Origin of the sequence: Streptomyces sp. NPDC057137 (assembly GCF_042670825.1) — a bacterium.
Lineage (GTDB): Bacteria > Actinomycetota > Actinomycetes > Streptomycetales > Streptomycetaceae > Streptomyces.
This window is the reverse complement of the sequence record NZ_JBHUUW010000033.1, coordinates 1-55,274: the sequence shown is the minus strand read 5'-3', so window position 1 is coordinate 55,274 and position 55,274 is coordinate 1. Positions and strand designations below refer to the sequence as shown.

Genomic DNA, 55,274 nt, shown 5'->3' with positions numbered 1-55,274 from the left:
GCAGCAACGGCAGATCGTTCTCCGGGGCGTATCCGACGGCCGCCGTGGCGCCCTCCGGCAGTCCCGCCGCCCGCTCAAGACGCGTCACCTCGGACGTGTCGTAGAAACGGATGACGCCGTCGATGTCACACAGCACGGCGTCGAAGGGCAGGCCCACGGGCCCCGGCCGGTCCGCTCGTGCCTCATGCGCTCCCATGCCCGCGGCCCTCACCCTGTCCGCCGATCCCCCGCTCGCGTGGGCCCGTTCGTCAAGCGTGCCGCCTCCACGTAGGCGCGCACAAGCGGGCGGTTGTCGTCCGCCCGCCAGGCCAGGGCGAGTTGGGCGGGCGAGAGACCGGCGACCGGGCGGGTGACTACGCCCGGACGTGCCACCAGCGGCGCGTTACCGCCGGCGAGCAGGCAGACGCCGAGCCCGTCGACGAGCGCTTCGTACGTCTCGTCGGGGCTCGCGATCTCCGCGCCGATCACCGGCGGGCGGCCGGCGCGCGCGTCGATGGCGAGCCAGTGGTCACGCAGCGGTCCCGCGCTCTCGGGCAGGGCGAGGAACGGCTCGTCCAGCAGGTCGCCGAAGTCGACGCTCTCGCGCTCCGCCAGGCGATGGGTCTCGGCCAGTGCCACCAGCCGGGGCTCCTCGGCCATCACGATCCACCGGTAGCGGCCGGCGTCCGGCAGCGGCAGCCAGACGAAGGCCACGTCGCTCGCGCCGTCCGCCAGCCCGGCGGTCGTGTCGGACCAGCTGACCTGGTGGAGCGTCAGGGTGGCGGCCGGGTGCGCCGCGGTGAAGCGTGACCTGATCGCGGGCAGCATGCCGCCCCGGCCCGGACTGGTGCTCATCCCGACGGCCAGCGTGGCCCGCTGCGCCGCCTTCGCCTCCTCCAGCGCGACCACGCCCGTGTCCCAGTCGGCCAGCACACGCCGGGCGTGCGGCAGGAGCGCCTCGCCCGCGCTCGTGAGCCGTACGCCGTGCCGGTCCCGGTCGAACAGCGGCGCGCCGAGGGTCCGCTCCAGTGTCCGGATCTGCTTGCTGAGCGCGGGCTGCGAGACGAAGAGGCGCTCGGCGGCGCGCGTGAAGTGAAGTTCCTCCGCCACGGCGACGAAGTAGCGGAGATCCCGGCCGTGCACGTCCATAACCAATGGTTATCACGGAGGGTCTTGGACGCGCGAGGGAGTCCGGGAGCAGGGTCGTACGTACAGGCCCCACCGACGGAGGAGAACGACATGAGCAGGGTATGGCTGATCACCGGCGCGAACAGCGGCTTCGGCCGCGCGATCACCGAAGCGGCGGTGGCCGCAGGCGACACCGTCGTCGCGACGGCCCGTCGCACCGGGACGCTGGAGGCGCTGGTCGCGCGCCACCCCGGCCAGGTCGAGGCGGTCCGGCTGGACGTCACCGACCTGGCCCGGATCGACGTGGTGGTGGCGGACGTCGCCGCCCGGCACGGCCGTATCGATGTCCTCGTCAACAACGCGGGCCGGACCCATGTCGGCGCCCTGGAGGAGACGACGGACGCGGAGCTGCGCTCGCTCTTCGAGGTACATGTCTTCGGCCCGGCGGCACTGACCCGCGCCGTACTCCCCCATATGCGGGCCCGCCGCTCGGGCGCGATCGTGCAGCTCAGCAGCATGGGCGGCCAGATGTCCTTCGCGGGGTTCTCGGGCTACAGCGCCACCAAGTTCGCCCTGGAGGGCATGTCCGAGGCGCTGGCCTCCGAGGTCGGGCCGCTCGGCATCAAGGTGCTGGTGGTGGAACCGGGGGCGTTCCGCACGGGGCTGTTCGGCGGCAAGAGCGTGAGCGCGGAGATCGACGCGTACGCGGACACGGTGGGCCCGACACGGCACATGGCCGAGACGGCGGACGGCACACAGCCGGGCGACCCGGCGAAGGCCGCCGCCGCGATCCTCACCGCGCTGGCCGCCGAAACGACGCCGCTGCGACTGCCCCTCGGCCCGGACGCGGTCGACGCGGTGACCGGCCATCTGGACTCCGTCCGGGCGGAGATCGCGACTTGGGAGAAGGTGGCCCGGGGCACGTCGTTCGACAACTGAGCCGCGCCGTCGCGGTGTTGGGACCTGACGGGTCTACGCCGCCGGGCGGCCGGAAGCGCGCATCACAGGTCCGCCGCGTCGATCCAGCAGATCACCGCCACACGGTCCGGCGCCTGGTCGGTGGCCTCGGCAGCCAGCAGGGCCCAGTCCCGGCAGTCGGCGACGATCCGAGGCCAGGGGTCCCGGCGGTCGACGGCCCAGTCGATGCCTTGGTCGAGCCAGCCATGTGCCGAACCGTCGGCGTCGACCCGCCATAGCGAGAAGTGGAGCACGGCCTGCCCGTGGTCGGCGAGATCTTGGACCGCCTCGCCGAGATGGATCGTCGGCCAGACGAGTCCCAGCCCCTCAACCGGGCGGCGCAGCGCGGCAGTTCGCGGTGGGAGTACGACGTCACGGGCGCCCAGGTCGTTGAGCGCCGAGCGCAGGGCCACGCCCTCGCTGTGGTCGGGCGCCTCACCGGAGCGGCGGAAGGCCTCGTAGGTCTGTCGCAGACATGGCACGGCCCGCCGGATCTCCAGTTCGGCCAAGGCGTCGGCGGCCCACTGTCTGACCACCGTGTTGTCGCTGCCCAGCATGCCGATCAGTACGTCCCCCGGACGCGGATCTCCGAGGGCACGGAAGATCTCGATGGCACAGAGCTGTCCGAACGAGCCGAACCCCGGTGCGGCGAGGATCAGTTGATCCAGCACTTGCGGCCCCATGGCGATCAGCGCGTGCTGCGCGTCCTCGGCCACCTCGCCCGAAGCCGCGTCCAGTTCGCCGACCCTCAGGGCGATCACATTCTCCACGTACGCAGTCTGTCCCGGACCTGGTCCGAACGGCCATGCGATATACGGCTTCGGCGCTCCCCGGCCCCCTGCCGATGACAGGAAGGCGTGAGCGTCGTCCCATTATCACCGCGCTGTTATATTAGCGCTGTGACATCTTCCGACCCCACCGCGCTGCCCGACCCCTGGCAGCCGCTGCACACGTTGCTCGCCGCCATGGACGCCGAGATCGAGCAGGTCTACGTCGCGCGTGGCATCGAGGGCGTGCGGCCGCGGTTCGCCTATCCGCTGATCCGGCTCGCCCACAGCGGACCGCTGACCATCCGTGAGCTGGCGGAGTCCCTGAACCGCTCGCACTCCGCCATCAGCCAGACCCTCACCGCCATGCGCAAGGAGGATCTGGTCACCTCCGAGCCGGGGCCCGACGCCCGTACCCGGCGGATCGATCTGACGGAGCGCGGCCGGTCGCTCGTACCGTTCCTGGAAGCCGAGTGGCGCGCCACCCATGCGTCCGTCGCCGAGCTGGACGACGAGGTCCCGTACGCGCTGACCGCCGTGGTCGAGGAGCTGCGGCGGGCTCTCGACCGCCGGTCGATGCGACAGCGGATCCTCGACCATCTTGTCGAGCCGCGGTGAAGGCGCGCGGCCAGTTCCTCGACACCCGCCCGCTGCGTAGCAGTCGGCCGTTCCGGGATCTGTGGATCGGCTCGCTGGCCTCCCAACTCGGCGGCCAGATAGCCACGGTGGCGGTGCTCGCGCAGGTCTGGGAACTGACCCGCAGTCCGGTGGGCACCGGTGCCATCGGGCTCGTCTCCGGTCTGGCGACACTGCTCTTCGGGCTGCTCGGCGGCACGTTGGCGGACTCCGTCGACCGCCGAACGGTCGTACGGGCCACCACCGGCGGCCAGTTGCTGGCCGCCGCGGGGCTGTGCGCCCAGGCTCTCTCGGACAACCGGGACGTCGTGCTGCTGCTCGCCCTGGTCGCCGCCAGGGCCGCCTGTGGCGCGCTCGGCGCGCCTGCCCGGCGTACGTTCCCGGTCCGGCTGCTGCCTGCCGACCAGGTCGCGGCCGGGCTCGCGCTGACCAACATCGCCTTCCAGGCGGCGATGCTGGCCGGGCCGGCGCTGGCCGGGCTGATCATCGCCCGCTGGGACTTCCCCGCCGCGTACGCCGCGCAGGCCGTGGCAGTCGTGATCTCGATGCTCGGGGTGATCCGCCTCCCACCCATGCGCCCCGAGGGCGCCGGCGCGACCGGCAGGCGCAGACCGCAGCGCGGCGGCTGGCGGATCGTCCTGCGCCGTCCGACGCTGTGGGGGGTGCTGGCCACCGACCTGTCCGCGACACTGCTCGCCATGCCGGTCGCGCTCTTCCCGCTGGTCAACGAGGCCCGTTTCGGCGGCGACCCACGCACCCTGGGTCTGTTCCTGTCGGCCGTGGCGGTCGGCGGGATCGCGGCCGGGCTGCTCTCCGGCACGGTGACGCGGCGGCGCGGCGCCGGCCGCGTCCAACTGGCCGCGGCCGGCGTCTGGGGCCTGGCACTGGCCGGCTTCGGCCTGGCCGGGCCGCTGTGGCTGGCGCTCGGCTGTCTGGCCGTGGCCGGGGCCGCCGACACCGTGTCCGTGATCACCCGCAGCGCGCTGATCCAGTTGGAGACCCCGGACGCGTTCCGGGGGCGGGTCTCCTCCGTGGAACACGCCATCGGCGTCGCGGGCCCCGAGCTCGGCAACTTCCGCGGAGGTCTGGTCGCGTCGGTGACCTCCGCTCCCTTCTCGCTGGTCACCGGCGGCCTGTCCGCCGCACTCATGATCGCGGTCGTGGCCGCCGTCAACGCCCCACTGCGCGGCTACCGCACACCGTCTCCCGCACCGCCCTCGCCACCCGCGCCACTCACCACCGAACCGACCTCGGGCCTGCAGGCGTGAGACCCGGCCGCGACGGCGGATCTACCGTCCGGCGGCCAGGCTCCCGCTGCGCGTGAGTTTCGCGTACCAGTGGGCGCTGGCCTTGGGGATGCGCCGCTGGGTGGCGTAGTCGACGTACACCGCGCCGAAGCGCCTGCTGTAGCCGTAGCCCCACTCGTAATTGTCGAGCAGCGACCACAGGAAGTAGCCCCGTACGTCGGCTCCCGACTCGATGGCACTGTGTACGGCGGCGAGGTGGTCCCGCAGATAGTCGATCCGCTCCGGATCGTGGACCTCGCCGTCGGGGTTGGCGTAGTCGTCGAACGCCGCACCGTTCTCGGTGATCATCAGCGGCAGTTCCGGGTGGTCCCGGCGTACCCGCATCAGCAGCTCGTACAGGCCCTGCGGGTCGATCGTCCAGCCCATGGCGGTCCGGGGTCCCGCCGTCTGGTGGAAGGCGACATCGTCGGCGGCCGGCCAGGGGCTGTGGTCGCTCACGCCGTGTCCGTCCGAGCGGTGGGCGGGCGGTCCCTCGTGGTGGGAGACGAGCGTCGGCGAGTAGTAGTTGACGCCGAGGAAGTCCAGCGGCCTGTTGATGAGCGCGGTGTCGCCGTCCTGGACGAAGGACCAGTCGGTGAGCGACGAGGTGTCGGCCACGACGTCCTCGGGATAGGCGCCGTCCAGCATGGGGCCCGTGAAGATCCGGTTGGCGAGGCCGTCGATCCGGCGGGCCGCGTCGCTGTCCGCCGCGCTGTCGGTCAGGGGCCGTACGTGATGGAGGTTGAGCGTGACGGACAGCCGCGCGTCCGCAGGGAGCCGGTCGCGCAACGCCTGGACCGCGAGGCCGTGGCCGAGGTTGAGGTGATGGGCGGCGCGCAGGGCGTCGACGGGGTCGGTACGGCCGGGGGCGTGGACCCCGGAGCCGTAGCCGAGGAACGCGCTGCACCAGGGCTCGTTCAGCGTCGTCCACGTCTTGACGCGGTCGCCGAGCGCGTCGGCGACGAGGGCCGCGTACTCCGCGAACCGTTCCGCCGTACGGCGTTCGGGCCAGCCGCCCGTCTCTTCCAGATGCTGCGGAAGGTCCCAGTGGTAGAGGGTGACGACCGGTTCGATGCCCTTGGCGAGGAGGTCGTCGGTGAGTCGGCGGTAGAAGTCGAGCCCTTCTTGGGAGGCAGGGCCGCTGCCGGTGGGCTGTACGCGTGGCCAGGAGACCGAGAAGCGGTAGGCGCCGACGCCGAGGTCGGACATGAGGGCGGTGTCCTCGCGCCAGCGGTGGTAGTGGTCGGCGGCGATGTCGCCGGTGTCGCCGTTGCGGACCTTGCCGGGGGTGCGGGAGTAGACGTCCCAGATGGAGGGGGTGCGGCCGGCTTCCCGTGCGGCGCCTTCGATCTGGTAGGCGGCTGTCGCGGTGCCCCAGAGGAACTCGGGCGGAAAGACTCGTACGGAGGGGGATGTGGCCACGAGGGTCCCTTTCAGGAGTTGAACTGTGTGCCGTGTGCTGTGTGTTGCGCATGGGGAGGCGTGAGCGGCGCCGGGAGCTCTCAAGGCCGGCGGGTCAGCCCTTGACCGCGCCCTGCATGATCCCGCCGACTATCTGGCGGCCGAAGACGATGAACATCACCAACAGCGGCAGGGTGCCGAGCAGCGCGCCCGCCATGATCACGGACTGGTCGCGCACATAGCCCGCGCTGAGCTGGGTGAGGGCGACGGGAACCGTGGGGTTGGTCATGTCGAGCGCGATGAACGGCCAGAAGAAGTCGTTCCACGCGTGCACGAACGTGATCATGAAGAGAACGGCCATGGGCGGCCGGGCGATCGGCAGCACGATGCTCCAGAAGATACGGAGCGAGTGCGCGCCGTCCAGGCGCCCCGCCTCGATGAGTTCGTCGGGCAGCGCCTCCTTGAGGTACTGCCGCATGAAGAACACGCCGACCGCGCTGACCAGCGTCGGGAAGATGACCGACGGAAGCGTCTGCCCCCAGCCCAGCTCGGCCATCATCATGAACAGCGGTACGACTCCGAGCTGCGGCGGCACCATCATCGTCCCGATGACCAGCAGCAGAAGGAGATTGCGCCCCCGGAAGCGCAGCTTGGCGAAGGCGAAGCCGGCCAGGGTGGCGAAGAAGACCGTCGACAGCGCGATGGCACCGGCGACGATCAGGCTGTTGAGCATCGCCTTGCCCATCGCGGCGTCCTGCCAGGCGATCCCGAGGTTCTTGAGGAGATTCGGGCCCGGCAGGAACGGCGGCGGGGTCTGCGACACGCGGGTGTTGTCGGTGGAGGCGGCCACCACCGTCCAGTACAGCGGAAAGAGCGAGACGATCGCGGCGATGCCGAGCAGGAGATAGGCGAGCGGTCCGGCATGGTGCGTGCGGCCGGCGCCGGGGCGCAGCGCGCGGCGGATCCGCAGGCGGCCGGAGGGTGCGGGCGCCTTGGGCGCGCGGTCGTGTGCGTCCGCCCGGACGGGCGCGGTGTCGATGGTCATACGGCGGCTGCTCCCTGGTCAGGACGTGGCGGACGGCGTGGACTTGGGCTGCTTCTTCGGGGCCGTGGCAGCCCGCGAGCGGCGTGTCGCGATGCCCTTGACGACGCGCTGGAGGACGAAGACGAGCACGAGGATCAGGAACATCGCCCAGGCGATCGTCGCGGCCCGGCCCATCTGGTAGTTCTTCCAGCCCTCTTCGTAGAGGAGCAGCCCCAGCGTCTGGTACTGGTTGTCGGCGCCGCCGCTGATGCCGTTCGGCCCCTGGCCGAAGATCAGCGGCTCGCCGAAGAGCTGGGTCGCGCCGATCGTGGACAGCACGATGGTGAAGACGATCGTGGCGCTGATGCCGGGAATCGTGACCTGGCGGAACTGCTGCCAGCGTGACGCGCCGTCGATGGCCGCCGCCTCGTACAGGTCCCTTGGTATTGCCTGCATCGCCGCCAGATAGAGCAGCGCGTTGTAGCCGGTCCAGCGCCAGATGACGATGGCGGAGATGGCGAACTGGGCGGGCCATTTCTGGTTCTCCCAGTCGACGTTCTCGATCCCGAAGAAGCTCAGTCCCCAGTTGATCATGCCGAAGTCACGCTCGAAGAGCATGGTGAAGACGAGCGCGGCGGCGGCGATGGAGGTGGCGTACGGGGTGAGTACGGCGACCCGGAAGAACGTCGAGCCACGAAGCCGGTAGTTGAGGAGATGGGCGAGGACCAGTGCCATCAGGAGCTGCGGGACGGTGGAGATGACGCCGATGGTGAAGGTGTTGGTCAGCGCGTTCCAGAACCGGTCGTCGTCGATGAGTTCGGTGAAGTTGGCGAGTCCTCGCCACTCCATCGTGTCCAGGGTGGACAGCTCGACGCGGTGCAGCGAGATCCAGAAGGTGTAGATGAGCGGGTAGAGGCCGAAGGCCCCGAAGATGAGGAAGAACGGGGCGATGAAGGCGTACGGCACCGCGCGCACGTCCAGCCGGTGCAGGATGTTGCGTCGCGACTGGCCGGCGGCTGCGTCGCGGCCGGCGCCGCCCTTCCCGCCGGAGCCGTCCGGGGTCGGGTGCGGCTGCCCGTCGGTGCGGGCTGCCGGGGTGGAGGTGGCCACGCGGGCGTCCTTCCTTGAGGTCTGGGTCTGTGGGAGCGGTTCCGTGGAATCCGTGGAATCCGTGGAACAGGCTTACGCAGGACGGGGATACGCGGGACGGGGGCTACGCGGGGGGGGCGCGTCCCGGCGGCCGGGCCGGTCAGGTGACACCGGCCGCCGGGACCGCCCCGCCGGTCAGCGCGTGGCCTTCTCGATGCGCTCGTCCGTCGTCTTCCACGCCGCGTCCGCGCTCTTGCCCTGTGCCTCGATCAGCTGGAGACCGGCCGAGAACGCGTCCTTGATCGTGCCGTCCTTGCGCCCGAGGACCTGCTCGTCCGGGATCTCCTTCGCCGCGTCGCCGAAGATCTGGCCGATCGGCGCGTCACTGAAGTACGCGGACTTGCCGTTGGCGACGGCCGGCATGTCCAGCGCGGTCTTCGAGGACGGGAAGTTGCCGAGCTTCTCGAAGATGTACGCCTGCTGCTCGGGCGCGGTCAGCCAGGCGACGAGATCGGACGCCTCCTTCTTCACGGGGCTGTTCTCCATCACCCCGAGGAACGCACCGCCCCAGTTGGCGCCCTTGGGCGCCTTGGCCACGTCCCACTTGCCCTTGTTCGCCGGTCCCGCCTTCTCGCTGATGTGCGAGAGCATCCACGCGGGACAGACCGCCGTGGCGAACGTGCCGTTGGCCAGTCCCGGGTCCCAGCCCGGCTGGAACTGCCGCAGTTTGGCGGTCAGTCCGGACTCCGCGGCGTCGGCAGCGAGCGCCCAGGCGTCCTTGACCACGGGGTTGTCCTGGTAGATGAGCTTGCCGCTCTTGTCGTAGAACTGCTGCTCGTCGCCGTAGATCATCGCGTTGAACAGACCGCTCGAACTGTCCATGAAGGCCAGCTTCTTGTTCTTGGTCCCGCTCTTGAAGTCCCGCCCGACGTCGACGTACTTGGACCAGTCGCCCGCCCACAGCTTCTCGACCTCGGCACGCTCGGTCGGCAGTCCGGCCTGCTCGAACAGGTCCTTGCGGTAGCAGACGGCCATCGGGCCGATGTCCGTGCCCAGTCCCAGAAGCTTGCCGTCGTCCGTGGTGACCTGGCTCGACTTCCACGGCAGGTAGTGGTCGAGACCGGGCGTCTTGGACAGGTCGGCGAACTTGCCCGACTGGGTGTCGACCAGTTCCTTCGCCCGGCCTATCTCTATGCCCTGGATGTCCTTGAGGCCGCTGCCCGCGGCCAGGTGCGTCTGGAGCGCCGTGTAGTACGTCTGCTCGTCGCCGGACACGTCGGCCTCGATGACGATGTCGGGATTCTCCTCCATGTACCGGTCGAGGAGCCCCGACTCCTTGAACCCCATGACGCCGAACATCCCCATGCTGACGACAGTCTTGCCGTCCTTCGTCTTCGCCTTGCCCGTGTCGCCACCGCCTCCGCAGCCGGCGACGAGCACGAGGGACAGACCGGCCGCGGTGACGGCGGCGAGGGTCGGGAAGCGGGACGGGAAGCGGGACGGGAAGCGGGACGGACGAGCAGAGAAAATGGATCCGAAGCGATGACGGGCGGTGCCCATGTGCTTCCTCCTTGCGGGGCGCTCGACGCGCCGAAAAGTGACTCGATGAACACACCGGACGCGGGCCCGTCATCCGGTGAACGGGAGAATGGGAGCGCTCCCAGTCGGTTGTGGAAGACTCTGCGGAGAACGTCGCACCGTGTCAAGAGTTGAAGACATTTCCGTTGCCCGGAGATGTCCGGCGCCGAGCGGGACGGAGCGGTGCCTCGCGGGTCAAGTGCCCTGCGCAGGCGGTAACCGGGCCGTCCTCCGGGGCAGAGATCAGGAGAAGCGATGAGCAGCCCCAAACACCAAGGTCAGCGGCCAACTCTTGAAGCCGTCGCCGAGCTGGCGGGGGTGGGGCGCGGGACGGTTTCGCGGGTCGTCAACGGTGCGCCCGGCGTCAGCGCGAAGGCCCGCGCCGCTGTCGAGACGGCCATCACGCAGCTGAACTACATACCCAACCCGGCGGCGCGGAGCCTCGTCACGAGCCGGACGGACTGCGTCGCGCTGGTGATCCCCGAGTCGGAGAGCCGGCTGGCGGCGGAGCCGTACTTCTCCGCCGTGATCCGTGGCGTGAGTACGGAACTGGCGGACACCGAGATGCAGTTGCTGCTCATCCTGGTACGCGACCGGCGCGAGCTGGACCGGCTGACGCGCTTCGCGGCGGCGCGCCGGGTGGACGGCGTTCTGCTGGTGTCGATCCACGACGACGACCCGCTGCCCGGCCTGCTCGAAGAGATGCGGATGCCGACCGTCCTGGCGGGCCGGCGCTCGCCCGACGAGTCCCTGAGCCATGTCCACTCCGACAACGTCGGGGGCGCCGCGACAGCCGTACGACACCTGATCGACGCCGGGCGCACCACGATCGCGACGATCACCGGGCCGCTCGACATGGACGTCGGCAACAGCAGGCTCCGGGGCTGGCGCGAGGCCCTGGCCGAACGGGGCACGGCGGTGGACGAACGCCTCGTCGCGGTCTCGGACTTCACCGAGGAGGGCGGGCGTACGGCGATGCGCGACCTGCTCGACCGCGCCCCCGCCATCGACGCCGTCTTCGCCGCGTCGGACGTCATGGCGGTGGGGGCGCTGGCCGAACTGCGCGCGCGGGGGCGGCGGGTGCCCGACGACGTGGCGGTGATCGGCTTCGACGACTCGGTCATCGCCCGGCATACGACACCGGCACTGACCAGCGTGCGGCAGCCCATCGAGGCGATCGGGCGCTCGATCACGAGGCTGCTCCTGGCCGAGATCGCCGAGCCCGCGACGGCTCACCAGCAGCTCGTGCTACCCACGACGTTGGTGGTGCGCGACTCGACGTGAGACCGGGCTCGACGTGAGAGCGCGGCTCGGGAGCGGATGCGGCTCGGGAGCGTGCGCGAGCCGGCCCGGGGCGGCCTCCGGCCCGGAAACCCGGTTGCCGCCGGTCGGCGCCGCTGACAAGGTCTGCGCGATGCCTACCTACTCCGCACCTGACGACACACGACTCGCCTATCACGTATTCGGTGAGGGCCCTCCCCTGATCTGCCTGCCCGGCGGGCCCATGCAGTCCTCCGACTACCTCGGCGAGTTGGGCGGCCTCTCGGCGCACCGACAGCTGATCATGCTGGATCCCCGCGGCACCGGCGGCTCCGCCGTGCCGGGGGACCCGGCGTCGTACCGCTGCGACCGGCTCGTCGAGGACATCGACGCGCTGCGCGGGCATCTCGGTCTCGACCGGATGGACCTGCTCGGTCACTCCAGCGGGGTGAATCTGGCGGCGCTGTACGTGGCCCGCCACCCGGAGCGCGTCGGCAGGCTCGCGTTGATCACGCCGAGTGTCTGGGCGGTCGGTATCCCGATCCCGGGGGAAGTGCGGCGGAAGACGGTACGGGCCCGGCACGCCGAGCCGTGGTTCCCGGCGGCGTACGCGGCGCTGGAGGCGATCACCGAGGGCCGTGCCACCGCCGACACCTGGCAGGCCATCACACCGTTCTCCTACGGCCGTTGGGACGAGGAGGCCCAGGCCTTCGAGTCCGCCGGGGAGGCGCAGCGCAACGACGAGGCGGCGGGCGTGTTCGCCGGGGAAGGCGCCTTCGACCCGGACGCCACACGCGCGGCGCTCGGCCGATTCGAGGGGCCGGTGCTGCTGCTCGCGGGCGAGGTCGATCCCGGAGCCCCGCCGGTCACCGTGACCGAGTTCGCCGGGCTGTTCCCGAACGCCGAACTCGTCGTCCAGCCCGGCGCCGGGCACTTCCCGTGGCGTGACGACCCCGACCGGTTCGTGGCGGCCACGGCGGAGTTCCTGGCCTGAACGGCCGCCGGGCGGTGGGGAGTCACGCCTGATCGACGTCCCTCACCCCACCCCGCGTCCTACGCGGCGTCCGGGATCAGCACGACCTTTCCCGTCACCGTGCTGGACTCGGCCAGGCTCATCGCGTCGGCGGCCTGCGACAGCGGCAGACGCGCGGCGACCTGCGGCTTGATCTTCCCGTCGGCGAGCAGGGTCAGCACCTCGGTGAGGTCGGCGGCGAGCTTCGCCTGGAAGACGGCGGCGCGCCGCTTGCCCGCCCAGATGTTGAAGAAGTGGGCGCTCTTGCCGTTGGGCAGCGCGTTCCAGAGCTGGAGCCGGCCGATGAGCTTCAGGACCGGCAGCTTGGACGAGCCCGCCGCGTCGCGGGTCGAGGCCGTGCCGTACGACACGAGTGTCCCGCCGGGAGCGAGGAGCCCGAACGACGCGACGATGCCGTCACCGCCGATGTGGTCGAAGACCGCGTCCACACCGTTCGGGGCGATCTTCCGGACCTCCGCGGTGAGGTCGGGCGTGCGGTAGTCGATCGGGATGGCGCCCAGCTCCCGGACGGTCTCCTGGTGCCGGGCGGACGCCGTCCCGATGACACGGGCGCCCGCGCGGCGGGCGAGCTGGACGAGGGTGGATCCGACGCCGCCGTTGGCGCCGAGTACGAGCACGGTCTGGCCGGACTTCACGTCGGCAACGCGGTGCAGCATCTGCATCGCGGTGATGCCGTTCACCACCAGGGTCTCGGCCTCGGCCGCGTCGACACCGGCCGGTACCTCGACCAGTTCGGCCGCCGGTACGAGCAGGTGGCTGGCCCAGCCGCCGGTCTTGGTGAGCACGGCGAACCGGCGCCCGACGAGCGACGCGTCCCCGCCGGTCCCGACCGCCGCGACGGTGCCCACGACGTCGTAGCCGGGGGTGAAGGGGTACGGCGGCTGGTCGTAGTACTTACCGCGCCGCATCTGCTGCTCGGCGAAGGAGACGCCGGACGCCTCCATCACGAGGAGGACCTGGCCGGGGCCGGGGGCGGGCACGGGCTGCTGCCGCACCTGAAGTCCGGCCGGCTCGACGATGCCGGGCAGGACGACCTCGGTCATCACCGCCCGGTCGTTGGCCTGTCGCAGATCGCTCATGGCACTCACCCCTTCAATGTTCTTCTCGCTTGAGTTAGAAGCTATAACTAGAGTGTCAGTCCATTGCGTGGCGATGTCAAGCGGGGACTCCGCGGGCGGGTGAGGGTCGTCCCGGAACCGGGCGGGTGAAGGCGGGGCCGGAACCGGGCAGGGAGAGGCGCGCGTCCGTCCGGACATGCGCAAGATCACGAACGCCGGCGAAGGCCCCGGCACACCCATGACCGCGACAGCGACGCGCTACCTCTACCTGGCGCGGCACGGTGAAGCCTCGGAGGACGAGAGCGACCTGACCGAGAACGGCCGGCGTCAGGCCGTACTGCTCGGTGAGCGGCTACGGGGCAGCCCGCTTTCGGTGATCCGGCACGGACCACTGCCGAGGGCGGCGCGTACGGCCCGCCTGATCCACGACCAACTGGACGGCGTGGAGCGCGAGTTGTCCGACCTGGCCGGCGACTACATCCCGTACGTGCCGCACGAACACGAGCTGCCCCCGGACCACGCGGGCACGATGCTGGAGCGTCTGGCGGGGTTCCCCGCCGAAGATCGTGAACGGGGACCGGAGTTGGCGCGGGAGGCGCTCGCGCGGTTCACCGGGCCGGTGGAGGGTGACGAGCAACGCCACGAGCTGGTGGTGACGCACAACTTCCTCATCGGCTGGCTCGTACGGGACGCCCTCGACGCCCCACCCTGGCGCTGGATGGGGCTCAATCACTGCAACGCGGCGCTGACCGTCATCCGTTACGCGCCGGACCGGCCGTCATCCGTGCTGCTCTACAACGACATGGGGCATCTGCCGGCCGAGCTGCGCTGGACGGGCTTCCCGGCTCAGCCGCACCCCTGATCCCGCCCTCGGGTCCTTGGTGTCATATCCCGACCCCGACATGCCTCAGCACATCGTCCGCCAGCTCCGCCGTCGGCCGCTCGCCGTCCAGAAGGACGGTCCCGGCGGGCATCGTGTCCGCCGCCGCCACACAGCGCGGGACCCGCTCCATGACCCACCGGCGGGCGGCGGCGTTGCGCTCGGGATTCCCCGGTGCGACGTCGCGGGTGTCGACGCGGCGCTCCAGCTCGGTCGCCGAGACCTTGAGGAAGAAGTGGTGCACGGTGACATCGGCCGCCGCGAACGCGCCGAAGACCTCGCTCACGTAGAGCGGGTCGACCAGCGTCATCGGCGCCAGGACCGGGCGCTCGTACTCCTCAAGCAGCCCCAGCGCCAGCGAGACCAACTGGCGCCGCCACAGGCGCAGATCCTGGAAGTCGCCGGTCGGGACATCCACGATGTCCCGCAGGACCATGCCGACCTGCTCCGGGTCGTACACGAGCGCGTCGGGCCAGCGGCTGTGCAGTTCGGCGACCAGAGTCGTCTTGCCCGCGCCGAAGGAGCCGTTCACCCAGACGATCATGCTGTTCTCTCCTCTTCGATGCCGATGCCGATGCCGATCGCCGTGATCCGGTCGAGCACGGACGTGTAGACGGATCGCCTGTCGGGGCGTGCGTGGTCGGCCGTGTGCCGGAGCGCGGGGACCGCGCGCGGGCCCAGGCGCAGCAGACCCTCCACCGCCGCGCCGCGCACGACCGGGTGGGGATGGTCGAGCAGGGCGACGATCGCGGGGACGGCGGGCTCCCAGCCGGCGTGGGTGAGTGTCCGGACGGCCGAACGCACCACGTCCGGCTGCGGGTCTCCCAGCAGCGCCGACGTGTGGTGCAGATAGGTCGACCGGTCGAACAGCGCTCGGGAGGTCCGGAGGGCGTGGAGACGGACGCGAGGCCGGGGGTGGTGCAGCAACTCGCCTATCAGCGCCGTCAGTTCGGGGTCGTCGGGGGTCGGGGTCGCCTTCGCGGCGGGGTGTTCCTCGGTGAGACGGGTGAGCGCCCGGCGGATCTGATCGGGGCTGCCGGTACGGGCCAGGTGCAGCAGGTCCTGGCGGGACGGCCCGCCTGGGTCTCCCGTCGGCTCTGCCAACCGCCCTCGCGTGTCTGCGTGTTGATGCCCGGTGGCCGGGTCGCGCAGTGGCCCGTCGACCAGGAGAAGGCTGTCGGCGACGCGGTCGCGACCGTCGGCGCGCAGTCGGCGGCAGATTTCCGTGAGCGCGGGGGTGCGGAGCAGCGTACGGCCGGCGAGCAGGTCGAGGAATCCCCACGCGCCCGCCGCTGTGCGTTCTCCGAGGATCACGGCGAGCGTATCCGCCGGGACGGCGTTCAGGACGGGACGAACAGCCTCGGGAGCCTGCTGCCACCACTCCAGGATGAGGGGTACGAGCGGTTCCAGGGCGGCCGGGTCGAGCCGTACCGCCACCCGGGCCAGCCGGTCGTACCGGATCTCGTCGCTGTGCGGCTCCGCCCCTCCCAGTGCGGCGAGCACACCGGCCGGGACGGCGTCGGCCGGGATGTCGACGTCGACACGGCCGTGGAGGTACGCGCCCAGTACCGCCGAACGGACGTCGGGATCGGGCCACTTGAGGAGCGCGAGAGCGGCGGTACGGCGCCGGTCCGGGTCGGGTGCGTCGAGCATGTCCAGCAGACGGGCGCGCAGGGCCGCCGAACGTGGCTGGTCCAGGTCGTCCGCGCGGACCGTCCGGTCGGGTGTCCGCCCGGTCGACGGGTCGGAGGAGGCGGTCTCCCCGAGGGTCCAGGGCGGCGCGTCCAGGGGCTGGAGCGCCGTCATGCGGTCGAGGAGGGCGGACCGGGTCACGGGGTCGGCGGTCGGGTAGTCGGCGGCCAACGCGGCAAGCTGGGCACGGGAGTTGGGCGTGCGGGGTGCGTCCGAAGGTGCGTCCGGGATCGCGAACGCCTCGCGGAGTACGGCTCCTTCGGAGCGCGCGGTGGGCGCCGCCGCGAGTGCCTGGTCCAGATCGGTGCGCACCAGCGCCACGCCGCAGCCGCGGAGCAGAGTCAGTGTCGGAGCGGGTGCGGTGCCGGGCAGCGCGCGTACGGCGGCGGCGACAGCCCGTTTCTCCGCCGTCGGCAGCGTGGGCGCCAGCTCGCCGAGCGCGGAAACGATGCCCCGCCCGCCCGCACCCGACATCGCCTTGTCCGTAAGGCAGCTGAGCAGGTACGGCAGGTACCGCGCGTAGGTTCTCTTCTCGTCGTCGGACAGTCGGCTCGGGCGGATCCTGACCGCCACCTCTACCAATCGCGCGCGTGTGCCGGACATGGTGTCCGGCAGCGAGTCGGCCAGGGCGAGCCAGTCCGCGTGCGCCGGTCGCAGTCCGTGCGAGGGGAGAAGCGCGGGCAGTTCCGGGCGTCCGGCGATCCGCAGCGCGATGGCGGGCTGCCAGCCGCCGGTCTCCAGCGCGTCGAAGTCGGCGAGCGCCGCCTCCTTGGGCCGCGGGCTGTCCGCGAGGCACGCACCCAGCAGTTGTCGGGCGCGTGGCTCCTCGGCGCGGTCGACGGCGGCGCGCAGTGTCGCCTCGTAGGCGGGACCGAGGATGGCCCGCAGTGCCTCGACGAGCGCGGTCCTGAACCCTGGATTGTCATGGCGGCCCAGCCAGTTGAGGAGCTGAGGTACGGCGGCCGCGGTGCCCGCGAGGGCGAGTACCCCGGCCGCGGTCTTCTTGATGTTCATGTTCGGGTGGTCGAGACAGGCGGCGACGGCGCCCGCCGCCCAGCGCGCCCGCGCGTGGCCGAGGGCGAGCAGGGCCTGTCGTACGGTCTGGATGTCGTCGGCGGTGGTGAGGGTGATGAGGCTCGCCGAGAGTGCCTGCGCGTCGTCTCCGTCGGAGTCGTTGGCGAGCAGCGCGATCACGTGTTTGCGCACGTGGGGGTCGCGGTGGCGGAGCAGCCGGTGCACGCGCGGCCGGATGTGGGGGTAGGGGATCCGGGTCAGCAGTTCGAGGAGGATCACCCGTTCGCCGTCGGTCGGCCCGGGGCGGTCGAGCAGGCCGAGCACCATGGTCGCGGCGAGTGCGTTGCCGGGCGCGTCGGCGTCGGCGGCGTCGAGCAGGCAGGACGGTCGGATCCTGCGCCGTGCGTGGAGCCGGCGCCCCAGTTCCCGTACGGCTTCGAGGACTTCCCCGGGCACGACGGGCCTGTCCGCGACCGCCGGTCCGTCCGGCTGCGAGGAGGCGGGCGGCCGATCCGTCAACATCCTTTCCCGCAGGGCCAGTTCGGCGACCACGTCCAGGAGCAGATCGGCGATGACCGGAAGGGTGCCCGCGCCGCCGTAGGCGGCCAGTCCGCACAGCGCCGCCGCCGGCTCGGCCCGGTCCACGCGGGCGCCGAGCAGGGCCAGTTCGCCTTCGTCGGGGCCGCCGAGATCGGCGGCGATACGTGGGGGCAGGTCGGCGGGGTCGAGACGTACGAGGAGGGCGCGCCGCTCCGTCATGTCCTCGGTGAGCTGCCAGAGCAGCTCAAGTGCCCTGTTCCGTAGGGCCCGCAGATGCGGTGCGATGACGCCCGCGCCGTCCGCCGCCGTGAGGCCGAGCCCGTCGCGCAACGCCGCAACGGTCGGCTGTCCCCCGATGGCCTCCAGGGTGTCGAGTGCGGCGGCGGGCTCTGTCGTCAGACGCGCCAGTACGGCCTCTTCGGCGGCCGTGTGCCGTAGTGCGCGCAGCGCGGCGAGGAACGGCCGAGGGGCCGAAGTCGCCGCGAGCGCAAGGGTGATGGCGTCGCCGATCGGGAGTTCGCCGGCGTCGCCCGTGCCCTGTCCGGCCAGCGCGACCAGTAGGTCGAGTCTGCGCGGCCAGCTCGGGTCGTCGGCGGGGGCATCGGTCAGCAGCCGGAACATGTCCTGCCGGCAGGTGAACAGGATGGTCGCGATATCGCGTGGCGCGATGGCGTGGTCGGCCAGCGCGAGGGCGACGACGGCGGGAACGTCTCGGCCGGTCACGAAGTGTCCGCGCCGGTGGAGCCCGCGCAGGCAGGCCACGGCCGGCTCGCCGAACAGCAGCGGGTCGCGCGTGGCGACAGCCGTCAGCTCGCCGATGTCGTGGCGTGTGGCGAGCGATCCGAGCAGTTCCAGGGCTCGGCGTCGCAGCCGGGGCGGCAGATCCGGGTCGTCGACGGCCTGCCGAAGTACGCCGCTGTGGCCGTGCCGGGCGAGCGTGGTGAGCGCGGCGCCGGCCACCTCGGGTCGGGCGGTGGCTGCGGCGACGGTCACGAGGGCGGACAGCCGACCGGGCGGCAGGGGCTCCAACGTCGCCCAGGGCTGGGCGAGTTCGGCCAGCGCGGCGGCGACGGTCCCGGCGTCGGCTCCGGCGTCGGCTCCGGCGTCGAGATCGAGCAGCCGCGACAGATGGTCGCCGACGAGCCGGGCAGGCAGGACTCCGGCGTGCAGCCCTTCCCGGGCCAGCCTCAACGACTCGCCCACCAACACCCGGTCGCCACTGTCCAGCAGCTCCGCGACCAGCCGGTGCGGCCGAGGGGTGTGGGCGATGCCGGTCTCCCGTACGGCCTGGTAGAGCAGTTCGCAGGCGGGCTCCCGGCGGACGGTCGTCGGGTCGTTGGCGATCTCGGCGCGCAGCCAGGCGATCTTCACGCGTACGGGGAGCCCTGCCGTACGCCATGCCGGGGCGCGACCCGCGACGGCGTACGGCTTCGGCACATGCGGTCCGAGTCGCGCGTACAGCTCCGCCAGGACGAGCGCGTCGTCCGCCGTCCAGATGTCGGCCGACGGTCCGGCGGCCAACAGGGCCGTGGGCAACAGAGCGCCGAGTCCGGCCGGTTCGCCGAGCACGGCCCGCTCTCCGAGGAGCGCCAGCCCCAGCGACCGTACGCACGCGTCCCCGTGCCGGAGCAGCCGCTCGAAGACCTCCGGCGGGCAGTCGGCGGGGTCCAGCAGCATGGACAGCCGACGGACGTCGGCCCGCCGGAGCGCGTCGTCGAGTACTTCGTCCATCGGCGTCATCGCGACCGATACTAGGCGCGGCCTCACCGGCCCCACCAGCGAGATTCGACCCGCTCAGCGGCCAGGGGAATCGGCGTGGGTATCCGAAGGCACAGGCCGCCGAACGCCGGTCGTCACCGCGTCGTGGAGCCGTCCCGCGCGACCAGTCGCCAGTCCTGGCCGTCTTCGGCGCGGACCACATCCATCAGCTGGACCACGGCGTCACGGTTGAGGGGCCCCCGGAGCTGTGCCATCCGGAATCCGGGCTGGTGGGCCATGGGCGAGTAGGCCGGCGGGGCCACCCAGTCGACCGGGACGTCGACCATGGTCTCGTCGATGACCAGGACGAGTCCATCCGTGTCCTGGTGGAAGCGCGCGATCGCCTTGAGGACCGCCGCCTCCGTCGGAGAGCAGTGGACAGTGCCGTCCTTGGCCAACGACGGCGGCGCGTACGGCCGATCGGGATCGGCCTGCCAGTTTTCCCGTACGGCGAAGTGATAGAGCATGAGGTGGTTATAGCTGCTCGGGACGGGGCCGAACGCGTCCACACCGACGCACTCACCGGATCGGACCACGCGCACGGAGCAAGGCCTACGGGTCGGCCGCGAGGCTCTTGACCGAGCTGGTCAGCGCCGTCCACGCCTGCTGGGCATCCGGCGTCCGGTCGTGCGGTGCGCGAAGCCACCCGAGGAATTCGGCGACGTCGTTCAAGGCCCAGCGGAGCCGGTACAGCGCCAGGGCCGACGGATCCGGTTTACGACCCCCGGCCTCCTCGTACCTGGCGAGGTCGTCCGGGCCGTCCGCGACCAGCCACAGGTCACGCTCGGGCACCGCGAGGCCCACCGTGTCCCAGTCCAGCAGCAGCCGCCGCTCCCCCGCCCGCAACAGATTGCCGGGGTGCGGCTCGCCGTGCGTGATGACGAGCGGCGCGCCGCTCGCCCTCAACTCCCCTGCCCGCCGGTCGAATTCGTCGAGCCGGCCGCGCAGGGCAGTGGCGTGGTCCGCGAGCAGTTGTCTGGCGGGGTCGGCGAACGGTCCGAAGCCGTCCCAAGGGCTGCCTATCTCCCGCAGTGCGCGCTCCAGTTGGGGGCGCGTCGCGAACTCCGGCGGCAGTACGCGGGCCGAGGCCGGAGGAGCCGTCCGGTGGAGCCTGGCGAGCAGGTCCAGCACCAGGCCGCGGTCAGGCGCGGCGAGGGTGTCGCCGAAGTGGCCCGGCGCGCCCGACACGAGCGGGAACACGCTCACCGCGTGCCCGGTGCCCAGCCCGCGTACCGTCTCGCCGTCGGCGGTCCGCACGGGTGCCACCACGAAGTCCAGGCCGTCCGGGTCCGCGCCACGCAGGGCGACGGCGGTGTCCATGGCGTCCCGCAGACCATGGAGGGCGCCCCCCGGCCCGTCCCCGTACCAGCTCTTGTGCGCCAGATCGGCCACGGTCACGAACCACCGACGCTCTTGCGTGTCGGTGGCGGTCCAGTGGTAGTCGCCGAAGCCGACGGGGGCGTACTCCCAGGTGACGGGGGTGATCCCCCACGCGTTCAGCGCTTGTCGCACGTCGGAGTCTTCGATGCCGACGGGTCGCTCTTCCATGCCCGGGAAGGTAGTGGCTCGTCGCCGTACCCGCACATCGTTAAACGGGTGGAGAGCACGAGGCGCGGCTGGTAGTTTGCCGATCATGAGCAGCCCCGAGTCCGACAGACTCTAGCCACCGGTCGTCCGGTGGCTGATCCGCTGTCGAGTTGACGCCGTACGACCGTGTCGGGTCGTGGGCGGGCTCTCGGTACGGCTGTTGCCGCCGGTCCACCGTCGTGTGGGCCGCCCCTTCCGCGTCCTCTGATCCGTCCGATCGGTCCTGGCTGTCCGTCCGTGAACTCTCCGGACGGGCCTGACTGTTGGCGGACCTCTGCCGCGTGGCCCTACGCCGTGACGAATCGTCATGCCGTACGGGCGCGGCCCACCTCCCCCTCACTTGACGGTCCGTCAACTCCCGCTGCCTTCCATGGGGTTCTTTCATGCCATTCGCTGTCTACGTGCTCGGGCTTGCCGTCTTCGCCCAGGGCACCTCCGAGTTCATGCTGTCCGGGCTCGTCTCGGGCATCGCCGAGGATCTGCACGTGTCCATCCCGGCCGCCGGTCTGCTGACGTCGGCCTTCGCCGTGGGGATGGTGATCGGCGCGCCGTTGATGGCGCTGTTCAGCCGTCGGTGGCCGCGCCGCCGCGCGCTGTTGATCTTCCTGTCCGTCTTCGTCGCCGCGCATGTCGTCGGCGCCGTCACCCCCAGCTACGAGGTACTGCTCGCGACGCGGATCGTCGGGGCGCTGGCCAACGCCGGATTCTGGGCGGTCGCCCTGGTCGCCGCCCTCGCGATGGTCGAACCGGCGGCGCGGGCCCGCGCCACGTCGGTGGTGGTCGGCGGTGTCACCGTCGCCTGTGTGGTGGGTGTGCCCGCCGGGGCGCTGCTGGGTGAGCACCTGGGGTGGCGGGCCGCGTTCTGGGCGGTGGCTCTGGTGTCGCTGCCGGCGCTCGTCGCGATCGTGACGTCGGTCCCGGACGAGCGGCCGGTGACCGAGCGGCCGACGAGGGCCACCACAACGGCCACCGCGACGGCCACGAACCCTTCGGCCTCGGCGAGCCCTTCGGCCGGCACCGGAGCGCCGCCCACCGTGCGCGAGGAGTTGCGCTCCCTCACCGGCCGGCGCGTGCTGCTCACGCTGCTGACGATGGCGCTCGTCCAGGGCGCCACGTTCTGCGCCTTCTCCTATCTCGAACCGCTCGCCACCCGCGTCACCGGACTCGGCGCCGGATGGGTGCCCGCCCTGCTGGCCCTGTTCGGCGTGGGGTCGCTCGTCGGCGTCACCCTCTCGGGCCGGGTCGCCGACGCGCGGCGAGGCGCGTTCGTCGTGGCCGGCATGGCGTCCCTGGCGCTCGGCTGGGTCGCGCTGGCGCTGAGCGCGGTGAGTCCGGTGGCCGCGATCGCGCTGGTCTTCGTCCAGGGGATGCTCGCGTTCGGCACCGGTTCGGCGATGATCTCCCAGGTGTTCCAACTGGCTCCCGGCGCACCGACCTTGGCCGGTTCCTTCGCAACGGCCGCCTTCAACATCGGCGCCGCGGCCGGCCCCCTGCTCGGCGGTCTCACTATCGACGCGGGCCTCGGCTTCCGGTCACCGGTGTGGGTGAGCGCGGCGCTGATGGTCCTCGCCCTCACTCTGGCCGGTGTCACCCGCCTTGTGGCCGCGCTTGCCCGACCCGATTCACCAAAGCTACAGTTGCAATGAAAAGCTAGACCCTCTAAATAACGGAAGGCTGCGCCCGTGGCGGTCGGCAAGGACACTCCTCGGCAGCGCTACCGCGAGCACGTACGCGCGGAGATCAAGCAGGTCGCGCTGCGGCAGATCGGCGACGGCGGCCCCGCGTCGCTCAGTCTCAACGCGATCGCCAAGGAGCTGGGGGTCACCGGCCCGGCGCTCTACAAGTACTTCGGCAGCCGGGACGCCCTGCTCACCGAGCTGATCATCGAAGGCTACGAGGCTGTCGCCGGCGCGGTGCGGGCCGAGGCCGCCCGCACCGCCGACAGGCCGGCCCGGGAGAGGCTGCACGCGCTGGCCGCCACGTATCGGAAGTGGGCAGTCGAGGTCCCGCATCTGTACCAGCTGCTGGCGGGCTCACCGTCGCCCGGCTACGAGGCCCCGAGTGAGACGGTCGACAGCGCGCGGGCCGTCCTCGGCCCGTTCCTGGCGGTGCTCGCGCAGGGTTCGCCCCGGTCGGCGGCGAACGCCCTGGAGGCGGAGCTGGGCGCCTGGGACGAGAGCACACCCGCGGTGGCCGAGTGGGTACGGGCGTACGCCCCCGACGCCGATCCCGGCCCGGCTCTCGCGGGCGCGATCACCGTCTGGTCGCGGATGCACGGGGCGGTCAGCCTGGAGATCCAGGGGCAGTTCTCGGGCATGGGACACCGTGGAAGCACCCTGCTCACATCCGAGATCGACGCCCTCGCCGACGCGATGGGGCTGCCGCCGAGCCCGAAGGAGTGACCGCCGTGCCGACTGCGGACCCCGGGCGTGAGCCGGGGTCGGGACCCGCCCCCGGCGCATCGCTCGGCACGTGGGAACCCGCGCCGCTCACCGAGGTGGTGCGGCTGTTCTCCGGTCTGCCGTGCCCATGGTGGATCGGGGGCGGTTACGCGATCGAACTCGCCGTGGGCCATGCCTTCCGGCCCCACGGCGACATCGACGTCCTGCTGCTGCGCCGTGACCAGCTCGCCGCGCAACGGGTGCTGGCGGGCTGGGAGTGGTGGGCCGCCGATCCGCCGGGCACGCTGCGCCCGTGGGCGGCCGGCGAGGTCCTGCCGGTCGGCGTCCACGACATCTGGTGCCGCCCCGGGCCGGGTGCCCCTTGGCGTATCCAGGTCATGCTCGACGAGTCCCACGGCGAGGAGTGGACGTCGCGCCGCGACCCCCGAGTGCGCAGGCCCGTCCGCGAACTGGGCGTGACCTCCGCCGAAGGTGTGCCGTACCTGGCGCCCGAGGTGCAGCTCTACTACAAGGCGAAGGCGCCACGCCCCAAGGACGAGGAAGACTTCGCCACCATGCTGCCGCTGCTCACCGACGACCGGCGTGACTGGCTCGCGGGGGCGATCTCCCTGGCGTACGGCGCGAACGACCCGCATCCATGGCTCGCGCGGCTGCGGCAGGCCGACAGCCGCTGAAGGTGATCGGCCACTTCTCGTCACATCGGCCGGGTCCCGTCCGTCATCACGGTGGGGGAACGCACTGACGGGACAGGTCGAGAGGTACGGCGATGGACGAGAACGAGTTCCTGGCGCGGCGCTTCGAGGCGCACCGTACCCATCTGCGGGCGGTGGCCTACCGGATGCTCGGTTCGCTGAGCGAGGCCGACGACGCGGTCCAGGAGGCGTGGTTCAAGCTCCACCGCTCGGACACGAGCGAGGTCGGGAATCTGGCCGGCTGGCTGACGACGGTCGTGGGCCGCGTCTGCCTGGACATGCTGCGCGCGCGTACCGCACGGCGCGAGGACCCGCTGGAGGAGCGCGTACGGCTGCCGGACCCGATCATCAGCAGCGTGGACGTCGTCGCCCCGGAGCAGGAGGCGCTGCTGGCCGACTCGGTCGGCCTGGCGCTGCTCGTGGTGCTCGAAGCGCTCGCTCCCACCGAGCGGCTGGCCTTCGTCCTGCACGACCTGTTCGCCGTGCCCTTCGAGGAGATCGCCCCGATCGTCGGCCGCACTCCGGCCGCCGCGCGGCAGTTGGCCAGCCGGGCCCGGCGGCGGGTGCACGGGGCGGCTCCCGCTCCCGATCCGGATGTCGCCAAGCAGCGCGAGGTCGTGGACGCGTTCCTCGCGGCGGCGCGGGACGGCGACTTCGACGCGCTCGTCGCCCTGCTCGACCCGGACATCGTGGTGCGCTCGGACGGCGGCACGCTGCGTCCGGGCGGGCTGGTGCGCGGTGCGGCGGCCGTCGCGGGCGGGGCGATCTTCGCGGCGCGGTTCGCCGGGGTGTCACGGCCCGCGCTCGTCAACGGTGCGGCGGGGGTTGTCGCGACGGCGGACGGGCTACCGATCTCGGTCATGGCGTTCACGATCAGGAAGGGCAGGATCGCCTCCATCGCCATCCTCAACGACCCCGAGCGGCTGGACCGGCTCGATCTGACGGTCCTGGACGGCTGAGCGAGGGGCGGGCCGGCGCGTCCGCCGGAGCCGTCGGCACGCCGGACGCCGTGGCGCAGGCCGCCGTGTATCTCGCCGCCGACGAGGCCACGTTCGTCCACGGCACGGTGATCGACGTCGTCGGCGGGCGGGTGTGGCGGTCATCTCCGCCGCGTAGGACCGTAGTTCGCAGTTGCGGCACGCCCACGCACGCCCGTCCACGCCCCGGTCAGGCGGACGGCAGTTCCCGCCCGCATCCCCCTCTCCATCCTTTTCGTCAGGCAGGCTTGACGTCAAGCCTGCCTGACGCGAAGGATGGAGTCATGTCCACACCTGACGAGTTGGAACGCCGGTACACCCTGCCCGGCGCCGTCGCGCGCTACGACGCGCTGCGGACCCGCGACGCCCTGGCGTCCCCCGCCGACGAGGACGCCCCCGAGCGCCCGGACGCGGACGCGCTCACGCGCGGCGAGTCGCTGGAACTGCTCGCACTCGGCGAGGTGATCGCCCGCAAGGCGGGATACGGGCGACAGCTCTCCGTACGGTCCGCCCGCCGGGCCGGTGCCTCGTGGTCGCAGATCGGCGCGGCGCTGGGTACCAGCAAGCAGGCGGCCTGGGAGGCGCACAACCGGTGGATCGACGAGCAGGCGCGGGAGTCCGGCGTCGGGCACTGGGGCTGGGACGCGGACGAGGTGGCGGCCGCACGCGCGCTCGCCGGTGAGCCGGACGGCGGCGGCGCCCGATGAGCGAGACCGGCACGGACGCCGCGTTCGCGATCGAACCGTTCGTCATCGACATACCGCAGGCCGACCTGGACGATCTGGCCGCCCGCCTCGCCGCCACCCGGTGGCCCGACGAACTCCCCGGCGTCGGCTGGTCCCAGGGGGTGTCGCTGCCCTACCTCCAGGAGCTCGCCGAGTACTGGCGTACGGGCTACGACTGGCGGGCACAGGAGGCGTACCTCAACCGATTCCCGCAGTTCACGACCGTCATCGACGGCGCCACGGTCCACTTCCTGCACATCCGTTCCGCCGGCGCCGCCACGGGCGCGGGCGCGCTGCCGCTGCTGATCACCCACGGCTGGCCCGGATCCGTCGTCGAGTTCCTCGACGTCATCGGCCCCCTGACCGACCCGGGCGCGCACGGCGGCGACGCGGCCGACGCGTTCGACCTCGTCATCCCGTCCATCCCCGGTTACGGCCTGTCCGGACCGACCCGCGACGGCGGCTGGGACGTGCACCGAGTGGCCCTGGCCTGGGCCGAGTTAATGCGGAGGCTGGGGTACGGCCGCTACGGCGCCCAGGGCGGTGACTGGGGGCACGCGATCACCCGCGAACTCGCCGCGGTCGACGGTGACCACGTCGTCGGGATCCACCTCAACACGCTGCTGACCCTCCCGCCGGACGACCCCGCCGAAGCCGCCGGCCTCACCGACGAGGACCGCGCCCGGCTGGACCGGCTGATCGCCGCAGAACCGGAGATGTCCGGCTACGCCAAGATCCAGGGGACCCGGCCGCAGACACTGGCGTACGGCCTGACGGACTCCCCCGTCGGTCAACTCGCCTGGATCGTCGAGAAGTTCATGGAGTGGACGGACTCCACGGAGACGCCCGAGGACGCGGTGCCACGCGACCGGCTCCTCACCGACGTGATGCTCTACTGGCTGACCGCGACCGCCGGATCGTCCGCCCGTCATTACTGGGAGGCCGCCCACCCGTCCCGCCCGCCGCGCGGCGGAAGGCTGACGACGCCCACCGGCGTGGCGGTCTTCGCCGCCGATACGGCCCGCCCGGTACGGCGGCTCGCCGAGCGCGACAACACCATCGTCCACTGGTCGGAGTTCGACCGCGGCGGCCACTTCGCCGCCATGGAGGAACCCGGTCTGTTCACCGACGACGTCCGCGCGTTCTTCCGCCGTTTCCGGGTCTCCCCTCGCCGTCACGACATCCCCGATAAGATGTCAACTGCGAGTTGACACCCCCTACGCGTCAACCTAAGGTTGACACATGACGCATCCCATCCGGCTCGACGATCTGATCGACGCCATCAAGAAGGTTCACACCGACGCTCTCGACCAGCTTTCGGACGCGGTCATCGCCGCGGATCATCTGGGCGATGTGGCCGATCACCTGATCGGTCACTTCGTGGATCAGGCACGACGCTCCGGCGCTTCATGGACCGACATCGGCCGCAGCATGGGGGTCACCCGGCAGGCCGCCCAGAAGCGGTTCGTCGCGAAGCCGGGCGAGGGGTCGGACCTCGACGCCAGTCAGGGGTTCAGCCGCTTCACCGACCGGGCCAGGCTGGTGGTGATGGCCGCCCAGGAGGAGTCCCGCGCCGCGGGCAACGACCAGACCCGGCCGGAGCACCTCGCGCTCGGGCTCCTGAGCGAGCCCAAGGGCATCGGCGCGCGGGCCATCGTCGCGCAGGGCGTGACCGCGGAGGCCCTGCGCGACGCGGTCGAGGCGGTCCTGCCGCCGGCCGTGCCGAGCGTGCCCGAGCTGATCCCGTACGACGCGGGCGCGAAAAAGGCCCTGGAACTCACCTTCCGCGAAGCCCTGCGCATGGGGCACAACTACATCGGGACCGAGCACATCCTGCTCGCCCTGCTGGAACTGGAGGACGGCAAGGGGGTGCTCAGCGGACTCGGTCTCGACAAGGCGGCGGCCGAGACGTACATCTCCGAGGCACTCGCCGTGATCGTCGCGGCGCAGGAAGACGACTAGCCCCGCCTGATCCCCCGCGCCTGATCCGACGTCCGATTTCGCGGCCGAGCGATGAGTTTCGTGCACGCCCACGGTCAACACCTCAGTTGCTTTCACCAAACGGAGGTTTGATCACCATGGCCAAGTTCGAGACCGTCGACGCGTACCTCGCCTCCCTCGACGACTCCCTGCGCGGCGTCGCCGAGGACGTGAGGAAGGTCGTGGACGCGGCTCTGACCGGTGTGGACGCGGCCATGTGGCACGGCCATCCGGTGTGGAGCCTGGGCGCGACACCCGGCGAACAGCCCGTCGCGCTGATCAAGGCGTACGGCTCCTATGTCACCTTCGGCCTCTGGAAGGGCCAGAGAGTCAACGACCCTTCCGGCCGACTTGAGGCCGCCGCACGGGAGATGGCGGGCGTCAAGCTCCGTTCGGGGGCGGACATCGACGTGGAGCTGTTCACCGACTGGCTCCGCCAGGCGCGGGACCTGGAGAGCTGACAGCGGTATCCACCGGTCCCGGCGCGCCCACGAGGGGAGGTGCGCCGGGACCGGCGTCGTACCACTGCTCAGGGACGTCCCGCCGCCGGGACTTCCTCGCCCGGCGGCACCGGCCCCGGCGGGGTCCCGTCCCCGAAGGGCCGGCCGCCCAGCTCCTCGCGGTGGTGGGGTGTCAGCCAGTCGGAGAGATCGGGTCCCAGGGGGACGATGCCGGTGGGGTTCACGCCGGTGTGCACCATGTAGTAGTGCCGCTTGATGTGGTCGAAGTCGACCGTGTCGCCGAAACCGGGTGTCTGGTAGAGGTCCTTCGCGTACGCCTGGAGCACCGGGTCCTCGGTCAGCTTGGCGCGATTGCACTTGAAGTGTCCGTGGTAGACGGCGTCGAAGCGCACCAGCGTGGTGAACAGCCTGATGTCGGCCTCGGTGATGGTGTCCCCGACCAGATACCGCTGACCGGCCAGCCGCTCCGACACCAGATCGAGGCGGCGGAACACATCGCGGTAGGCGCGCTCGTACTCACTCTGTTCCGACGCGAAACCGGCCCGGTACACACCGTTGTTGACGTCCCGGTAGATGCCCTCCATCACCTCGTCGATCTCGTCGCGCAGCGGTTCCGGGTACAGGTCGGGCGCGCCGGGGCGGTGCAGCGCCGTCCACTCGGTCGCGAGGTCGAGCGTGATCCGCTGGTAGTCGTTGGTGACGAGCTGCCCGCTCGGTACGTCCACGATCGCCGGCACGCTGACGCCACCGGGGTAGCCCGTCTCGCGCGCGTCGTACGCCTCACCGAGGAAGCGGATGCCGAGTACGGGATCGCGGCCGTCGGGGTCGAGGGTGAAGCGCCAGCTGCGGTCGTCCTGGATCGGGTCGGTGATCGCGAGCGAGAGCGCGTCCTCAAGACCGAGCAGCCGCCGTGACACGACGGCGCGGCTCGCCCACGGGCAGGCGCGGCTCACCACCAGGCGGTAGCGGCCCGCCTCCACAGGCCAGCCGTCGCGGCCGTCGGCGGTGATGCGGTCGGCGAAGTGGCTCGTGGAACGCTTGAAGGGTTTCCTGCCGTACGCGGCGTTCCCTTCCGTCCCTTTGGCTTCCGTCCTCTTGGCTTCCGTCCCCTTGGCTTCCGTGGCGCCGGTTGAGTCGCTCATGGCCGTCCTTCCCCGGTTGGGCCCCCGCGGAGAGACCGGGGCCGGACCTCGATCATCGACCGGCCGCTCTCCCACGCTCTGTTCCACGCTGTCCACCACACGCGGAAACACACATACGGACGCGGACGGAGGCGGACGGACACGGATGTTGCGGACGGACGGCGTCAGGCGGGGCTCTCCAACCGCTGGGCCCGTTCGGTGAGATGACGGCGTTCGGGGGTGCTGGTGGTGCGGCGGGCGGCCTCGCGGTAGGCGGTCGCTGCGGCGGCGCGCTCCCCGAGCAGTTCCAGCAGATGGGCACGGGTGGCCAGGAGGCGGTGGTGGTGCGCCAGGCGCTTGTCGCTCTCCAGTGTCGCCAGCAGGTCGAGGCCGGCGGACGGGCCGTGGACCATGGCGACGGCGACGGCGCGGTTGAGCGTGACCATCGGATTGGGCCCGTACCGCTCCAGGAGGTCGTAGAGCATAAGGATCTGCGGCCAGTCGGTGGCGTCGGTGTGGTCCGCCTCGTCGTGCACGGCGGCGATGGCCGCCTGGAGCTGGTACGGACCGACCTGCCCGCGCGGCAGCGTGGCGCTGATCAGCGCCACGCCTTCGGCGACGAGCCGACCGTCCCACCGGCCGCGGTCCTGCTCGGCCAGCGGCACCAGTTCGCCGTGGGGTCCGGTGCGGGCCGGGCGGCGTGCGTCGGTCAGCAGCATGAGGGCGAGCAGGCCAGCCGTCTCGGTGTCGTCGGGGACGAGGCGGCGCAGCAGGCGGGTGAGCCGGATCGCCTCGGTGGACAGCTCCGGGGCGGTCAGACCGGCGCCGCCTGTGGTGGTGTAGCCCTCGTTGAAGACGAGGTAGAGGACGTGCTGCACCTCTTCGAGCCGTTCGTCGCGCTCCGCCCCCTCGGGCAGGGCCATGACGGCGCCGGTCGCCTTGACGGTCTGTTTGGCCCGGCTGATGCGCTGGGCCATCGTCGTCTCGGGCACCAGGAAGGCCGCGGCGATCTGCGCGGTGGTCAGACCGCCGACCGCGCGCAGGGTCAGCGCGATGCGGCTGGGCGAGGACAGCGCCGGATGACAGCACAGGAACAGCAGGGCCAGCGAGTCGTCCCGGTCGGTGGCGGACTCGGTGTCTGCGGCCGGGGTGAGCAGGGCCGCCTGCGGGGTGGCCAGCGCGAGGGCGTTCTCGCGGCGGCGCCGCGCCGCGTCGCTGCGCACCTCGTCGACCAGCTTGCGGGCGGCGACGGTGACCAGCCAGCCCCGCGGGTTGGCCGGCGTCCCTTCCTCGGGCCACTGCACCGCGGCGGCCAGCAGCGCTTCCTGTACGGCGTCCTCGCACACGTCGAAGCCGTCGTACCGGCGGACGAGCGTGCCGAGGACCTGCGGCGCCAGCTCGCGCAGCAGGTCCTCGACCTCTTGGTGACCGACGGTCACAGATCCGCCGCGGCCTCGTGCAGGATCGGCCACAGCTCGACCGGGTCCGCGTCCGCGAACGGGATGTCCGCGGCGATCTCCTGTGCCCGCTCCAGGCTGTCGCAGTCGAGGAGGTAGAAGCTGGCGATGTACTCCTTGGTCTCCAGGTACGGGCCGTCGGTGACGACCGGCGCGCCGTCCTTGCGGCGCACCAGCTGCGCGTTGGCCGCGTCGGCCAGGCCGTACGCGCCGAGGAGTTCACCGCTGTCGCGGTACCTCTTGTTGTACGCGTCCTGCTTGGCGACCGCCTTGGGCCACTCGTCGGCCGGGAAACTGTCCCACTTCGCCTGGTTGCCGTAGATCATCACGATGTACTTCATTTCCGGTGTCCTCCCGGTCTCGCGCGCCCCGTCGGCGCGCTGTCACCCCTTGGTCGGAACGGGAAGCGGGTCCTCGACATCCGACGACGGATTTCCTGAACATATTCTCCGCCCCGCCGGTGAGCGGCGCGAACGCCCCGGCGGCCGACAGCCGGGCGGCCCCCGGACGTCGTGCCCGCGGGCTGCGTGTAGAACATAAGGATGTCCGGATCGATCACTCCCTTCTCACGCAGCACGGATTGGTTCCTCGCCTCATGAACGCAGTCAGTGACACCGCCGGCGACGGCAACCGCGCATTCCTCGACCGCACCGCCGACGTGCTCGCCGCGCTGCCCGCCGTCAAGGCCGTGACGCTCGGCGGCTCACGCGCCCAGGGCACCGAACGCCCGGACAGCGACTGGGACTTGGCCGTCTACTACGAAGGCGGGGACGAGGGGGACTTCGACCCGGCCGATCTGCGGGCCGTCGGCTGGACGGGCGAGGTGTCCGAGATCGGCGGCTGGGGCGGCGGCGTCTTCAACGGCGGCGCGTGGCTGACGGTCGAGGGCCGTAGCGTCGATGTGCACTACCGCGATCTCGCCGTGGTCGAGCACGAACTGGCCGAGGCGGAGCAGGGCCGCTTCCATCTGGAGCCGCTGATGTTCCATCTCGCGGGCATCCCCAGCTATCTGGTCGTCGCCGAGCTGGGCATCAACCGGGTGCTGCGGGGTGAACTCCCCCGCCCCGACTATCCGGCGGCACTGCGCCGGACGGCACCGGAGCGCTGGCTCGGCAACGCGCGTATGACGCTCGCGTACACGAAGGCCAACCATGTCCCGTACGGCCGGCTCACCGAGGTCGTCGGGAATCTCGCCATCGCGGCGACGCAGACGGCGCACGCCGTGCTGGCGGCGCGCGGTGAGTGGGTGACGAACGAGAAGACGCTGCTGCGGCGGGCGGGGCTGCGGGACGTCGACATGATCACGTCGGAGCTGAGCACGGACCCCGGGGAGCTGGCGGGTTCGGTCGCGGAGGCCGAGGCCCTGTTCGCCTCGGTCTCCGCGTACTGAGCGGGCCGACAAGGGATCACCGGCGCAGCCATACGGCGGTGTCCGCGGGCAGCCGTCCCCCGTCCGTCGACGGCCCGCTCGCCAGGACCACTTCCGTGGTCTCGAAGGCGTCGGAGAGCGGTAGCGGGTCCGGGCCGAAGTTCACGGCGCAGACCAGCCCGTCGCCCCGGTCGAACGCCAGGTACGACGCGCCGGGCGGCGACAGCAGGCGCAGCGCGCCGCCGTCCGCCACGGCCCGTGGGGAGCCGGACCGCCGCAGCCGTAGCGCGGCCCGGTACAGCTCCAGCGTCGAGGCGGGATCGCCGCGTTCGGCGTCGGCCGTCAGCCCGGCCCACCCCTCCGGCTGCGGGAACCAGCAGTCGGTTGGGGCGGCCGAGGAGAATCCGTACGGCGGCTGCCCGCCCTCCCAGGGCAGGGGGACCCGGCAGCCGTCCCTCCCCCGCTCGGTCCCGCCCGATCTCCGCCACACCGGGTCGCGGAGCCGGTCGTCGGCCAACTCGACCTGTGGCAGGCCCAGTTCCTCGCCCTGGTAGACGTACGCCGTGCCGGGCAGGGCCAGCATCAGCAGCGCGGCGGCGCGCGCCCGCCGGGCACCGGCGGGACCGCCGCCGTACCTCGTGACCGGGCGGACCGCGTCGTGGCTGGAGAGCACCCAGGTCACGGGGGCGCCCACCGCCGTCATGGCGGCGACGGACTCCTCGACGACGGCGCGGATCGCGGCCGGCTGCCACGGGCACTCCAGGAAGGCGAAGTTGAAGCTCTGCCCCATCTCGTCGGGGCGTACGTAGCGTGCGAGCCGGGCGGGGTCGAAGACGGCCGCCTCGGCGACGAGCAGCCGTTCCCCGGGTGGCGCGGCGCCGGGCGGCCCGGCGGGGTGGTCGGCGAGCAGGGTGTGCCAGCTCCGGTAGAGGGGGTGCAGTTCCTCGCGGTCGTAGTACGGCATCAGATGGTTGCGCGCCGGGTCCTCGTGCTGGCCGGGGCCCGCGTCCGGCAGGGCCGGGTGCTTGAAGAGGGCGTGGGCGACGTCCACGCGGAAGCCGTCGACCCCGTGGTCCAGCCAGAACCGCAGGATCCGCTCGAAGTCGGCCACCACCTCGGGGTGGTGCCAGTCGAGATCGGGCTGCTCGGGCGCGTGGAGATGCATATACCACTCGCCGTCGCCTGTCCGCGTCCACGCCGGGCCGCCGAACGCGGAGCGCCAGTCGTTGGGCGGCTCCTCGCCCCGTACGCCGCGGCCCGGCCGGAACAGATAGCGGTCCCTGGCCGCGCTTCCGGCGGGCGCTGCCAGCGCCTCGCGGAACCAGGAGTGCGCGTCGGAGGTGTGGTTGGGGACCAGGTCGACCAGCACCTTCAGCCCCAGGGCGTGCGCCCGCGCCGCGAAGGCGTCGAAGTCGGCGAGCGTGCCGAGGTCCGGCGCGACGTCGGTGTGGTCGGCGATGTCGTAGCCCGCGTCGGCGAGCGGGGAGGGGTAGAACGGCGTGAGCCATACGGCGTCCACGCCGAGGTCGCGCACGTACGGCAGCCGGTCGGTGGCGCCCGGCAGATCGCCGATGCCGTCGCCGTCGGAGTCCGCGAAGGAGCGGGGGTGGATCTCGTAACAGACGGCGTCGCGCCACCACGGACCACGCGCACCCTCGCCCTCGTCCTCGCTCTCCCCCTCCGAGGTCATACGACGCGCTCCAGCCGGGCCACCCCGATGTGCGCGTCGGCCATTCCGTAGAAGACATGGCGTACGCCGTCGATCTCCTCGATCGCGGTGGGGAACACGACGTTCGGTACGGTGCCCGAGCGCTCCTCCTCGGTCTCGGGTGCCATCAGCGGCTCGGCCGAGCGGGCGAGCACCACGGCCGGATCGGCGGGATCGAGGATCATCGCGCCGGCGGCGTAACTGACCTGCTGGTTCTGGGCGAAGGGGTCCTCGATGGTGCCGGAGACTCCGTGGTGGATGAGGAGCCAGCCTTCGTCGACGCGTATCGGCGCGGGGCCGGCGCCGATCTTCAGGCTCTCCCAGGGGTGTTCGGACAGGGCCACCAGCCGGTGATCGCGCGGCCTGGTCAGGGCGGTGATGTCCCGCTCCACCTCGGCGGCGGGCACGTAACTGATCCAGATGCCGGGCCGCTCGTCGGTCAGTCCGGCCGGCAGGTGGACGCCCTCGCCGGGGCGGAACCAGCCGAGGTCCCACATCGGGCGGTGCAGCATCGCGTACGCCGGTTCGCCGTCCGGGCCCGGGACGGGCTCCGGGAAGTGCACGACGTCCTTGTTGGGGAAGAGGTTGAGGTCGGTGTCCAGGTCGGGCTGATAGCCGAACTGGACGGGGCCGAGCCGCCGCCAGTTCGTGAGGTCGTCGGAGACGGCGAGGGCGGGCTTCGGGCCGAGCGGGCCGTAGGCCACGTACGACATGACGTGCAGGCCGAGGGCCGGGATCCAGGTGACGCGGGGGTCCTCGACGCCCGCGTTGTTCTTGCCGCGTTCCCAGCCGGCGTCGGGGGCGAGGACGACGCCGCGCCGTTCGACGCCCGTCGGGACGCCGTCGGTGAGGACGACCTCGGCGAGGCCGACACGCGAGACGTTGCCCGCGGACACCAGGCGGGGCAGCAGGTGCAGCGTGCCGTCGGGGGTCCGGCCGGAGGCGGGGTTGAGCACCCCCTCGGCCTCGTTCGTCTCGCCGGGGAGCGGCGACATCACCACGCCCTGCCGCACGAGGCGGAAGGGGATGGTCGTGCCGGGGGTGGCGTGGGTGCGGGGGGAAGTGGCGCTGTGCTGCACGGTGGGTCAGCCCTTTGTTCCGGAGTCGATGTCGGTCTGGGTGAAGTGGCGCTGGAAGATCAGGAAAAGCACCACGGCGGGTACGGCGAGGACGCAGGCGCCCGCCATGAGGGCGCCGGTCGGGTTGGCGACGGTGCCCTGGAGGTTGCTCATGAATCCGGCGAGGGACACGGCGAGCGGCTGCATGTCCGGGTCCTTGGTCACCAGGAACGGCCAGAGGAATTCGTTCCACGGCCCGATGAAGGTCAGCAGGGCGCCGCTGAGCAGCGCGGGCCTGACCATCGGGATGGCGATCTGCCACAGGATGCGCAGTTCACTCGCGCCGTCGATGCGGGCCGCCTCGAAGAAGGTGGCGGGGATCTGGAGGAAGAACTGGCGGAAGAGGAAGACGGCGACCGAGTTGATCGCGAAGGGGAGGATCATCCCGAGGTAGCTGTCGCCGAGCCCGTAGTCGCGTACGACCAGGACGTACAGGGGCAGCATCAGCAGTTGGAAGGGAACGGTCTGGATGAGGAGCAGTACGGCGAAGACCGTGCCCCGGCCCCGGAACTGGAGCCGGGCGAGGGCGTAGCCGGCGAGTACGCCGAAGACCATCGTGCACAGCAGTACGCCCATGGTGAAGACGCCGGAGTTGACGAGTGAACGGCCCAGCGAGATGGCGCCGTTGATGCTCTCGTAGTTGCCGGTCGTGGTGTTGCCGGGGCGTGGGACCGCGCCGTCGAGGTCGCCGCTGGTGACCTTTCCCAGCGAGCCGACGACCATGTAGTAGAAGGGGAAGAGGAAGGCGACCGCGCCGAGGGTGAGCACGGCGAGTCGCAGCGGACGCCCGCCGCCGACCATGACGCGGCGCACGAGGCCCCGTCGGGGGTTCGGGGGCGCGGAAGGCCCGACGGACGCGGTGGTCGGTGTGGCCGTGTCGGCGCTCATCACTCGGCTCCCTTCTCGGTGAACTTGCGGGCGACCAGGGCGAGTACGACCACGAAGACGACGAGCACGACGCCGAGCGCCGCCGCGAAGTCGGGGTGGGCCTGCTCGATGCCCTTCTGGTACATGACGAGCACGGGGGACGACGAGGCGTGGTCGGGTCCGCCGCCGCCGGTGAGCAGGTAGGGCTCGCTGAAGAGGTTGGAGCCGGTGATGACGGCGAAGACCGTGACGAGGGTGGTGGCGTGGCGTACGCCGGGCACGGTCACGGACAGGAAGCTGCGCACGCGTCCGGCGCCGTCGATGGCCGCCGATTCGTACAGCTCCTTGGGGACGCTCTGGAGCGCGGCGAGGTAGAGCATCACGAAGAAGCCGAGCTGCTTCCAGGTGACGAAGACGGCGATCACCGGCATCGCGAGGCTGGAGTTGACCAGCCAGGACGGGTCGGGGGCGAGGTCGCCGAGCGCGGTGTTGAGGAGTCCGTCGGTGCCGAAGAGGTACTGCCACACGGCGACCAGTGCCACGCTCGCCGTGACGTACGGCAGGTAGTAGGCGGCCCGGAAGAACGACCGGAAGGGCAGCTTGGCGTTGAGCGCGCTCGCCAGTACCAGCGCGAGCACCACCGTCAGCGGGACGTTGATCACGAGGAAGATCGCGATGTTGAGGAACGACCGCTGGACGACCGGGTCGCTGAACACGTCCTGGTAGTTGCGCAGTCCGACCCACGGGGTGTCGATGTCGGTGCCGGGCGCCGTGAAGTAGAAGCGGTGGAAGGAGATCCAGATGGTGTAGCCGAGCGGCACGGCGAAGACGGCGGTGACGAACAGGACGTACGGCGAGACGAAGAGGGCGCCGATGCCCGGCAGTCGGAGGCGCCGTCGGGGACGGGCGGCGCTTTTCGGGGCGGGGACGCCGGTGGTGCCGGGGATACCGGTGGTGCCGGTGGTGCCGGTGGTGCTCATACGGGCCTCAGTCCTCAGTACTCGTCGAGGAGGGATGTAATGTCCCGCGAGAGCCGGGGCAGCTCCTCGCCGGTGGGTTCGCGGCCGAAGACGACCGAGCGGGTCCAGCCGTCGCGCAGCGCCTGCCAGACGTCGATGGAGCCGCCGACGGCGGGGACCTCGACGGTCCGGTCGGCCTGGTCGGCGAACTCCTTGTAGTCGGGGTTCTCGGCGAACCAGTCGGCGTACGTACGCAGGAGGTCGGGGCGCATCGGCATCTGGCCGGTCTCGGCGAGGAAGGCGCCGTCCTGCTCGCGCGACGTCGCGAACTTCATCAGGTCCCAGGCGGTGGCGCGGTTCTCGCAGGCGCTGAACATCGCGACGGACTTCTCGTCGCTGAAGGTGGAGATCTGCGAGGCGGGGCGTCCGTCGGAGGTCGGTACGGGGACGACGCCCCAGTCGATGCTGTCCTTGTACGTCGCGACGGCCCACGGTCCGACGGTCGACATGGCGGTCTTGCCGCCGCCGAGCGCGTCGCCGGGGAAGGTCTCGTTCGGGGCGAGCTTCTCCCGGTAGATGGTCCGCCAGAAGTCGAACACGCGCTTGCCGGCGGGGCTGTCGAACTGCGGCTTGCCGTCCTCGACGAGCGATGTGCCGCCGCTCTCCGCGATGAAAGCCGGGTAGAAGTCGAACCAGGACTGGAAGAACTCGGAGGTCGGCGCGGGCCAGATCGCCGCGTCGGCGGCGCCGCTGTCGACGATCTTCCGGGAGCTGTCGAGGAACTCGTCGTACGTCGCGAGCTTCGGGTTCTCGGGGTCGAGTCCGGCCTTCCGGAAGATGTCCTTGTTGTAGAGGATCATCACCGGATTGCTCTTCCAGGGCAGCTGGTAGTAGGAGCCGTCCTCGAAGCGGTACTGCTCGGCGCGGTCGCCGGTGCGGGACTCGATGTACTCCGCGCCGTCGGGGAAGCCGTCCAGCGGGACGAGCCCGGCCTGTTTCTGGAACTGCGGTACGGAGGCGGGCGAGGTGTTGAAGACCAGACAGGCGCTGTTGCCCGCGATGATCGACGCGCTCAGGGCCTCTTCGGAGGTCTTGCCCGCGGGTACCTGCTGGGAGCTGACGTGCTGGTCGGGGTGCGCCTTGTTCCAGCTCGCGATCATCTTCTCGCCCCAGGCGACCTCCTGGGCGTTGTTGGACAGCCATACGGTGATGGGTCCGCGCGCTTCGGCGGCGGCGGCGCTGTCGGGGCCGGAGCGGGAGCACGCGGCGGCGGTACCGGTGAGGGCGAGCGCGAGGAGGACGGCCGCGGCTTTCGTACGTATGAGGCTCGGCATGGCTAGTCGCTCCGTACGTTGGTCGCGGTGGTGGCGGTGGTCCCATCCGGCGCGGTGGCGGCGTCCGGCGCGGTGGTCGCACCCGGCGCGGTGGTGGCACGCGGTGCGGTGGTCGCACGCGGGTCGGGCGCGGGGCCCATGGAGCCGCGCCGTACCAGCTCCGCCGGGGGCAGCGCGACGTCGTCGGCGTGCCCCTTGGCGATGACCTCGTCCAGTGCGCGGACCGCGGCGGCTCCCCAGCCGAGTGCGTCGGCGCGCGCGGAGGCGAGCGGCGGGTGGGTGTACTCGGCGAGCGGCGTGTCGTCGTAGCCGACGACGGACAGATCGCCGGGGACGCCGAGACCGAGCCGCTGGGCGACGGCGAGACCGGCGGTCGCGGAGAGGTCGTTCGCGTAGATCACGGCGGTGGGGCGGCGGTCCGGGACGAGCGCGAGCAGTTCACGGGTGGCCCTGGCGCCGCCCTCGGCGGTGAACCCGCCCGGCAGGACGGGCCCTTGGGGCAGGCCCAACTCCCGCATGGCCAGCTCCCACGACTCACGGCGGCGCCGGGCGTGGCGGAATTCCTGCGGTCCGGCGACGTGTGCGATACGCCGGTGGCCCAGGGCGGCCAGTTCCCGTACGGCGGCGGCGAAGGCGGGCCGGTCGTCCAGTCCGACGGCGCACAGTCCCCCTGCCCCGCCGGGGTCGCCCACCACGACGGCGGGCAGGCCGAGTTCGACGGTCAGCGCCGGACGGGGGTCGTCGACACGCAGGTCGGTGAGGAGGACACCGTCGACCCGGCGGTCGGCGGCGAGGCGGCGGTAGGTGGCGTCCTCGTCGGCGGGCTCGGTGACATGGAGGACGAGGGCGTCGCCGCGCCGGGCGAGTACGGATTCGATGCCCGCGATGAAGGCGGGGAAGAAGGGGTCGGCGCCGATCGCGTCGGTGTCCCTGGCCAGTACGAGCCCCACCGCCCCGGCCACACCGCGGGACAGCGCCTGGGCCTGCCGGCTGGGCCGCCACCCCAGTTCCTCCGCCGCCGCCAGGATGCGCCGCTTGGTCGCCTCGGCGAGTCCGGGCCGGTCGTTCAGGGCGAAGGAGACCGAACTGCGCGACACCCCGGCCCGCTTGGCGACGTCGGCGATGGTCGGACGCCGGTCCATGGATTCTCCCTGACATCGATTGTTCAAACCGGTTTAACGCGAACGCAATGGCAGTACTGAACCGGTTTAGTTCGTGAGATGTCAAGGGTCGGGACAACAGTCGGGACAACACCGGACGTCCGACAGAAGGGAACGGTCACCGTCCGGGGCGGCGCGAGGCGCCTGTGCGACCGGGGACCCCTCTTATGCCGCACATATCCGCGTTCCGGATGGCGGAGACCCGACAGATGTGGGTTTGTTGTAGCAACGCGTGCGTGCTGATCACGCACCGTGACCAACACGGTGTGTGCCCACCCGTGAAGTTCGACGCAAGGGAGCCGCGCCATGCCGCTCGACCCCACAACCCCCACCAACAACGACCACCACTACGAAGAACCGCCCCACCCGGACGCCGAGAGGCGCGCGGGCTCGCGGGACCCGATCAACGAGTCCGGCGAGGAGCCCATACGCACGCTGCTCTGGACGGCCGCCACGTACCGGCCGCTGGAGGAGGTCGCCGCGCTGGTGATGCTGCTCAAGCGGACCGGTGAAGTGCCCAACCCCGGCGACGAGGCCCTGCGGGTCGCCGCCGTGGCCCGTCCCATAAACGAGGTCATGCAGCTCGTCGCCATGCTGAACGAGCCGCCGCACGAGATCGACGAGGCCGACACGACACTGCGCGCCGCGGCCGTCGGCCGACCGATCGAGGAAGTCGCCCAGCTGGTGGCGTACCTCGGCACCCACGAGAACGAGCCGCCGTTCGCGACCGCCCACCGGAACGGGGGGCGCGAGAAGCCGTCGCCGACACTGTTCGGGCGGCCCGGCGAGGACGATCCGCGCGACGCGTTCACCCGTCCCACGCAGCACGAGGACCGTGACAGCCTCGCCGACCACGCGGCCCAGGCCGCCCGCGGCGCCCAGGCCGAGCACATCGCGCCGTGGACGAGCGCCCCGGCCGGTCCGCCGCCCGAGGTCCCGCATCTCGCCCCGGCGGCCGGCCGCCGGCCCGCTGCCGGGTCCCAGGACCGGGCGCCGTCGTTCGCCCTGCGTTCCCCCCTGCGGTCCCCGCTGCGCTGGCCCGCCGCCGCGGCGCTGTTCGCCTGCGGTGTGATCCATCTGCCGACGGACTTCGCCGGTCTGCGGTCCGGCGGGTACGCGGACGCCGTCTCGCTCGTCGTCACCGTGCTCTGCCTGGTGTTCGGCGTGTGGCTCGCGGTGGCCGACACGGCGCGGATCTGGGCGGCGAGCGCGGCCACGGCCGTCGGGATCATCGCGGCTCACACGCTGTCGGGTCTCGGCACGGTCGATCTGCTCCAGAGCAGTCTGGGCGCGGACTTCGGCTGGGCGAGTCTTGTCGCGGTGGGCTGTGCGGCGGTCGCCCTGGTGCTCTCGGGGCTGGCTCTGATGCTCCGTCAGAAGGCCGTGCAGAAGGCGATTCAGCGGCCGACGCGGAGGTCGGCTCCGACGGCCGGCGCCGCCAACGACGCCTGAGAATCGGCACCTCGCACCCCGTCCCCCGTTCGCGGTCTGTCACCGACCACGAGCGGGGGACGGTCGTGTCGCGGCACTCCTTCACCCTTCCGACCGGCCAGGACCGTGTCGTACCACCGGTCCAACTGATCGTTCACACAGGGCTCTTGACGTGAACGCGGCGGCCTGTATGGTCTAGGCCAAGTGGTAAAGACCTTTGCCGAATGCAGGCGCCAATGACTGCCTTCGGACAAGGCCGCTGGCCACCGCCCTTCGCGCCTCTTGGCCCCACACCTGAGAGGCCCGCCCGAGCCGTACTCGTGTCCCCCCACGGACCGGTACAGCGCGGGAAGACCTGATGTGAAGGAGTAACGCATGCACTCGAAAAGGAAGATGGCCGTCGCCCTCGGTGCGGTGATTGCGCCGATCGTCGCGATAAGCCTTCCCGCGGGCTCCGCGAGCGCCCACGGATACATCTCCGACCCGCCGAGCAGGCAGGCCCAGTGCGCCGCCGGAACCGTCAGCTGCGGTGACATCAAGTACGAGCCCCAGAGCGTCGAAGGCCCCAAGGGCCTGACCAGTTGCAGCGGCGGGAACTCCCGCTTCTCCGAGCTGGACGACGACAACAAGGGCTGGGCGGTGACCCCGATCGGCTCCAGCCAGAACTTCAACTGGAAGATCACCGCGCGGCACGCCACCAGCACCTGGCAGTACTTCGTCGGCGGCCAGAAGGTCGCGGAATTCAACGACGGCGGTGCGCAGCCCGGCGCGACGGTCACCCACAACGTCAACTTCGGCGGCATTTCGGGCAAGCAGAAGGTTCTCGCGGTCTGGAACATCGCGGACACCGTGAACGCGTTCTACACGTGCATCGACGTGAACATCGGCTGACGAATTCTCCCGCGGGGCTGGTAACCACGATCCCCCCGCCGAAGAATCGCTGACGGTTCGAACGCGTTCCACCGGTGCCCCTCCCTGCGCCGGACCGTGTCCGATTCCCGCGCCGGTGAGCCCCTGATCTGCTGAAAGGGGCTCACCGGTGCTGCTCCACCCACCCCCCACACCCTGGGCCGCGGCATGTTCCGAGGCCCTTCCAAGGAGTGAATCCCTTGCGTAAGCGCCTTATCGGCCTGCTCGCCGCGACAGCATCGGCCGCCGCTCTCTCCCTGACGTCGCTCGCTCCTTTCTCGTCCGCCGCCGAGAAGGGCGCCGCCGACTTCATCGTCAGCGAGTCGCAGTTCAACCAGATGTTCCCGAACAAGAATCCCTTCTACACCTACGGCGGGCTGAACGCCGCGCTGAGCGCGTACCCGGGATTCACCGGGACGGGCAGTGACACCGTACGTAAGCAGGAAGCCGCGGCATTCCTGGCCAACGTCAGTCACGAGACCGGTGGACTTGTCCATGTGGTCGAGCAGAACACCGCCAACTACCCGCATTACTGCGACGCCTCACAGCCTTACGGCTGCCCGGCCGGCAACGACAAGTACTACGGCCGCGGGCCCATTCAGCTCAGCTGGAACTTCAACTACAAGGCGGCGGGGGACGCGTTGGGCATCGACCTGCTCAACAACCCGGATCTCGTGCAGAACGATTCCGCCGTCGCGTGGAAGACCGGCCTCTGGTACTGGAACACCCAGAGCGGTCCCGGCACCATGACACCGCACAACGCGATCGTGAACGGCGCCGGATTCGGTGAGACGATCCGCAGCATCAACGGCAGTATCGAGTGCAACGGCGGAAACCCCGCCCAGGTGCAGAGCCGTATTGACAAGTACACCCAGTTCACCGGAATCCTCGGTGTGGAACCGGGTGGCAATCTCAGCTGCTGACCCGGCCCTTGAGGCACGGCTGAGGGGTGGCACCGCCGACGACGGCGGTACCACCCCTCAGCGCTGCCGTCCGCTCAGCGCTGCCGTCCGCGCTATCTGTCGGCCTCGTCGTCGCCGCCGGTGCGCTCGCACCGCTCGTCCATGCCACCGCCCGCGTAGTGGATGTGGATGCCTTCCTCGCCCGGTGCCCGGTCGGGGCGCAGGATCAGCCGCTCGTCGTAGTCTCCGCCGTTCTGGCTCCGGTACGGGATCGGCTCGGTCTCCGGAATCGTCAGCAGCCGCTGCCGCAGCTGCCCCACGGCCGTCTTGTACTCGGCGTCGGACAGCTTGACCGCTCCGTTGACGACGAGCGGCGGCACCACGGTCATGCCGGGATACCACAACGTGCCGTGCAGCAGCGGGAACAGCACCTCGTTGATGTCGCCGTGGATGCCACGCGGTCCGGTCGTCGCCGCGTTGGCGCCGACCGTCGTCAGCACCAGGGCGCGCCTGCCGACGAGTCCGCCGCTGCCGTACCGCTGCGCCCTGCCGGTCTCGGGGTCGAGCACGCCCTGGGCGAAGCCCTGGATGAACAGCCGGTCGAACCAGCCCTTGAGGATCGCCGGCGGTCCGAACCACCAGAGCGGGAACTGCACGACGAGGGTGTCCGACCACAGGAGCTTCTCCTGCTCCCGGCGGATGTCCTCGCTGAGCGTGCCGTTCTCCAGGGCGTACTGGGACTCGGTGAGGACGTCGAGCCGCTCGTCGGGGTCGTGGTGGAAGTCGCCGGGGCCCACCACCGGGTTCCACTCCATGGCGTACAGGTCCGACTCGACCACCTCGTGCCCGTGTTCACGCAGCACGGCGATTCCCTCGTCGCGCAGCGCGCCGTTCAGCGAGCGCGGATCGGGGTGGGCGTACAACCAGAGCACCCGCACGGTCGACCACCTTCCTTTCCTCGGTACGACGACAGTGTTGATCAATCTTCCATGCTACTGCCGTCCCACCGGCGCCTCCTGGGTCCCGGACGCGGCACCGGACGCGGCACCGGCGGCGGCACCGGCGGCGGCACCGGCGCGGTGCTCGCTCGGCGTGACATGCCGCAGCCGCTTGAAGGCGACGCTGAGCGCGAAGGTGTTGGCGTAGCCGACCTCCCGGGCGATGGCGCCGACCGTGTCGTCCGTACCGCGCAGCAGGTCGGCGGCCAGGGAGATGCGCCAGCCGGTGAGGTACGTCATCGGCGGCTCACCGACCCGCGCGGTGAACCGGCGGGCCAGCGCGGCGCGCGAGACCCCCGACTCGGCCGCCAGCTTCGCCACCGTCCACGCCTCGGCCGTCCGATCGTGGAGCAGCCGCAGCGCGTGGCCGACCACCGGGTCGTCCGCCGCCCGGTACCAGGGCGGCGCCGGCGTCTGTGGCCGGTCGAACCAGCCGCGCAGCGTGGAGATGAGCAGCAGGTCCAACAGCCGGTCCAGCACGGCCTGTTGGCCGGGGCTGTCGCGGGCGGTCTCGGCGGCCACGAGCGCGAGCATCGGCGAGTGGCAGTCGGCGTCCCGGATGACCAGGACGGGCGGGAGCGCGCGGAGCAGCCGTTCGCTGACACCGCCCTCGTTCTCGTAGGCGCCGCTGAGCAGCACGGTCGCGTCGTCGGGAACGGCGGCGGGATCGCTCGTGCCGCAGTAGGCGGCCCGGTCGATCACGGCGCGGGGCGGGGTCCGGGGGTCGTCCGCGACGGTGTACGGCGCCGAGCCCCGGACGAGCGCGATGTCCCCGGCCCGTACGCGCACCGCGTCGCCCTCGGCGGGGACTAGCCACGCCTGCCCGCGCAGCACCGTGGCGAGCGTGAGCGGCGCGCCGGAGGCGAACCGCAGCGACCATGGCGCGTTCATGGCCGTGACGCTGAACAGGGCGCCGCGCGCCCGTACTCCGTCCAGCAGGTTCGTCAGCACATCCATGGCGGTCAGCGTAGACGCTCAGACATCGAAGTGAGCCTGACAGCCATGGATCGTCTCGGCCCCAGTGGCTTGACTGGGCCCATGAGAGACGACATGAGAGACGAACTGATTCTGGTGGTGGGCGGCACGGGTACGACCGGCGGCCGGGTGGCGGCCCGGCTGCGTGAGCGCGGAGTCGCCGTGCGGGTGGCGTCGCGCGGCGGTGCGCCGCGCTTCGACTGGACCAACCGGACGACCTGGGACGGGGCCCTGGAGGGTGTGACGGCGGTGTACGTCGTGCCGTTCGACGGGGAGTTGCTGACGCGGCCCTTCGTCGAACGTGCCGTGGCGCGCGGCGTGGCGAGGATCGTGCTGCTGTCGGGGCGCGGAGTGGATGTGCCGGGGTACGCCGGGGAGGCGAGCATGGCGGGCCCGACGCATGTCGACGGCGAGGCCGCGGTGCGCGCGCTGGGCATCAGAAGTGGCACCGGGGCTGGCACCGGAGGCGGCACCGGGTGGACGATCGTTCGGCCGGCCTGGTTCGCGCAGAACTTCAGCGAGGGCTTCTTCCTGAACGCGGTCCGCAGCGGCGAACTCCGGCTGCCGGCGGGCGACGGCGCGGCCTCCTTCGTCGACGCCGAGGACATCGCGGCCGTCGCCGTGGCCGCGCTCACCGAGGACGGCCACGACGGGCGGACGTACGAACTGTCGGGTCCCCGGGCGCTGACGATGGCCGAGGCGCTGGCCGAGATCTCCGCGGCGGCCGGGCGCGAGATCCGCTATGTGCCGCTGTCCCCCGAGGAGTTCGTCGCCGAGCTGAGGGACCAGGGCCTGTCCGCCGCCGAGGCCGCGGACTTCGCGGAGTCGCTGTCCCCGCTGCGGCGGGGGCTGGACAGCCATGTCTCCGACGGCGTACGGCGTGTGCTCGGCCGGGAGCCCCGCGACTTCCGGGACTTCGTGAAGTCGGCGGCGGCGGAAGGCGCGTGGCGTACGCCGGAGGGTGGCTGAAGGCCCGTCGGCGTTGGTCGGCGCCGTCAGACCGCCAGTTGGACCGCCACGGAGATCCCGCCCGCCATGAACGCGGCGCCGACCAGCATGAACACCACCTGCACGCCGTGCCCGTAGCCGTCGATCCGCATCCGCTCGGGCCGCCGCGGGTCGTAGCGGAGCCGGACCGGGGTTCCGGGCCGGAACCTGCCCACCCATGACCGCCCGTACGTCGACTCGACCTCCATGTGCCGGCCGTCATCGGTGACCCAGCCGACCACCGGGCGGTGGATCCGGCCTCCTTGCCCGTTGTGCGTCGTCTCCAGCCGGACCACCTGGCCCGACGCCCGGACTCCTACACGCCACAGCACGAGGGACCGCCAGAGACCGACGAATCCGATGCCGAAGACAACGGCACCCACGACGGCGAACCCGAGGGGGAACAACCAGCCAGGCACAGAACACGCTCCCTCGCGGCGCCGCTCACGGTCGCCGGTCGACTTCGGTACAGGTCAGGACGGGTCACGGAGGCCGCCGGTTGCCTCCTGCCCGACACGGGACGGCAGTTGGGTCCCGGCCGGCAGCAGGGGTGTACCCAGCAACACCCCAGACCGGGGTCGTACGCCCAATGTGCCCCCGTCCGATCGTGCGTAACTTCTCACCTGTGGCACAGAGAGTGTCCCAGGGAGAGCACCGAGCCCTGTGCACCCCCGCTGTTGAAGCGGTGGCACCGGCCGCCTGATGCAACCCCCCGCTCAGGCGCGGAGATGTCACACGCTCACGCCGCGAAGGGCAGCCGCATCCAGCGGCTGCCCTTAGTGGCGTCGGCGCCCTACGTCTCCGCGGTGGCCCGCATCTCCATGATGCGTTCGGAACCGTCGTCGCTCACGCGACCGGGTCCGCGGCGTCCGGCGGGTGGAGACTCAAGCCGACTCGGGTCCGTTGATCTTCTCTATCGCCTGCCTGGCGTGTTCGCCCGGCGTGCGGCCCGCGAGCGACGACACCGGGGCCGGTGGCGCCCCGACGGGCCGGCCGGGCTCCTGCGGGGGCTTCGCGTGGGTGGCCGAGCGGCTGCGCAGCCGGTGGCTGACCGCCTCGTCGAGGCTCACGGGTCGCTGCATCTGGTGCGCCAGCCGGCCGGCCTCCTGGCCGAGCGCGGCGACGTCCTCCCACTGGAGACGGACGACGAGACGCAGCTCGGCCTCACCGTCCGGGAGGGCTTGCAGATTGATGTACTCGTTCATGGGCCGGTCTCCTCGACGTCGCGGGGGCGGAGGTGCACAGAGGGATACGGGCGTCTCCCCCGGCATGTTCAGGAAGCCGGCCCCGGTACGCTGACCCGTCTATGCGCCGCTTCCCCCACACCGGCCCGCCGCGGCGCGGCCGGCCCGTCGTCCTCGCAGCTCTGGCCGTCGTGACGGCCCTCGCGGGTGCCGCGGGCTGCGCGGCCGAGACCGGGGCACGGGACGGCGGCCCGGCGCCCAGTCTGTCGCCGCCGGTCAGCTCCGCGCCGCTGTGGCCCGACTACGCGCCGCCGGAGCCGCCGGACAGGGGGGAAGCCGAGAAGCAGAGCTTCGAACGGTATCTGCCGGTCAAGGACGTCACCGTACCGGCGGGCGGACTGAAGAAGCTGTCGGTGCGGCAGTTGCTGACGAAGGACCCCAACGTGCCGGACTTCGTGCGTGCCGCGCTGCGGAGCTGCCCCGGAGCCGAGTGCGGTCTGCGCGACCCCGTCTACAAGGACCTGACCTCCGACGGGCGGGACGAGCTGGTGGTGGCGCTGGACGAACCGGCCTCCGGGCTGACGCTCATCCAGGTCTACCGGGCCTCGGGCGGGAGCGTGCGCCCGGTGCTGATCAACTTCGGACCCGTCGGGCTCACCGGCGAGACCTTCGGCACGGACCTGATCCTCACGTCGGCGGGCCAGACCGGCCGGGTCACCACCCGCTACCGGTGGAACGGCGAGGTGATGACCGTCGAGAATCCGTGGAAGGGGTCGGACGACGGCCCACGGGCGGCCGACCCGCTGGCTCCCGAGAAGGCGGTGCCTCAGGAGGCCCCGCCTCGGGAGACCCCGCCCGTTCCGCGACCGCGCACCGGCACGGACATCAGGGAGCCCACACCGTGATGAGATCGGCACGTCCGTCCCGGCCCGCCACGGCGGCGGCGGAGGCACATCTGCTCCTGGTCGAGGACGACGAGGTGATCCGCAACACCGTCCGGATGCTCCTGGAGCGGTACGGGTTCACCGTGTCCACGGCGGGCGACGGGCTCACGGGTCTGGAGATGTTCCGGGAGACCGACCCCGACCTGCTGCTGCTCGACGTCATGCTGCCCGACCTCGACGGCATCGGACTCTGCCGCCGGGTCCGCGAGCTGAGCCTGGCGCCGATCCTGATGATGTCCGCGCGCGGTGACGCCCTCGACGTCGTGTCGGGGCTGGAGGCGGGCGCCGACGACTACGTGGTCAAACCCTGCGAGAGCGCGGTGCTCGTCGCCCGTATCCGCTCCCTGCTGCGCCGGGTCTCGTTCTCGCCGGCCGGCGCGGGCGCGGCCTCCGACGCGCGGGCGGACTCCGCCGTGCTGGCCTTCGGCGATCTGACGGTCGACACCCGGGGCATGGAGGTACGGCGCGCCGGACAGGTGGTCGCGCTGACGCCCACCGAGCTGCGGATGCTCCTGGAGTTCGCGGGTTCACCCGGAGTCGTACTGGAGCGCCGTACGCTGCTCAGCCGGGTGTGGGACCACGCGTGGCACGGCGACACCCGGGTCGTCGATCTCCATGTGCAGCGCCTGCGGGCCAAGATAGGCGCCGACCGGATCGAGACGGTCCGCGGCTTCGGCTACAAGCTGCGGCGCTGACGATGGCCCTCAGATGGCGGATCGCGGCTCTGGTGGCGGCAGCCGCCTGCGCGGTCGCGGCGGCCGTCGGCGTACTGGTGCACGAGTTCTCCCGCAACCGTGAGCTGTCGCAGGCGCGTGAGTCCGCCCGCGTCACCCTCGACCGGGCTGCGGTGACCTACGCCCGCACCGGCGACGTCCAGGGCTCGGGCGCGGCCCTCGACGCGCCCGGACTGCCCGGTGGTCTGCGGGAGTTGGTCGCGGAGGGGCGCCGGGGGACGGAGTTCACCACCGGGTCCGCCGGGCCCGCGATGTGGGCGGCCCGACCCGCCGGGAGCCGGGTGCTCTCCGTACGTGTCGATCTGACCACCACGATGCGCGACATCGGCGCGCTCGACGCGAGCATCGTCGTGGCCGGTCTGATCACCACCGCTGTGGTGCTGCCGCTGGGCGTGCTGACCGCCGGGCGGATGAGCCGCAGGCTGCGTACGGCCGCCGGTACCGCGCGCCGTATCGCCGCCGGGGATCTGGACGCGCGGATCGCGGCGGGACCGCGGCCGAGGGACGAGATCGCCGACATCTCCACGGCCGTGGACACGATGGCAGGAGCGCTCCAGAAGCGGCTCCTGGGCGAACAGCGCTTCACCGCCGACGTGGCGCACGAGCTGCGTACACCGCTGATGGGTCTGGTGACGGCGGCCGAACTGCTGCCGGAGGGTGAGGCGGCCGGGTATGTGCGCGACCGGGTGCGGGTGCTGAGCACGCTGGTCGAGGAGCTGCTGGAGATATCCCGGCTGGACGCGGGGGCCGAGCACGCGGATCTGTCGCCGTGTCCCGTCGGACCGCTGGTGTGCGACGTCGTGGCGCGCACAGGACTGGACGCGAAGATCGTCGTGACGGGAGAGGACGCCGAGTCCGACGCGCGGTCCGACACCGGCATCGACACCGCGACGGTGCGGACGGACTCGCGACGGCTTGAGCGCATCCTCACCAACCTGGTGGTCAACGCGCACCGGCACGGCCGGGCCCCCGTCGTGATCACCGTGTCCGACGACGGCAGGACGGTGGCCGTACGCGACCACGGACCCGGCTATCCCACGACGCTGCTCGACGACGGCCCCCAGCGCTTCCGGACCGGCGCGCGCGAGCGCGGTACGGGTCATGGGCTCGGCCTCACGATCGCGCTGGGCCACGCTCAAGTCATCGGCGCCACGCTGGAGTTCGGCAACGCACCCGACGGCGGCGCCCTCGCCACACTCCGGCTGCCCCAGGTCCTCCCGCCCACCGAGGCGGACGTGGGGGACCTGGCCGACCTGGCGGACCGCTGATACACGGCTGATACAACTCCGCGCGCCGGCCGACACGTTGCTTCCCCTTGACGAAGATCTTCGGTGCCGAGGATGACGTCATGCGTATGCGTATCCGTCGCCTCCTCACCTGGCGCAAGGCTCTGGCCGCCTTACTCTCCCTGTGCTTCCTGATCATCGGGGCGTTCACCGTGCTGTACCTGGTCATCGACATCCCGAGACCCAACAAGCAGGTGAAGGCGCAGAGCAACGTCTATCTGTTCAGCGACGGCTCCAGGCTCGCCCGTACCGGCGAGGTCAACCGTGAGTCCGTACCGCTCGACAGAGTGCCCGAGGACGTACGGCGGGCATTCGTCGCGGCCGAGAACAAGGACTTCTACAGCGACTCCGGTGTCTCCCTCTCCGGCACGGCGCGCGGCGTCTTCAGCACGGTGACCGGCGGCGGCAAGCAGGGCGGTTCGACCATCACGCAGCAGTACGTGAAGAACTACTACCTCAGCCAGGAGCAGACGGTCAGCCGCAAGGTGAAGGAGCTGTTCATCTCCCTCAAGGTGGACCGGCACAACTCGAAGGACGACATCCTCGCCGGCTATCTCAACAGCAGTTACTACGGACGGCTCGCGTACGGCGTCCAGGCGGCCGCCCGCACGTACTACGACAAGGAGGTCGAGGACCTCGATGTCGAGGAGGGCGCGTATCTCGCGGCGCTGCTCCAGGCCCCCAGTCAGTACGACTGGGCCGTCGCGTCGCCCGCCGACAAGAAGCAGGCGAAGGCGCGTTGGGGCTATGTGCTGGACAACATGGTCGGCGAGGGATGGCTCGACAAGGACGACCGGCGGCGGATGCGTTTCCCGGTGCCCGTGGCGCCCAAGGCGTCGGCGGAGCTGGCCGGGCAGGCCGGCTATCTGGTGGACGTGGCGCGGCGTGAGCTGATCGACTCGGGAGTCGGCGAGCAGGAACTGGCGGCCGGCGGCTGGCGGATCACCCTGAACATCGAGCCGGAGAAGCAGCGGGCACTGCGCGAGGCGGTCGCGGCCGGGCTCTCCACGTCGGGCCGTGGTTCGAAGCCGAAGGCGAAGGCCCCGGAGCGGGATCCGGACCGGCAGGCGGGCGCGGTGTCCGTGGATCCGAAGACCGGGCGCATCGTGGCGCTGTACGGCGGCGACGACTATTTCGAGCACTACCTGAACAACGCGACACGCGCCGACTACCAGGCGGGGCCGACCTTCGCGCCCGTGGTCATCGCCGCACAGATCGAGGCGAAGGAGAGCCGCGACAGGACACTGGGTCCGGACATCATCAGAAAAACTGCGAAGAAGCTGGGGATGACGGCGGACCCGGCCGGCTTCGGCGCTCCGCAGGCGATGTCCCTCGGGCTGATGGGCGCGAGTCCGCTGGAGATGGCGGGGGTCCACGCCACGCTGGCCAACGACGGCAGGAAGGTCACCCCCTCGATCGTGAAGTCCGCGCGGCGCGGCGACCGGAGTGTCGATCTGCCGGACGCGATCGGCGACCGGGTGATCGGCAGCATGTCCGCGAAGTACGCGCACGCGTCACTCTCGGGGAAGGCACGTGCGGGAGGAACGTCGTGGCCCGACAAGGGCGTTCCGCCACTGCTGGACGCGGCCGACGCGAGTGGCGACACGGACGCCTCGGGTCATACCGACGACAGGAAGGCGGAGTGGTTCATCGGTTCCGCCCCGGACCTGATGACCTCGATCGGACTGTTCGGCGAGAGCGCCAAGACGGGGAAGCAGGTGACGCTCAAGGACATCCAGGACAGCCCCGCCGCCCGGATCTGGGGCGCCTATCTCACCTCGACGACGGACGAACCCACGCCCCTGGACGGTTCTTGACGGTGCGTCAGGACAGTCGTACGCCGGCCCGCCCCACCCCCGTTCGAGGGGCGGGACGGCGCACGCCGTCCCTCGTACATCGGTCACCGGGACCGGACGTCAGTCGCCGGCCCCGGGCCGCTCGTCCAGTTCGTCGGGAAACTCCCGGTCGCCGGCCTGCGGCGGCTGCGGGCCGTGACTCGTCATGATGACCGTCTGCTCGACCCGTACCATCCGGAACACGTCCTCCGCGATGATCACCTGGTCCTCACCCCGCTCCACCGCGTCGGCGGCCCGGCCGAACCGGCCGGCGAACTCCCCCGCGTGCGCGGCCCGTGCGCGCAGGACCGCGCCGAGATCGAGCCGGGCCTCCTCCTCGAAGGGCACGGCCGGGAACAACTGCCGCCAGCCGCCCTCCTCGTGGATCATCGCGGCGTAGGCCGTGTAGTGGGACACGGACATCCGCTCCCAGTCGGGACCGTCCACCCGGAACTCCTTGCGGAGTTCCTCCTCACGCTTCCCGACCTCCAGCAGCCGCCGGGCCGCCGCGTCGTCGAATCCGTCATCTGCGCTCGCGTCCATACCCCCAGCGTGCCGCACCGCGCGTCGCCGGGCGCGGGGAATCAGCTATATGCCGGGGTCAGGGCTGCCATACACCGGTGCGCGCGACATCCGCGGCGAACTCGGTGAAGTCCTTGGGCTTACGGCCCAGGGCCTCCTCGACGCCGTCCACGAGGTGCGCGTTGCGCCCGTCGTTGATCAGCTCGAAGAGGTCGGCGAAGTCCTCCGGAGCGCCCACCGAGACGAGGAAGTCACGGTAGTCCTCCAGCGCGACCGGTGCGTAGGTGATCTCCCGGCCGGTGGCCTTGGACAGTACGGCGGCGATCTCACCGAAGCCGAGCAGCCGGGGTCCGGAGAGCTCGTACGTCCTGCCGATGTGGCGGTCGTCGGTGAAGGCCGCGACGGCGACGTCCGCGACGTCGTCCACATCGACGAAGGGCTCGACCGCGTCACCGGTCGGCAGTGCCAGCTCCCCCGCGAGCACGGGCTCCAGGAAGAAACCCTCGCTGAAGTTCTGGCTGAACCAGCTGGCCCGGACGACGGTGACATCCGCGCCGCTGTCCTTCACCTTGCCCTCGGAGATCAGGGCGCCTTCCTCGCCCCGCCCGGAGAGCAGCACCAGCCGGCGCGCGCCCTTGGCGACGGCGCGCCGCGCGAAAGCCCCGACGGCCTCGGCCGCGCCGGGGAAGGCGAGGTCCGGGTAGTAGCAGAGGTAGACGGCTCCGACACCTTCCAGTGCGGCGTCCCAGGTGTCGGGCTTCTCCCACACGAAGGGGATCTCGCTGCCGCGCGAGCCGATACGCACCGGCAGTCCGCGCTCGGTGAGCCGCTCCGCGACGCGCCGCCCGGTCTTGCCCGTACCGCCGGTGACCAGGGTCAGCCTCGGCGCCGCCGCCTGCGTGTTCTCGGTGTTGTGCGTGTTCTGTGTCATGGCTCAAGTCAATTACGGGCCGGGCCGGCCGAACATGGCCACGAAGCTCACTCGCATAAGCGTGCGTCTACGTCCCCCGGTGAAGTCTCCGCCCGATGACTCCCCGGTACTCCCCGCGCAGTAGTCGCGGCCCATCCGGCGAGTGGATGCGCCATGAGCCGTACCCGGTGGAGTCTGAACGACGACGGAACACGCGTGGAAGACGGGGAGAAAGAGCATGGACAGGGATCTGGCCGAGTTCGCCCGACGGTGGGAGAAGGCCGAACTCGGCGGTGACGTCGACGCGTTGGACCGGTTGCTCACCGACGACTTCCGCGGGGTCGGTCCGCGCGGATTCATCCTCGACAAGGCGCAGTGGCTGGAGCGCTACGCCTCGGGCCACCTCATCCATGACGCCTTCGACTGGACGGAGGTGGAGGTGCGCCGGCACGGCGAGGCGGCGGTGGCCATCGGTCTGCAGCGCCAGCAGAGCATCATCGACGGCCGGGACGCCGACGGGCGCTTCCGTGCGACCCAGTTCCTGGCCAGGGACCAGGACGGGGGCGGGTGGCGGCTCGTCGGCATCCACGTGAGTGCCATGGCCGAACCGCTGCCCTGAGTCCCGGCCCCGGCCCATTCCTGTGGGCGTGCGATCAGTCCTGTACGGCGATCAGTCCTGTACGGCGGCCAGTTCGCGTACGGTCGCCATGTCGCTGAACGGGATCAGCGCGTCCCCGACGGTCTGGTACGGCTCGCTGCCCTTCCCCGCGATCAGGACGATGTCGTTCTTGCCCGCCGCCGACAGGGCGAACTCGATGGCCGCGCGGCGGTCGGCGTACCGCTCGAAGCGGGTGCCGGTGGCGGCCAGACCGGGCGTGATCTGGTCGAGGATCGTCTCGGGGTCCTCGTGACGGGGGTTGTCCGAGGTGAGGACGCAGAGGTCGGAGTGGGTGCCCGCGATCTCGCCCATCTCCGCGCGCTTGGTGATGTCACGGTCCCCGCCGCAGCCGAACACGGTGATGACCTGCCCCGTGGCGAAGTCGCGGATGGTGCTCAGCACCTTGTCGAGCGAGTCCGGGGAGTGCGCGTAGTCCACGATGACCGACGTGCCGCGCGGGGTCTCGAAGCGCTCGAAGCGTCCGGGGATCGGAGGCATCCGGTCGAGCGCGGTGACCAGCCCGCGCAGATCGTGGCCGAGGAGGTGGCAGGCGGCGACGGTGGCGAGCGCGTTGGCGACGGAGAACCGGCCGGGTACGGGGATGGCCGCCGGGTATTTGCGGCCGGCGTGGTGCAGCGTGAAACGCGTACCGAAGGCGTCCATCGTGAGGTCGGTCGCCCGGTAGTCGGCGTCGGTGTCCAGCGCGTACGTGGTCACCGCGCCGGGCATGAGCGCGCCGATCCCGGCACCCACCGGGTCGTCGACGTTCACCACGGCCCGTCGGCAGAGCCCTTGGAACAGCCGGAGTTTGGCGTCCCGGTAGTTCGCCATGGTGCCGTGGTCGTCCAGATGGTCCTGCGTGAGGTTGGTGAAGATGCCGACGTCGATGTACGAGTGGTCGACGCGGTGCGTCAACAGCCCCATGGACGTGGCCTCCAGGACGACGGTGCTCACGTCGCGGTCGCGCATGACACCGAGCAGGTACTGGAAGTCGGGCGACTCCGGGGTGGTGAGCACCGACCGGGGCATGGGGATCAGTTCGTCACCGATGCGGCTGCCCGCCGTGCCGATGACACCGACCACGGCCTGCTCGGCGATCCGCAGCACGGACTCGACCATGTACGACACGGACGTCTTGCCGTTGGTGCCGGTGATGGCGACCATGTCCATCGCGAGGCCCGGGTCCCCGTGGTAGCGGGAGGCGACGACCGCGGCGGCGGTGCGGGTGTCCGGGACGCGTACGACGCAGACGGCCGGGTCGGACGCCCAGGCGGCCACCGGCAGATCGGCGGTCGCCGCGTCGACGAGCACGGCGACGGCGCCGCGCGCGAGCGCGGGTCCGACGGATTCCGGGCCGCCCTCGCGGTGGCCGGGGACCGCGATGAACAGCGATCCGGGTGACACGCGGTGGGCGTCGAAACAGGTTCCGGCGGTGATGGCCGTATCGGGATCGCCCTGCAGAATCTCGTGGTCGTGCCCGACGAGCAATTCGCTCAGCTTCACAGGGGGATCCTCTCGAAGGTACGGCTCGGCCGCCGTGCGGCGGTCACCGTGGAGGCGCCGACGGCACGCCGAAGCGTCGCGGGGGTGGGGCGCGGGTGCGGGTGCGGAATGCGGGGTGCGGGTGTCGCTGGAGGGCGCGATGGGGCTGGGGGGAGCGGGCGGCTCTGCACGCGAGTGCGGACGAGAAGAGGACGCCTCGGGGAGGAATTCCACCGGGCGCCGGAGGCCGAGAGTCGGCGGCGAACTTGCTAGCCGTGGCCGTGCAGGGCGTGGCACAGCGCGCACGAGGCCAGTCGGAGGCCCTCCGTCGCAGCATGTGTATTACCCATGAGTGCAGTGTACGTCCCACAGGGCTGTCCCGGCCCCCGTCGTCCCGTCGCATCCGGACCCGGCCGGCCCGGTCGGCGATCGAGGCCGGGACCTGGCGGCGCGACCCGCGGGGAGACGCGCCGGGGTGGGAACGCCGACGGCCGGTGGCCGGTCGTGATGACCGGCCACC

At 71.3% G+C, this 55,274-nt stretch carries 52 protein-coding genes (1 of these 52 running past the window's edge); 24 read left to right on the top strand and 28 right to left on the bottom strand.

Annotation, left to right across the window (positions count from 1 at the left end):
• Together ACFT9I_RS24340 and ACFT9I_RS24335 are read right to left on the bottom strand one after the other, a co-directional pair.
• Positions 1-196: the start of an HAD-IA family hydrolase gene (locus tag ACFT9I_RS24340; protein ID WP_382567409.1), read on the bottom strand. The gene continues 467 nt to the left of window position 1, outside the view; the window shows 196 of its 663 coding nt (coding positions 1-196); it begins with the start codon at positions 194-196; its stop codon lies beyond the left edge, outside the window.
• A gap of 11 nt (positions 197-207) precedes the next feature.
• Entirely contained in the window at positions 208-1,128 is a 921-nt protein-coding gene (locus tag ACFT9I_RS24335; protein WP_382567407.1) for a LysR family transcriptional regulator, read from the bottom strand.
• Between the two features lie 90 nt (positions 1,129-1,218).
• Here ACFT9I_RS24335 and ACFT9I_RS24330 point away from each other — a divergent pair, with 90 nt between their 5' ends.
• Positions 1,219-2,046, top strand: coding sequence for an oxidoreductase (locus tag ACFT9I_RS24330; RefSeq protein ID WP_382567405.1), 828 nt, complete (start codon positions 1,219-1,221; stop codon positions 2,044-2,046).
• A gap of 62 nt (positions 2,047-2,108) precedes the next feature.
• Here the strand turns inward: ACFT9I_RS24330 and ACFT9I_RS24325 are convergent, their stop codons facing one another.
• Positions 2,109-2,834: a hypothetical protein gene (locus tag ACFT9I_RS24325; RefSeq protein WP_382567403.1), complete on the bottom strand. Its 726-nt coding sequence runs from the start codon at positions 2,832-2,834 to the stop codon at positions 2,109-2,111.
• Between the two features lie 129 nt (positions 2,835-2,963).
• Here ACFT9I_RS24325 and ACFT9I_RS24320 point away from each other — a divergent pair, with 129 nt between their 5' ends.
• Positions 2,964-3,449 carry a MarR family winged helix-turn-helix transcriptional regulator gene (locus tag ACFT9I_RS24320; protein ID WP_382567401.1) on the top strand — a complete coding sequence of 162 codons (486 nt, stop codon included), beginning with the start codon at positions 2,964-2,966 and terminating at the stop codon, positions 3,447-3,449.
• On the top strand, positions 3,446-4,735 hold the full coding sequence (locus ACFT9I_RS24315; RefSeq protein ID WP_382567399.1) for an MFS transporter: 1,290 nt from the start codon (positions 3,446-3,448) through the stop codon (positions 4,733-4,735). The genes ACFT9I_RS24320 and ACFT9I_RS24315 overlap by 4 nt, the downstream gene beginning before the upstream one ends.
• Before the next feature lie 21 nt (positions 4,736-4,756).
• On the opposite strand, the gene ACFT9I_RS24310 is transcribed toward ACFT9I_RS24315, so the two are convergent.
• The 4 genes from ACFT9I_RS24310 to ACFT9I_RS24295 form a co-directional block, all read right to left on the bottom strand.
• Positions 4,757-6,175: a GH1 family beta-glucosidase gene (locus tag ACFT9I_RS24310; protein WP_382567397.1), complete on the bottom strand. Its 1,419-nt coding sequence runs from the start codon at positions 6,173-6,175 to the stop codon at positions 4,757-4,759.
• A gap of 94 nt (positions 6,176-6,269) precedes the next feature.
• Positions 6,270-7,199: a carbohydrate ABC transporter permease gene (locus tag ACFT9I_RS24305; RefSeq protein ID WP_382567395.1), complete on the bottom strand. Its 930-nt coding sequence runs from the start codon at positions 7,197-7,199 to the stop codon at positions 6,270-6,272.
• Between the two features lie 18 nt (positions 7,200-7,217).
• Positions 7,218-8,288, bottom strand: coding sequence for a carbohydrate ABC transporter permease (locus ACFT9I_RS24300; RefSeq protein WP_382567394.1), 1,071 nt, complete (start codon positions 8,286-8,288; stop codon positions 7,218-7,220).
• A 174-nt stretch (positions 8,289-8,462) separates the two neighbouring features.
• Positions 8,463-9,827, bottom strand: coding sequence for an extracellular solute-binding protein (locus ACFT9I_RS24295; protein WP_382567392.1), 1,365 nt, complete (start codon positions 9,825-9,827; stop codon positions 8,463-8,465).
• Between the two features lie 273 nt (positions 9,828-10,100).
• On the opposite strand from ACFT9I_RS24295, the gene ACFT9I_RS24290 reads away from it, so the two are divergent.
• Both ACFT9I_RS24290 and ACFT9I_RS24285 read left to right on the top strand, forming a co-directional pair.
• Positions 10,101-11,129: a LacI family DNA-binding transcriptional regulator gene (locus ACFT9I_RS24290; protein ID WP_382567390.1), complete on the top strand. Its 1,029-nt coding sequence runs from the start codon at positions 10,101-10,103 to the stop codon at positions 11,127-11,129.
• A 130-nt stretch (positions 11,130-11,259) separates the two neighbouring features.
• Positions 11,260-12,099, top strand: coding sequence for an alpha/beta fold hydrolase (locus ACFT9I_RS24285; protein ID WP_382567388.1), 840 nt, complete (start codon positions 11,260-11,262; stop codon positions 12,097-12,099).
• A 59-nt stretch (positions 12,100-12,158) separates the two neighbouring features.
• On the opposite strand, the gene ACFT9I_RS24280 is transcribed toward ACFT9I_RS24285, so the two are convergent.
• Positions 12,159-13,217, bottom strand: a complete 1,059-nt coding sequence (locus ACFT9I_RS24280; protein WP_382567386.1) for a medium chain dehydrogenase/reductase family protein — start codon at positions 13,215-13,217, stop codon at positions 12,159-12,161.
• A 217-nt stretch (positions 13,218-13,434) separates the two neighbouring features.
• Between ACFT9I_RS24280 and ACFT9I_RS24275 the strand changes: the two genes are divergently transcribed.
• A complete protein-coding gene (locus ACFT9I_RS24275; protein ID WP_382567461.1) occupies positions 13,435-14,058 on the top strand; it encodes a histidine phosphatase family protein in 624 nt (207 codons plus the stop codon).
• A 22-nt stretch (positions 14,059-14,080) separates the two neighbouring features.
• Here the strand turns inward: ACFT9I_RS24275 and ACFT9I_RS24270 are convergent, their stop codons facing one another.
• The 4 genes from ACFT9I_RS24270 to ACFT9I_RS24255 all read right to left on the bottom strand — a co-directional run bounded on the left by ACFT9I_RS24270 (position 14,081) and on the right by ACFT9I_RS24255 (position 20,628).
• On the bottom strand, positions 14,081-14,620 hold the full coding sequence (locus ACFT9I_RS24270) for an AAA family ATPase (protein ID WP_382567384.1): 540 nt from the start codon (positions 14,618-14,620) through the stop codon (positions 14,081-14,083).
• Positions 14,617-19,062 (bottom strand): HEAT repeat domain-containing protein, encoded by a 4,446-nt coding sequence (locus ACFT9I_RS24265; protein WP_382567382.1) that lies wholly within the window; start codon positions 19,060-19,062, stop codon positions 14,617-14,619. Before ACFT9I_RS24265 ends, ACFT9I_RS24270 begins: the two co-directional genes overlap by 4 nt.
• Before the next feature lie 113 nt (positions 19,063-19,175).
• On the bottom strand, positions 19,176-19,622 hold the full coding sequence (locus tag ACFT9I_RS24260; protein ID WP_382567381.1) for a DUF952 domain-containing protein: 447 nt from the start codon (positions 19,620-19,622) through the stop codon (positions 19,176-19,178).
• A 10-nt stretch (positions 19,623-19,632) separates the two neighbouring features.
• On the bottom strand, positions 19,633-20,628 hold the full coding sequence (locus ACFT9I_RS24255) for a phosphotransferase family protein (RefSeq protein ID WP_382567379.1): 996 nt from the start codon (positions 20,626-20,628) through the stop codon (positions 19,633-19,635).
• A gap of 422 nt (positions 20,629-21,050) precedes the next feature.
• Between ACFT9I_RS24255 and ACFT9I_RS24250 the strand changes: the two genes are divergently transcribed.
• The 8 genes from ACFT9I_RS24250 to ACFT9I_RS24215 all read left to right on the top strand — a co-directional run bounded on the left by ACFT9I_RS24250 (position 21,051) and on the right by ACFT9I_RS24215 (position 27,904).
• A complete protein-coding gene (locus ACFT9I_RS24250) occupies positions 21,051-22,313 on the top strand; it encodes a Cmx/CmrA family chloramphenicol efflux MFS transporter (RefSeq protein WP_382567378.1) in 1,263 nt (420 codons plus the stop codon).
• Positions 22,314-22,349: 36 nt separating this feature from the next.
• On the top strand, positions 22,350-23,069 hold the full coding sequence (locus tag ACFT9I_RS24245) for a WHG domain-containing protein (RefSeq protein ID WP_382567376.1): 720 nt from the start codon (positions 22,350-22,352) through the stop codon (positions 23,067-23,069).
• 5 nt (positions 23,070-23,074) lie between these two features.
• Positions 23,075-23,743 (top strand): nucleotidyltransferase domain-containing protein, encoded by a 669-nt coding sequence (locus ACFT9I_RS24240; RefSeq protein ID WP_382567374.1) that lies wholly within the window; start codon positions 23,075-23,077, stop codon positions 23,741-23,743.
• Between the two features lie 92 nt (positions 23,744-23,835).
• The gene (locus tag ACFT9I_RS24235; RefSeq protein ID WP_382567373.1) at positions 23,836-24,720 is read left to right on the top strand and encodes a sigma-70 family RNA polymerase sigma factor; all 885 of its coding nucleotides are present in this window, start codon (positions 23,836-23,838) and stop codon (positions 24,718-24,720) included.
• Between the two features lie 302 nt (positions 24,721-25,022).
• Entirely contained in the window at positions 25,023-25,445 is a 423-nt protein-coding gene (locus tag ACFT9I_RS24230) for a hypothetical protein (RefSeq protein WP_382567371.1), read from the top strand.
• Positions 25,442-26,674: an epoxide hydrolase family protein gene (locus tag ACFT9I_RS24225; protein ID WP_382567369.1), complete on the top strand. Its 1,233-nt coding sequence runs from the start codon at positions 25,442-25,444 to the stop codon at positions 26,672-26,674. Before ACFT9I_RS24230 ends, ACFT9I_RS24225 begins: the two co-directional genes overlap by 4 nt.
• A 31-nt stretch (positions 26,675-26,705) precedes the next feature.
• A complete protein-coding gene (locus ACFT9I_RS24220) occupies positions 26,706-27,425 on the top strand; it encodes a Clp protease N-terminal domain-containing protein (protein WP_382567367.1) in 720 nt (239 codons plus the stop codon).
• A gap of 116 nt (positions 27,426-27,541) precedes the next feature.
• Positions 27,542-27,904, top strand: coding sequence for a DUF1801 domain-containing protein (locus tag ACFT9I_RS24215; protein WP_382567365.1), 363 nt, complete (start codon positions 27,542-27,544; stop codon positions 27,902-27,904).
• A 68-nt stretch (positions 27,905-27,972) separates the two neighbouring features.
• Here ACFT9I_RS24215 and ACFT9I_RS24210 read toward each other — a convergent pair whose 3' ends face one another.
• From ACFT9I_RS24210 to ACFT9I_RS24200, 3 genes are all read right to left on the bottom strand, one after another.
• On the bottom strand, positions 27,973-29,046 hold the full coding sequence (locus tag ACFT9I_RS24210; RefSeq protein WP_382567364.1) for a glutathione S-transferase family protein: 1,074 nt from the start codon (positions 29,044-29,046) through the stop codon (positions 27,973-27,975).
• 164 nt (positions 29,047-29,210) lie between these two features.
• A complete protein-coding gene (locus tag ACFT9I_RS24205; protein ID WP_382567362.1) occupies positions 29,211-30,464 on the bottom strand; it encodes an RNA polymerase sigma factor in 1,254 nt (417 codons plus the stop codon).
• Positions 30,461-30,823, bottom strand: a complete 363-nt coding sequence (locus tag ACFT9I_RS24200; protein ID WP_382567360.1) for a YciI family protein — start codon at positions 30,821-30,823, stop codon at positions 30,461-30,463. The genes ACFT9I_RS24205 and ACFT9I_RS24200 overlap by 4 nt, the downstream gene beginning before the upstream one ends.
• A gap of 254 nt (positions 30,824-31,077) precedes the next feature.
• Here ACFT9I_RS24200 and ACFT9I_RS24195 point away from each other — a divergent pair, with 254 nt between their 5' ends.
• Complete coding sequence (locus tag ACFT9I_RS24195) at positions 31,078-31,872, top strand: nucleotidyltransferase domain-containing protein (RefSeq protein ID WP_382567358.1); 795 nt, start codon at positions 31,078-31,080, stop codon at positions 31,870-31,872.
• Between the two features lie 16 nt (positions 31,873-31,888).
• Here the strand turns inward: ACFT9I_RS24195 and ACFT9I_RS24190 are convergent, their stop codons facing one another.
• The 6 genes from ACFT9I_RS24190 to ACFT9I_RS24165 form a co-directional block, all read right to left on the bottom strand.
• Positions 31,889-33,541, bottom strand: a complete 1,653-nt coding sequence (locus tag ACFT9I_RS24190; RefSeq protein ID WP_382567356.1) for a glycoside hydrolase family 13 protein — start codon at positions 33,539-33,541, stop codon at positions 31,889-31,891.
• Positions 33,538-34,554 (bottom strand): glycosidase, encoded by a 1,017-nt coding sequence (locus ACFT9I_RS24185; RefSeq protein ID WP_382567460.1) that lies wholly within the window; start codon positions 34,552-34,554, stop codon positions 33,538-33,540. The genes ACFT9I_RS24190 and ACFT9I_RS24185 overlap by 4 nt, the downstream gene beginning before the upstream one ends.
• 90 nt (positions 34,555-34,644) lie before the next feature.
• The gene (locus ACFT9I_RS24180; protein ID WP_382567459.1) at positions 34,645-35,478 is read right to left on the bottom strand and encodes a carbohydrate ABC transporter permease; all 834 of its coding nucleotides are present in this window, start codon (positions 35,476-35,478) and stop codon (positions 34,645-34,647) included.
• Between the two features lie 86 nt (positions 35,479-35,564).
• Positions 35,565-36,524, bottom strand: a complete 960-nt coding sequence (locus ACFT9I_RS24175) for a carbohydrate ABC transporter permease (RefSeq protein WP_382567354.1) — start codon at positions 36,522-36,524, stop codon at positions 35,565-35,567.
• Between the two features lie 14 nt (positions 36,525-36,538).
• Positions 36,539-37,837 (bottom strand): extracellular solute-binding protein, encoded by a 1,299-nt coding sequence (locus tag ACFT9I_RS24170; protein WP_382567352.1) that lies wholly within the window; start codon positions 37,835-37,837, stop codon positions 36,539-36,541.
• Positions 37,838-37,839: 2 nt separating this feature from the next.
• The gene (locus ACFT9I_RS24165) at positions 37,840-38,979 is read right to left on the bottom strand and encodes a LacI family DNA-binding transcriptional regulator (RefSeq protein WP_382567350.1); all 1,140 of its coding nucleotides are present in this window, start codon (positions 38,977-38,979) and stop codon (positions 37,840-37,842) included.
• Between the two features lie 324 nt (positions 38,980-39,303).
• On the opposite strand from ACFT9I_RS24165, the gene ACFT9I_RS24160 reads away from it, so the two are divergent.
• From ACFT9I_RS24160 to ACFT9I_RS24150, 3 genes are all read left to right on the top strand, one after another.
• A complete protein-coding gene (locus ACFT9I_RS24160) occupies positions 39,304-40,449 on the top strand; it encodes a hypothetical protein (RefSeq protein ID WP_382567348.1) in 1,146 nt (381 codons plus the stop codon).
• Positions 40,450-40,803: 354 nt separating this feature from the next.
• Positions 40,804-41,319: a lytic polysaccharide monooxygenase auxiliary activity family 9 protein gene (locus ACFT9I_RS24155; RefSeq protein WP_354607132.1), complete on the top strand. Its 516-nt coding sequence runs from the start codon at positions 40,804-40,806 to the stop codon at positions 41,317-41,319.
• A 218-nt stretch (positions 41,320-41,537) separates the two neighbouring features.
• Entirely contained in the window at positions 41,538-42,260 is a 723-nt protein-coding gene (locus tag ACFT9I_RS24150; protein ID WP_382567346.1) for a chitinase, read from the top strand.
• A gap of 92 nt (positions 42,261-42,352) precedes the next feature.
• On the opposite strand, the gene ACFT9I_RS24145 is transcribed toward ACFT9I_RS24150, so the two are convergent.
• Both ACFT9I_RS24145 and ACFT9I_RS24140 read right to left on the bottom strand, forming a co-directional pair.
• Positions 42,353-43,177 carry an NAD(P)H-dependent oxidoreductase gene (locus ACFT9I_RS24145; RefSeq protein ID WP_382567457.1) on the bottom strand — a complete coding sequence of 275 codons (825 nt, stop codon included), beginning with the start codon at positions 43,175-43,177 and terminating at the stop codon, positions 42,353-42,355.
• A gap of 54 nt (positions 43,178-43,231) precedes the next feature.
• On the bottom strand, positions 43,232-44,194 hold the full coding sequence (locus ACFT9I_RS24140; protein WP_382567344.1) for an AraC family transcriptional regulator: 963 nt from the start codon (positions 44,192-44,194) through the stop codon (positions 43,232-43,234).
• Between the two features lie 93 nt (positions 44,195-44,287).
• Here ACFT9I_RS24140 and ACFT9I_RS24135 point away from each other — a divergent pair, with 93 nt between their 5' ends.
• The gene (locus tag ACFT9I_RS24135; RefSeq protein ID WP_382567342.1) at positions 44,288-45,181 is read left to right on the top strand and encodes an NAD(P)H-binding protein; all 894 of its coding nucleotides are present in this window, start codon (positions 44,288-44,290) and stop codon (positions 45,179-45,181) included.
• Between the two features lie 26 nt (positions 45,182-45,207).
• On the opposite strand, the gene ACFT9I_RS24130 is transcribed toward ACFT9I_RS24135, so the two are convergent.
• Both ACFT9I_RS24130 and ACFT9I_RS24125 read right to left on the bottom strand, forming a co-directional pair.
• The gene (locus ACFT9I_RS24130; RefSeq protein ID WP_382567340.1) at positions 45,208-45,618 is read right to left on the bottom strand and encodes a DUF3592 domain-containing protein; all 411 of its coding nucleotides are present in this window, start codon (positions 45,616-45,618) and stop codon (positions 45,208-45,210) included.
• A 465-nt stretch (positions 45,619-46,083) separates the two neighbouring features.
• On the bottom strand, positions 46,084-46,404 hold the full coding sequence (locus tag ACFT9I_RS24125; RefSeq protein WP_354607137.1) for a hypothetical protein: 321 nt from the start codon (positions 46,402-46,404) through the stop codon (positions 46,084-46,086).
• 101 nt (positions 46,405-46,505) lie between these two features.
• Here ACFT9I_RS24125 and ACFT9I_RS24120 point away from each other — a divergent pair, with 101 nt between their 5' ends.
• The 4 genes from ACFT9I_RS24120 (at position 46,506) to ACFT9I_RS24105 (ending at position 51,164) form a co-directional block, all read left to right on the top strand.
• Positions 46,506-47,288: a hypothetical protein gene (locus tag ACFT9I_RS24120; RefSeq protein ID WP_382567338.1), complete on the top strand. Its 783-nt coding sequence runs from the start codon at positions 46,506-46,508 to the stop codon at positions 47,286-47,288.
• Positions 47,288-48,022 (top strand): two-component system response regulator CseB, encoded by a 735-nt coding sequence (cseB, locus tag ACFT9I_RS24115; protein ID WP_382567336.1) that lies wholly within the window; start codon positions 47,288-47,290, stop codon positions 48,020-48,022. The genes ACFT9I_RS24120 and cseB overlap by 1 nt, the downstream gene beginning before the upstream one ends.
• Before the next feature lie 2 nt (positions 48,023-48,024).
• Positions 48,025-49,329, top strand: a complete 1,305-nt coding sequence (locus ACFT9I_RS24110) for an ATP-binding protein (RefSeq protein WP_382567334.1) — start codon at positions 48,025-48,027, stop codon at positions 49,327-49,329.
• An 80-nt stretch (positions 49,330-49,409) separates the two neighbouring features.
• Positions 49,410-51,164, top strand: coding sequence for a transglycosylase domain-containing protein (locus ACFT9I_RS24105; RefSeq protein ID WP_382567333.1), 1,755 nt, complete (start codon positions 49,410-49,412; stop codon positions 51,162-51,164).
• Between the two features lie 99 nt (positions 51,165-51,263).
• On the opposite strand, the gene ACFT9I_RS24100 is transcribed toward ACFT9I_RS24105, so the two are convergent.
• Both ACFT9I_RS24100 and ACFT9I_RS24095 read right to left on the bottom strand, forming a co-directional pair.
• Positions 51,264-51,725 (bottom strand): DUF5954 family protein, encoded by a 462-nt coding sequence (locus ACFT9I_RS24100; protein WP_382567331.1) that lies wholly within the window; start codon positions 51,723-51,725, stop codon positions 51,264-51,266.
• A 58-nt stretch (positions 51,726-51,783) separates the two neighbouring features.
• Complete coding sequence (locus ACFT9I_RS24095) at positions 51,784-52,635, bottom strand: NmrA family NAD(P)-binding protein (protein ID WP_382567329.1); 852 nt, start codon at positions 52,633-52,635, stop codon at positions 51,784-51,786.
• A 217-nt stretch (positions 52,636-52,852) separates the two neighbouring features.
• On the opposite strand from ACFT9I_RS24095, the gene ACFT9I_RS24090 reads away from it, so the two are divergent.
• Positions 52,853-53,233 carry a nuclear transport factor 2 family protein gene (locus ACFT9I_RS24090; RefSeq protein ID WP_382567327.1) on the top strand — a complete coding sequence of 127 codons (381 nt, stop codon included), beginning with the start codon at positions 52,853-52,855 and terminating at the stop codon, positions 53,231-53,233.
• A 51-nt stretch (positions 53,234-53,284) separates the two neighbouring features.
• On the opposite strand, the gene ACFT9I_RS24085 is transcribed toward ACFT9I_RS24090, so the two are convergent.
• The gene (locus tag ACFT9I_RS24085) at positions 53,285-54,775 is read right to left on the bottom strand and encodes a UDP-N-acetylmuramoyl-L-alanyl-D-glutamate--2,6-diaminopimelate ligase (RefSeq protein WP_382567325.1); all 1,491 of its coding nucleotides are present in this window, start codon (positions 54,773-54,775) and stop codon (positions 53,285-53,287) included.
• Between the last annotated feature and the right edge of the window lie 499 nt (positions 54,776-55,274).

Excerpts from the sequence above, each read along its gene's own strand:
- ACFT9I_RS24215 (WP_382567365.1), top strand. The coding sequence starts at position 27,542 with ATGGCCAAGTTCGAGACCGTCGACGCGTACCTCGCCTCCCTCGACGAC.
- ACFT9I_RS24305 (WP_382567395.1), bottom strand. The coding sequence starts at position 7,199 with ATGACCATCGACACCGCGCCCGTCCGGGCGGACGCACACGACCGCGCG.
- ACFT9I_RS24175 (WP_382567354.1), bottom strand. The coding sequence starts at position 36,524 with ATGAGCACCACCGGCACCACCGGCACCACCGGTATCCCCGGCACCACC.
- ACFT9I_RS24135 (WP_382567342.1), top strand. The coding sequence starts at position 44,288 with ATGAGAGACGAACTGATTCTGGTGGTGGGCGGCACGGGTACGACCGGC.
- ACFT9I_RS24230 (WP_382567371.1), top strand. The coding sequence starts at position 25,023 with ATGTCCACACCTGACGAGTTGGAACGCCGGTACACCCTGCCCGGCGCC.
- ACFT9I_RS24200 (WP_382567360.1), bottom strand. The coding sequence starts at position 30,823 with ATGAAGTACATCGTGATGATCTACGGCAACCAGGCGAAGTGGGACAGT.
- ACFT9I_RS24120 (WP_382567338.1), top strand. The coding sequence starts at position 46,506 with ATGCGCCGCTTCCCCCACACCGGCCCGCCGCGGCGCGGCCGGCCCGTC.
- ACFT9I_RS24250 (WP_382567378.1), top strand. The coding sequence starts at position 21,051 with ATGCCATTCGCTGTCTACGTGCTCGGGCTTGCCGTCTTCGCCCAGGGC.
- ACFT9I_RS24090 (WP_382567327.1), top strand. The coding sequence starts at position 52,853 with ATGGACAGGGATCTGGCCGAGTTCGCCCGACGGTGGGAGAAGGCCGAA.
- ACFT9I_RS24190 (WP_382567356.1), bottom strand. The coding sequence starts at position 33,541 with ATGACCTCGGAGGGGGAGAGCGAGGACGAGGGCGAGGGTGCGCGTGGT.
- ACFT9I_RS24110 (WP_382567334.1), top strand. The coding sequence starts at position 48,025 with ATGGCCCTCAGATGGCGGATCGCGGCTCTGGTGGCGGCAGCCGCCTGC.
- ACFT9I_RS24195 (WP_382567358.1), top strand. The coding sequence starts at position 31,078 with ATGAACGCAGTCAGTGACACCGCCGGCGACGGCAACCGCGCATTCCTC.
- ACFT9I_RS24165 (WP_382567350.1), bottom strand. The coding sequence starts at position 38,979 with ATGGACCGGCGTCCGACCATCGCCGACGTCGCCAAGCGGGCCGGGGTG.
- ACFT9I_RS24255 (WP_382567379.1), bottom strand. The coding sequence starts at position 20,628 with ATGGAAGAGCGACCCGTCGGCATCGAAGACTCCGACGTGCGACAAGCG.
- ACFT9I_RS24330 (WP_382567405.1), top strand. The coding sequence starts at position 1,219 with ATGAGCAGGGTATGGCTGATCACCGGCGCGAACAGCGGCTTCGGCCGC.
- ACFT9I_RS24180 (WP_382567459.1), bottom strand. The coding sequence starts at position 35,478 with ATGGTCGGCGGCGGGCGTCCGCTGCGACTCGCCGTGCTCACCCTCGGC.
- cseB (WP_382567336.1), top strand. The coding sequence starts at position 47,288 with ATGAGATCGGCACGTCCGTCCCGGCCCGCCACGGCGGCGGCGGAGGCA.
- ACFT9I_RS24160 (WP_382567348.1), top strand. The coding sequence starts at position 39,304 with ATGCCGCTCGACCCCACAACCCCCACCAACAACGACCACCACTACGAA.
- ACFT9I_RS24220 (WP_382567367.1), top strand. The coding sequence starts at position 26,706 with ATGACGCATCCCATCCGGCTCGACGATCTGATCGACGCCATCAAGAAG.
- ACFT9I_RS24125 (WP_354607137.1), bottom strand. The coding sequence starts at position 46,404 with ATGAACGAGTACATCAATCTGCAAGCCCTCCCGGACGGTGAGGCCGAG.
- ACFT9I_RS24140 (WP_382567344.1), bottom strand. The coding sequence starts at position 44,194 with ATGGATGTGCTGACGAACCTGCTGGACGGAGTACGGGCGCGCGGCGCC.
- ACFT9I_RS24225 (WP_382567369.1), top strand. The coding sequence starts at position 25,442 with ATGAGCGAGACCGGCACGGACGCCGCGTTCGCGATCGAACCGTTCGTC.
- ACFT9I_RS24290 (WP_382567390.1), top strand. The coding sequence starts at position 10,101 with ATGAGCAGCCCCAAACACCAAGGTCAGCGGCCAACTCTTGAAGCCGTC.
- ACFT9I_RS24285 (WP_382567388.1), top strand. The coding sequence starts at position 11,260 with ATGCCTACCTACTCCGCACCTGACGACACACGACTCGCCTATCACGTA.
- ACFT9I_RS24335 (WP_382567407.1), bottom strand. The coding sequence starts at position 1,128 with ATGGACGTGCACGGCCGGGATCTCCGCTACTTCGTCGCCGTGGCGGAG.
- ACFT9I_RS24235 (WP_382567373.1), top strand. The coding sequence starts at position 23,836 with ATGGACGAGAACGAGTTCCTGGCGCGGCGCTTCGAGGCGCACCGTACC.
- ACFT9I_RS24170 (WP_382567352.1), bottom strand. The coding sequence starts at position 37,837 with ATGCCGAGCCTCATACGTACGAAAGCCGCGGCCGTCCTCCTCGCGCTC.
- ACFT9I_RS24270 (WP_382567384.1), bottom strand. The coding sequence starts at position 14,620 with ATGATCGTCTGGGTGAACGGCTCCTTCGGCGCGGGCAAGACGACTCTG.
- ACFT9I_RS24155 (WP_354607132.1), top strand. The coding sequence starts at position 40,804 with ATGCACTCGAAAAGGAAGATGGCCGTCGCCCTCGGTGCGGTGATTGCG.
- ACFT9I_RS24210 (WP_382567364.1), bottom strand. The coding sequence starts at position 29,046 with ATGAGCGACTCAACCGGCGCCACGGAAGCCAAGGGGACGGAAGCCAAG.
- ACFT9I_RS24265 (WP_382567382.1), bottom strand. The coding sequence starts at position 19,062 with ATGACGCCGATGGACGAAGTACTCGACGACGCGCTCCGGCGGGCCGAC.
- ACFT9I_RS24185 (WP_382567460.1), bottom strand. The coding sequence starts at position 34,554 with ATGTCGCCGCTCCCCGGCGAGACGAACGAGGCCGAGGGGGTGCTCAAC.
- ACFT9I_RS24100 (WP_382567331.1), bottom strand. The coding sequence starts at position 51,725 with ATGGACGCGAGCGCAGATGACGGATTCGACGACGCGGCGGCCCGGCGG.
- ACFT9I_RS24095 (WP_382567329.1), bottom strand. The coding sequence starts at position 52,635 with ATGACACAGAACACGCACAACACCGAGAACACGCAGGCGGCGGCGCCG.
- ACFT9I_RS24295 (WP_382567392.1), bottom strand. The coding sequence starts at position 9,827 with ATGGGCACCGCCCGTCATCGCTTCGGATCCATTTTCTCTGCTCGTCCG.
- ACFT9I_RS24275 (WP_382567461.1), top strand. The coding sequence starts at position 13,435 with ATGACCGCGACAGCGACGCGCTACCTCTACCTGGCGCGGCACGGTGAA.
- ACFT9I_RS24280 (WP_382567386.1), bottom strand. The coding sequence starts at position 13,217 with ATGAGCGATCTGCGACAGGCCAACGACCGGGCGGTGATGACCGAGGTC.
- ACFT9I_RS24105 (WP_382567333.1), top strand. The coding sequence starts at position 49,410 with ATGCGTATGCGTATCCGTCGCCTCCTCACCTGGCGCAAGGCTCTGGCC.